General features: G+C 56.0%; 57 protein-coding genes (2 of these 57 running past the window's edge). 20 read left to right on the top strand and 37 right to left on the bottom strand.

The genetic code is table 11. From position 1 onward, the window contains the following. Positions 1 to 62, top strand: the end of a protein-coding gene (gltS, locus tag USG84_RS18850) for a sodium/glutamate symporter (protein ID WP_061096645.1). Its footprint begins 1,141 nt before the window's first position; only the last 62 of its 1,203 coding nucleotides appear in the window; the start codon falls outside the window, past its left edge; the stop codon is at positions 60 to 62. A gap of 2 nt (positions 63 to 64) precedes the next feature. Here gltS and recG read toward each other — a convergent pair whose 3' ends face one another. Genes recG through gmk form a run of 5 tightly spaced genes read right to left on the bottom strand, consistent with a single transcriptional unit; the run spans position 65 to position 5,931 of the window. Next, positions 65 to 2,146 (bottom strand): ATP-dependent DNA helicase RecG, encoded by a 2,082-nt coding sequence (gene recG, locus USG84_RS18845; RefSeq protein WP_253540229.1) that lies wholly within the window; start codon positions 2,144 to 2,146, stop codon positions 65 to 67. A gap of 3 nt (positions 2,147 to 2,149) precedes the next feature. Beyond that, positions 2,150 to 2,839 (bottom strand): tRNA (guanosine(18)-2'-O)-methyltransferase TrmH, encoded by a 690-nt coding sequence (trmH, locus tag USG84_RS18840; RefSeq protein ID WP_061096643.1) that lies wholly within the window; start codon positions 2,837 to 2,839, stop codon positions 2,150 to 2,152. Positions 2,840 to 2,843: 4 nt separating this feature from the next. Next, positions 2,844 to 4,958 (bottom strand): bifunctional GTP diphosphokinase/guanosine-3',5'-bis pyrophosphate 3'-pyrophosphohydrolase, encoded by a 2,115-nt coding sequence (spoT, locus tag USG84_RS18835; RefSeq protein ID WP_151412660.1) that lies wholly within the window; start codon positions 4,956 to 4,958, stop codon positions 2,844 to 2,846. Positions 4,959 to 4,977: 19 nt separating this feature from the next. Further along, positions 4,978 to 5,253 (bottom strand): DNA-directed RNA polymerase subunit omega, encoded by a 276-nt coding sequence (rpoZ, locus tag USG84_RS18830; protein WP_000135058.1) that lies wholly within the window; start codon positions 5,251 to 5,253, stop codon positions 4,978 to 4,980. A 54-nt stretch (positions 5,254 to 5,307) separates the two neighbouring features. Then, entirely contained in the window at positions 5,308 to 5,931 is a 624-nt protein-coding gene (gmk, locus tag USG84_RS18825; RefSeq protein ID WP_010426438.1) for a guanylate kinase, read from the bottom strand. Between the two features lie 251 nt (positions 5,932 to 6,182). Between gmk and ligB the strand changes: the two genes are divergently transcribed. Then, on the top strand, positions 6,183 to 7,853 hold the full coding sequence (ligB, locus tag USG84_RS18820; protein WP_151412661.1) for an NAD-dependent DNA ligase LigB: 1,671 nt from the start codon (positions 6,183 to 6,185) through the stop codon (positions 7,851 to 7,853). A 2-nt stretch (positions 7,854 to 7,855) separates the two neighbouring features. Here ligB and USG84_RS18815 read toward each other — a convergent pair whose 3' ends face one another. Then, entirely contained in the window at positions 7,856 to 8,473 is a 618-nt protein-coding gene (locus USG84_RS18815) for a trimeric intracellular cation channel family protein (RefSeq protein ID WP_061096641.1), read from the bottom strand. 206 nt (positions 8,474 to 8,679) lie between these two features. Continuing rightward, positions 8,680 to 9,543 (bottom strand): YicC/YloC family endoribonuclease, encoded by an 864-nt coding sequence (locus USG84_RS18810; RefSeq protein ID WP_061096640.1) that lies wholly within the window; start codon positions 9,541 to 9,543, stop codon positions 8,680 to 8,682. Positions 9,544 to 9,668: 125 nt separating this feature from the next. On the opposite strand from USG84_RS18810, the gene rph reads away from it, so the two are divergent. Together rph and pyrE are read left to right on the top strand one after the other, a co-directional pair. Next, the gene (gene rph / locus USG84_RS18805; RefSeq protein WP_006812424.1) at positions 9,669 to 10,385 is read left to right on the top strand and encodes a ribonuclease PH; all 717 of its coding nucleotides are present in this window, start codon (positions 9,669 to 9,671) and stop codon (positions 10,383 to 10,385) included. Positions 10,386 to 10,453: 68 nt separating this feature from the next. Further along, complete coding sequence (gene pyrE, locus USG84_RS18800; protein ID WP_041911672.1) at positions 10,454 to 11,095, top strand: orotate phosphoribosyltransferase; 642 nt, start codon at positions 10,454 to 10,456, stop codon at positions 11,093 to 11,095. 41 nt (positions 11,096 to 11,136) lie between these two features. Here the strand turns inward: pyrE and slmA are convergent, their stop codons facing one another. From slmA to coaBC, 3 genes are all read right to left on the bottom strand, one after another. Next, entirely contained in the window at positions 11,137 to 11,733 is a 597-nt protein-coding gene (slmA, locus tag USG84_RS18795; RefSeq protein WP_028015015.1) for a nucleoid occlusion factor SlmA, read from the bottom strand. Between the two features lie 121 nt (positions 11,734 to 11,854). Beyond that, on the bottom strand, positions 11,855 to 12,313 hold the full coding sequence (gene dut, locus USG84_RS18790; protein WP_015570042.1) for a dUTP diphosphatase: 459 nt from the start codon (positions 12,311 to 12,313) through the stop codon (positions 11,855 to 11,857). After that, on the bottom strand, positions 12,291 to 13,502 hold the full coding sequence (coaBC, locus tag USG84_RS18785; RefSeq protein WP_151412695.1) for a bifunctional phosphopantothenoylcysteine decarboxylase/phosphopantothenate--cysteine ligase CoaBC: 1,212 nt from the start codon (positions 13,500 to 13,502) through the stop codon (positions 12,291 to 12,293). The genes dut and coaBC overlap by 23 nt, the downstream gene beginning before the upstream one ends. A gap of 173 nt (positions 13,503 to 13,675) precedes the next feature. Here coaBC and radC point away from each other — a divergent pair, with 173 nt between their 5' ends. The 4 genes from radC to mutM all read left to right on the top strand — a co-directional run bounded on the left by radC (position 13,676) and on the right by mutM (position 15,868). After that, positions 13,676 to 14,341, top strand: coding sequence for a RadC family protein (gene radC / locus USG84_RS18780; protein WP_151412662.1), 666 nt, complete (start codon positions 13,676 to 13,678; stop codon positions 14,339 to 14,341). Between the two features lie 218 nt (positions 14,342 to 14,559). Then, positions 14,560 to 14,796 (top strand): 50S ribosomal protein L28, encoded by a 237-nt coding sequence (rpmB, locus tag USG84_RS18775; protein WP_002436699.1) that lies wholly within the window; start codon positions 14,560 to 14,562, stop codon positions 14,794 to 14,796. A 22-nt stretch (positions 14,797 to 14,818) separates the two neighbouring features. Further along, positions 14,819 to 14,986, top strand: coding sequence for a 50S ribosomal protein L33 (gene rpmG / locus USG84_RS18770; RefSeq protein ID WP_003024094.1), 168 nt, complete (start codon positions 14,819 to 14,821; stop codon positions 14,984 to 14,986). A 72-nt stretch (positions 14,987 to 15,058) separates the two neighbouring features. Beyond that, positions 15,059 to 15,868, top strand: coding sequence for a bifunctional DNA-formamidopyrimidine glycosylase/DNA-(apurinic or apyrimidinic site) lyase (gene mutM / locus USG84_RS18765; protein WP_151412663.1), 810 nt, complete (start codon positions 15,059 to 15,061; stop codon positions 15,866 to 15,868). Positions 15,869 to 15,870: 2 nt separating this feature from the next. On the opposite strand, the gene coaD is transcribed toward mutM, so the two are convergent. From coaD to rfaQ, 7 genes are all read right to left on the bottom strand, one after another. After that, positions 15,871 to 16,350, bottom strand: a complete 480-nt coding sequence (coaD, locus tag USG84_RS18760) for a pantetheine-phosphate adenylyltransferase (RefSeq protein WP_061096635.1) — start codon at positions 16,348 to 16,350, stop codon at positions 15,871 to 15,873. 3 nt (positions 16,351 to 16,353) lie between these two features. Beyond that, positions 16,354 to 17,124, bottom strand: coding sequence for a glycosyltransferase family 2 protein (locus tag USG84_RS18755; RefSeq protein ID WP_151412664.1), 771 nt, complete (start codon positions 17,122 to 17,124; stop codon positions 16,354 to 16,356). Beyond that, entirely contained in the window at positions 17,124 to 18,398 is a 1,275-nt protein-coding gene (gene waaA / locus USG84_RS18750; protein ID WP_028015020.1) for a lipid IV(A) 3-deoxy-D-manno-octulosonic acid transferase, read from the bottom strand. The genes USG84_RS18755 and waaA overlap by 1 nt, the downstream gene beginning before the upstream one ends. Positions 18,399 to 18,464: 66 nt before the next feature. Then, on the bottom strand, positions 18,465 to 19,454 hold the full coding sequence (locus USG84_RS18745) for a glycosyltransferase (protein ID WP_061096633.1): 990 nt from the start codon (positions 19,452 to 19,454) through the stop codon (positions 18,465 to 18,467). An 11-nt stretch (positions 19,455 to 19,465) separates the two neighbouring features. Continuing rightward, complete coding sequence (locus tag USG84_RS18740; protein ID WP_151412665.1) at positions 19,466 to 20,566, bottom strand: glycosyltransferase; 1,101 nt, start codon at positions 20,564 to 20,566, stop codon at positions 19,466 to 19,468. Between the two features lie 2 nt (positions 20,567 to 20,568). Next, on the bottom strand, positions 20,569 to 21,696 hold the full coding sequence (locus tag USG84_RS18735) for a glycosyltransferase family 4 protein (RefSeq protein ID WP_151412666.1): 1,128 nt from the start codon (positions 21,694 to 21,696) through the stop codon (positions 20,569 to 20,571). Next, positions 21,693 to 22,763, bottom strand: a complete 1,071-nt coding sequence (rfaQ, locus tag USG84_RS18730) for a putative lipopolysaccharide heptosyltransferase III (RefSeq protein WP_151412667.1) — start codon at positions 22,761 to 22,763, stop codon at positions 21,693 to 21,695. Before rfaQ ends, USG84_RS18735 begins: the two co-directional genes overlap by 4 nt. A gap of 150 nt (positions 22,764 to 22,913) precedes the next feature. On the opposite strand from rfaQ, the gene USG84_RS18725 reads away from it, so the two are divergent. Continuing rightward, positions 22,914 to 23,870, top strand: coding sequence for a polysaccharide deacetylase family protein (locus USG84_RS18725; protein WP_151412668.1), 957 nt, complete (start codon positions 22,914 to 22,916; stop codon positions 23,868 to 23,870). Positions 23,871 to 23,897: 27 nt separating this feature from the next. On the opposite strand, the gene USG84_RS18720 is transcribed toward USG84_RS18725, so the two are convergent. From USG84_RS18720 to rfaD, 6 genes are read right to left on the bottom strand one after another with little or no spacing between them, the layout of a single operon-like run. After that, positions 23,898 to 25,109, bottom strand: coding sequence for an O-antigen ligase family protein (locus USG84_RS18720; protein ID WP_253540234.1), 1,212 nt, complete (start codon positions 25,107 to 25,109; stop codon positions 23,898 to 23,900). Continuing rightward, positions 25,097 to 26,005, bottom strand: a complete 909-nt coding sequence (locus USG84_RS18715) for a glycosyltransferase family 2 protein (RefSeq protein ID WP_151412669.1) — start codon at positions 26,003 to 26,005, stop codon at positions 25,097 to 25,099. The genes USG84_RS18720 and USG84_RS18715 overlap by 13 nt, the downstream gene beginning before the upstream one ends. A 5-nt stretch (positions 26,006 to 26,010) precedes the next feature. Beyond that, on the bottom strand, positions 26,011 to 27,111 hold the full coding sequence (locus tag USG84_RS18710; protein ID WP_151412670.1) for a glycosyltransferase family 9 protein: 1,101 nt from the start codon (positions 27,109 to 27,111) through the stop codon (positions 26,011 to 26,013). A gap of 3 nt (positions 27,112 to 27,114) precedes the next feature. After that, on the bottom strand, positions 27,115 to 28,098 hold the full coding sequence (gene rfaC, locus USG84_RS18705; protein WP_151412671.1) for a lipopolysaccharide heptosyltransferase RfaC: 984 nt from the start codon (positions 28,096 to 28,098) through the stop codon (positions 27,115 to 27,117). A 3-nt stretch (positions 28,099 to 28,101) separates the two neighbouring features. Beyond that, positions 28,102 to 29,148 carry an ADP-heptose--LPS heptosyltransferase RfaF gene (gene rfaF / locus USG84_RS18700; protein WP_116342993.1) on the bottom strand — a complete coding sequence of 349 codons (1,047 nt, stop codon included), beginning with the start codon at positions 29,146 to 29,148 and terminating at the stop codon, positions 28,102 to 28,104. Positions 29,149 to 29,150: 2 nt separating this feature from the next. Further along, on the bottom strand, positions 29,151 to 30,083 hold the full coding sequence (rfaD, locus tag USG84_RS18695; RefSeq protein WP_151412672.1) for an ADP-glyceromanno-heptose 6-epimerase: 933 nt from the start codon (positions 30,081 to 30,083) through the stop codon (positions 29,151 to 29,153). Between the two features lie 215 nt (positions 30,084 to 30,298). Here rfaD and kbl point away from each other — a divergent pair, with 215 nt between their 5' ends. Together kbl and tdh are read left to right on the top strand one after the other, a co-directional pair. After that, on the top strand, positions 30,299 to 31,495 hold the full coding sequence (gene kbl, locus USG84_RS18690) for a glycine C-acetyltransferase (RefSeq protein WP_253540236.1): 1,197 nt from the start codon (positions 30,299 to 30,301) through the stop codon (positions 31,493 to 31,495). A 9-nt stretch (positions 31,496 to 31,504) separates the two neighbouring features. Next, on the top strand, positions 31,505 to 32,533 hold the full coding sequence (tdh, locus tag USG84_RS18685) for an L-threonine 3-dehydrogenase (RefSeq protein ID WP_042717745.1): 1,029 nt from the start codon (positions 31,505 to 31,507) through the stop codon (positions 32,531 to 32,533). Positions 32,534 to 32,560: 27 nt separating this feature from the next. Here the strand turns inward: tdh and USG84_RS18680 are convergent, their stop codons facing one another. Genes USG84_RS18680 through gpmM form a run of 5 tightly spaced genes read right to left on the bottom strand, consistent with a single transcriptional unit; the run spans position 32,561 to position 38,508 of the window. Beyond that, positions 32,561 to 33,475: a hypothetical protein gene (locus tag USG84_RS18680; RefSeq protein ID WP_253540238.1), complete on the bottom strand. Its 915-nt coding sequence runs from the start codon at positions 33,473 to 33,475 to the stop codon at positions 32,561 to 32,563. 15 nt (positions 33,476 to 33,490) lie between these two features. Beyond that, positions 33,491 to 34,696, bottom strand: a complete 1,206-nt coding sequence (locus tag USG84_RS18675; protein ID WP_151412673.1) for a glycosyltransferase — start codon at positions 34,694 to 34,696, stop codon at positions 33,491 to 33,493. A 20-nt stretch (positions 34,697 to 34,716) separates the two neighbouring features. Next, the gene (locus USG84_RS18670) at positions 34,717 to 35,667 is read right to left on the bottom strand and encodes a divergent polysaccharide deacetylase family protein (protein ID WP_151412674.1); all 951 of its coding nucleotides are present in this window, start codon (positions 35,665 to 35,667) and stop codon (positions 34,717 to 34,719) included. A 3-nt stretch (positions 35,668 to 35,670) separates the two neighbouring features. Next, complete coding sequence (gene envC, locus USG84_RS18665) at positions 35,671 to 36,930, bottom strand: murein hydrolase activator EnvC (RefSeq protein WP_231940812.1); 1,260 nt, start codon at positions 36,928 to 36,930, stop codon at positions 35,671 to 35,673. Between the two features lie 33 nt (positions 36,931 to 36,963). Further along, entirely contained in the window at positions 36,964 to 38,508 is a 1,545-nt protein-coding gene (gpmM, locus tag USG84_RS18660; RefSeq protein ID WP_320738416.1) for a 2,3-bisphosphoglycerate-independent phosphoglycerate mutase, read from the bottom strand. A 247-nt stretch (positions 38,509 to 38,755) separates the two neighbouring features. Between gpmM and USG84_RS18655 the strand changes: the two genes are divergently transcribed. From USG84_RS18655 to cysE, 5 genes are all read left to right on the top strand, one after another. Further along, the gene (locus USG84_RS18655) at positions 38,756 to 39,187 is read left to right on the top strand and encodes a rhodanese-like domain-containing protein (protein WP_014882007.1); all 432 of its coding nucleotides are present in this window, start codon (positions 38,756 to 38,758) and stop codon (positions 39,185 to 39,187) included. 11 nt (positions 39,188 to 39,198) lie between these two features. Further along, on the top strand, positions 39,199 to 39,450 hold the full coding sequence (grxC, locus tag USG84_RS18650; RefSeq protein WP_003860837.1) for a glutaredoxin 3: 252 nt from the start codon (positions 39,199 to 39,201) through the stop codon (positions 39,448 to 39,450). Between the two features lie 32 nt (positions 39,451 to 39,482). Continuing rightward, entirely contained in the window at positions 39,483 to 39,950 is a 468-nt protein-coding gene (secB, locus tag USG84_RS18645; RefSeq protein ID WP_003860835.1) for a protein-export chaperone SecB, read from the top strand. Beyond that, positions 39,950 to 40,969 carry an NAD(P)H-dependent glycerol-3-phosphate dehydrogenase gene (gene gpsA / locus USG84_RS18640; RefSeq protein ID WP_320738415.1) on the top strand — a complete coding sequence of 340 codons (1,020 nt, stop codon included), beginning with the start codon at positions 39,950 to 39,952 and terminating at the stop codon, positions 40,967 to 40,969. Before secB ends, gpsA begins: the two co-directional genes overlap by 1 nt. Positions 40,970 to 41,044: 75 nt before the next feature. Continuing rightward, positions 41,045 to 41,866: a serine O-acetyltransferase gene (gene cysE / locus USG84_RS18635; protein WP_008502718.1), complete on the top strand. Its 822-nt coding sequence runs from the start codon at positions 41,045 to 41,047 to the stop codon at positions 41,864 to 41,866. Here cysE and trmL read toward each other — a convergent pair. From trmL to USG84_RS18590, 9 genes are all read right to left on the bottom strand, one after another. Continuing rightward, positions 41,863 to 42,336, bottom strand: coding sequence for a tRNA (uridine(34)/cytosine(34)/5-carboxymethylaminomethyluridine(34)-2'-O)-methyltransferase TrmL (trmL, locus tag USG84_RS18630; protein WP_028015039.1), 474 nt, complete (start codon positions 42,334 to 42,336; stop codon positions 41,863 to 41,865). The two genes, cysE and trmL, sit on opposite strands and share 4 nt — an antisense overlap. 45 nt (positions 42,337 to 42,381) lie before the next feature. Then, the gene (locus USG84_RS18625) at positions 42,382 to 43,722 is read right to left on the bottom strand and encodes an MFS transporter (protein ID WP_061096617.1); all 1,341 of its coding nucleotides are present in this window, start codon (positions 43,720 to 43,722) and stop codon (positions 42,382 to 42,384) included. 178 nt (positions 43,723 to 43,900) lie between these two features. Continuing rightward, positions 43,901 to 45,088, bottom strand: coding sequence for an FMN-dependent L-lactate dehydrogenase LldD (gene lldD / locus USG84_RS18620; protein WP_061096616.1), 1,188 nt, complete (start codon positions 45,086 to 45,088; stop codon positions 43,901 to 43,903). Next, positions 45,085 to 45,858, bottom strand: a complete 774-nt coding sequence (lldR, locus tag USG84_RS18615) for a transcriptional regulator LldR (protein WP_014882013.1) — start codon at positions 45,856 to 45,858, stop codon at positions 45,085 to 45,087. Before lldR ends, lldD begins: the two co-directional genes overlap by 4 nt. Next, the gene (gene lldP / locus USG84_RS18610) at positions 45,855 to 47,510 is read right to left on the bottom strand and encodes an L-lactate permease (protein WP_061096614.1); all 1,656 of its coding nucleotides are present in this window, start codon (positions 47,508 to 47,510) and stop codon (positions 45,855 to 45,857) included. The genes lldR and lldP overlap by 4 nt, the downstream gene beginning before the upstream one ends. A gap of 330 nt (positions 47,511 to 47,840) precedes the next feature. Next, positions 47,841 to 48,203 (bottom strand): YibL family ribosome-associated protein, encoded by a 363-nt coding sequence (locus USG84_RS18605; protein WP_151412675.1) that lies wholly within the window; start codon positions 48,201 to 48,203, stop codon positions 47,841 to 47,843. 58 nt (positions 48,204 to 48,261) lie between these two features. Continuing rightward, on the bottom strand, positions 48,262 to 48,852 hold the full coding sequence (gene mtlR, locus USG84_RS18600) for a mannitol operon repressor MtlR (RefSeq protein ID WP_028015045.1): 591 nt from the start codon (positions 48,850 to 48,852) through the stop codon (positions 48,262 to 48,264). Next, the gene (gene mtlD, locus USG84_RS18595; RefSeq protein ID WP_151412677.1) at positions 48,849 to 49,997 is read right to left on the bottom strand and encodes a mannitol-1-phosphate 5-dehydrogenase; all 1,149 of its coding nucleotides are present in this window, start codon (positions 49,995 to 49,997) and stop codon (positions 48,849 to 48,851) included. The genes mtlR and mtlD overlap by 4 nt, the downstream gene beginning before the upstream one ends. Before the next feature lie 102 nt (positions 49,998 to 50,099). After that, entirely contained in the window at positions 50,100 to 52,007 is a 1,908-nt protein-coding gene (locus tag USG84_RS18590; RefSeq protein WP_028015047.1) for a PTS mannitol transporter subunit IICBA, read from the bottom strand. Positions 52,008 to 52,643: 636 nt separating this feature from the next. On the opposite strand from USG84_RS18590, the gene USG84_RS18585 reads away from it, so the two are divergent. The 4 genes from USG84_RS18585 to selA form a co-directional block, all read left to right on the top strand. Then, complete coding sequence (locus USG84_RS18585; RefSeq protein ID WP_028015048.1) at positions 52,644 to 53,000, top strand: DUF3302 domain-containing protein; 357 nt, start codon at positions 52,644 to 52,646, stop codon at positions 52,998 to 53,000. A 2-nt stretch (positions 53,001 to 53,002) separates the two neighbouring features. Then, positions 53,003 to 54,139 carry an HlyD family secretion protein gene (locus USG84_RS18580; protein ID WP_061096611.1) on the top strand — a complete coding sequence of 379 codons (1,137 nt, stop codon included), beginning with the start codon at positions 53,003 to 53,005 and terminating at the stop codon, positions 54,137 to 54,139. 90 nt (positions 54,140 to 54,229) lie between these two features. Further along, a complete protein-coding gene (locus tag USG84_RS18575) occupies positions 54,230 to 54,838 on the top strand; it encodes a glutathione S-transferase (protein WP_151412678.1) in 609 nt (202 codons plus the stop codon). Positions 54,839 to 54,941: 103 nt separating this feature from the next. After that, positions 54,942 to 55,452 carry the start of an L-seryl-tRNA(Sec) selenium transferase gene (selA, locus tag USG84_RS18570; protein WP_320738414.1) on the top strand. It continues 875 nt past the right edge of the window, so 511 of the gene's 1,386 nt are visible here — the first part of the coding sequence; it begins with the start codon at positions 54,942 to 54,944; its stop codon lies off the right edge, out of view.

Genomic DNA, 55,452 nt, shown 5'->3' with positions numbered 1-55,452 from the left:
TCATTGATATCGTCAACGCGCTGGTGATCAAGCTGTACCTGATGCTGCCGATGTTTGCCTGAGATCAGGCGTTGGAATACCGTTCGGTTTCCGGCATCCAGCGCTCAATTAACGCTGCCGCCTGTTCGGGGTAGCGTTCATGAATATGGCGCGCAAGGCGCTGAACTTCGGGGATCATGGCCTGATCGCGCAGTAAGTCCGCCACTTTGAATTCAGCATTTCCCGTCTGGCGCGTGCCCAGCAGTTCGCCCGGGCCGCGTATCTCCAGGTCTTTTTGCGCAATCACAAAGCCGTCGTTGCTGTCGCGCAGCACCTGCAGCCGCATCTGGGCGGTTTTTGAAAGCGGTGCTTTGTAAAGCAGCACGCAGTGCGACGCTACCGCGCCGCGGCCGACGCGCCCGCGTAGCTGGTGGAGCTGAGCAAGCCCCAGACGCTCCGGGTTTTCGATGATCATCAGGCTGGAGTTGGGCACGTCAACGCCCACTTCGATGACCGTCGTCGCGACCAGCAAATGCAGCTCCCCCTGTTTGAAGGACTGCATCACCGCCTGCTTCTCGGCAGGCTTCATGCGGCCGTGAACCAGGCCAACGTTCAGCTCGGGCAGCGCCAGCTTGAGCTCTTCCCACGTCGCTTCGGCGGCCTGCGCTTCCAGCAGCTCAGACTCTTCAATCAGGGTACAGACCCAGTAGGCCTGGCGCCCTTCATGGGTACAGGCGTTGCGCACGCGGTCGATGATATCGCTGCGGCGCGTATCCGGTATCGCAACCGTTGTCACCGGCGTGCGGCCCGGGGGCAGCTCGTCGATGGTGGAGGTATCCAGATCGGCATAGGCGGTCATCGCCAGGGTACGCGGGATCGGCGTGGCGGTCATGATCAGCTGATGCGGGTGGAAGCCCTGCTGCAGCCCTTTTTCCCACAGCGCCAGACGCTGATGCACGCCAAAGCGGTGCTGTTCGTCGATAATCACCAGCGCAAGGCCGTTAAACTGCACCTGCTCCTGGAAGATAGCGTGCGTGCCGACAATCATCTGCACCTGGCCGCTGGCGATGGCTTCCTGCTGCGCAAGACGCGCTTTGCCTTTTTGCTTCCCGGCAAGCCAGCCCACCTCAATCCCGAGCGGCGCGAACCAGGCGCGGAAATTATTGGCGTGCTGCTCGGCCAGCAGCTCTGTCGGCGCCATCAGGGCGACCTGTTTGCCGTGGGCGATGGCGCGTAACGCGGCCAGGGCGGCAACCAGCGTTTTACCGGAGCCTACGTCGCCCTGCACCAGGCGCATCATCGGCACGTCGAGCGCCATATCGCGTTCAATCTCGGCGGTGACGCGCGCCTGCGCGCCGGTGGGCTCAAAGGGCAGAGAGGCCAGCAGCTTATCTTTGAGCACATCATTCGGGCTTAACGGCTGAGCGTGGAAACGCTGTGCGCCGGCGCGAAGCGCCAGCATGCTCAGGTTATGCGCCAGTAATTCCTCAAGGATAAGACGCCGTTGGGCGGGGTGTTTGCCGCTTTCTAAATCGCTGAGCAGCAGCGTTGGCGGCGGGCGGTGCAGGGTGCGCAGCGCCTCGGGCAGGCTCATCATCCCCTGAGCCAGTTCTGGCGGCAGCAGCTCGGTAATGGCGCAAGTATCGAGCAGTTCAAGGGCCTGATCGGTGAGCTTACGCAGCGTCGCCTGCTTAATGCCTTCGGTCGTCGGGTAAACCGGAGTAAGCGTCTCCTGCAGCTCCGGCGTGCTGAGATCGCCCTGCACGCGGTACTCCGGGTGGATCATCTCTGCGCCGTATTTCCCGCGCTTGGCTTCGCCATAGGCCAGCACCCTGCGGCCTGTCGCCAGGCTGTTTTTCATCGCCGCGCTGAAGTTGAAAAAACGCATGGTGAGGATGCCGGTGCCGTCGCTGATCTGACAGGTCATCATCCGGCGTCCGCCGAAAGTGATATTGCAGTTCAGGACTTCGCCTTCAACGGTGGCGTAAATGGCGGGAAGCAGATCGCCAATCTTGTAGAGCTGGGTGCGGTCTTCGTAACGCAGGGGAAGGTGAAGCAGGAGATCCTGCACGGTGTGCAGGCCAATTTTTGCCAGCTTATTGCTTTGCGCCGCGCCCACGCCCGTCAGGCTGTTGAGCGGGATAGCATCCAGCAGGCGGCCTTTCATCGGTTACCCGGCGTACTGCATGGTGGCCCACCACTCGGCATCGGCTTCAATCTCGCCCTGCGCGTTGACGTGGGGGTAAGGCAATTTTTTCTGCTTCGCAACGCGTGCCAGCACCGGATAGCCTCCTTCAAACAGCAGGCGCTGCTGTTCCTCTTCCGGCAGCATGCTGTTGCTGCGCTCGTACATCCCGGCGTTCTGACGCTGGCGCTGCGCTTCATACAGAATGAGCGCGGACGCCACGGAGACGTTAAGGGACTGAACCATGCCGATCATCGGAATGATGATGTCCCGATCCGCCAGATCCAGCGCTTCCTGGGAGATCCCGGTTTTCTCCTGCCCCATCAAAATGCAGGTCGGGCGGGTGTAGTCGATCTCGCGGAAATCCACGGCTTTTGCGGACAGGTTTGTCGCCAGGATCTGCATCCCGCGTCCTTTCAGATGCGATACGGCATCGCCAATCGTCTGGTGAGATTTGACGGATACCCAGCTGTTACTGCCTGCGGCAGCAGAGACCATGGTTCGCATCCGGTGACCCGGCCAGACGGCGTGCACTTCATGCACGCCGACGGCATCTGCGGTACGGACGATGGCAGAGACGTTATGGGGTTTATGCACCTGCTCCATGCAGACCGTCAAGTCAGGCTGACGTCTGGCGAGCATTTCGCAGATACGGGCATAACGTTGTGAATTCATAAACCTAGTTTCGGTTTCGGGTGACTTTAATCACGTCCGGCATGACGCGGATCTTGCGCATAATGTTCGCCAGGTGCACGCGGTCGCGGGCGGTCAGACGAATAAAGGCGCTATAGACGCGGCCGTCTTTTTCTTCCGTGTTCAGACTTTGAATGTTGGACGAGGCCGTGTTGATGGCTGCCGTCAGGTTCGCCAGGGCACCCTGGTGGTTGAACATATCCACCTTAATTTCAGTGATAAACTCCTGCGCCGTCTCTTTATCCCACTCGACCGCCATAAACTTCTCAGCTTCTTTCTGGTAGCCGCGAATGTTACGACAGGATTCATGGTGGATAACCAGCCCTTTGCCGGGGCTGACGTGCGCAATAATCGGGTCGCCAGGGATTGGACGGCAACATTTTGCGAAGGTGATCAGCACCCCGTCCGCGCCTTTAATCGGCAGATGCGCATGGCCGGATGCGCCTGGAGCAGCAGGCGTCGCTTCACCCTGCTGCAGGTTTTTCGCTACTACAACGCTCATCGCGTTACCCAGACCAATTTCCGCCAGAAGATCGTCCAGAGACGTGAGCTTCATACGGTCAAGTTCACGCTGGATATGCTCCGGTGGGATCTCAGCCAGCTTGCGGCTGCCGCCCAGCGCGTGGTTGAGCAGACGACGCCCCAGGCTGACAGAGTCATCGCGCTTGAGGTTTTTCAACAGCTGACGAATTTTGGCGCGCGCTTTGGAACTCACGACAAAGTTCAGCCAGGCCGCGTTCGGACGTGCGCCCGGCGCGGTAATAATTTCGACCGTCTGGCCGCTGGAGAGCGGCTGTGACAGCGGATAAGGCTGTCTGTCGACGCGTGCGCCCACGCAGGCATGCCCGATATCGGTATGCACGGCGTAGGCGAAGTCGACCGGCGTTGCGCCCGCAGGCAGTTCGACAATGCGGCCTTCTGGGGTGAAAACGTAAATCTCATCCGGGAAGAGATCGGATTTAACGCTCTCGATAAATTCGAACGAGCTACCCGCACTCTGCTGAAGCTCCAGCAGGCTCTGCATCCAGCGCTGGGCGCGGATTTGTGCGGTCGTGCTGCTTTCGCCACCGTGCTCTTTGTAAGCCCAGTGTGCGGCAACCCCCATCTCTGCCATCTGGTCCATGTCTTCGGTGCGGATCTGCACTTCAACAGGCACACCGTGCGGACCGATCATCGAGGTATGCAAAGATTGATAGCCGTTCGCTTTCGGAATGGCGATGTAATCTTTCATGCGCCCCGGACGCGGTTTGTAGAGGCTATGCATCTGCCCCAGCACGCGATAACAGGTGTCCGAGTCATGGACGATCACGCGGAACGCGTAAATATCCATGATCGAGTGAAAACGCTGCTCTTTGAGCACCATTTTGCAGTAGATGGAGTAAAGATGTTTTTCGCGACCGCTGACGCGGCACGGAATTCCCGCTTCCTGCAACCGCCCTTCAATTTCAGAGAGGATCTTTTGAATCATCTCTTTACGGTTACCGCGTGCGGCTTTCACCACCTCTTTAATCACGCGATAGCGGTTCGGGTACAACGCTTCAAAGCCCAGCTCTTCCAGCTCGGTTTTGATGTGGTGGATACCTAAACGGTGCGCCAGCGGACTATAAATTTCGAGGGTTTCACGGGCAATGCGGCGACGTTTATCCGGGCGAAGTGAGCCCAACGTGCGCATATTGTGGGTACGGTCAGCGAGTTTGATGAGAATGACGCGGATATCCTGCACCATCGCCATAATCATCTTGCGAAAGTTTTCGGCTTGCGCCTCTTTCTTATCGCGGAATTTAAGCTTATCAAGCTTAGAGACCCCTTCCACCAGCTCGGCAACGCTTTTGCCAAACAGCTGTTCCATATCCTGGTAGGTGGCAGGGGTATCTTCGATCACGTCGTGCAGCAGGGCGGCCATCAGCGTTTCGTAGTCGAGTTTCATCTCGGCCAGAATACAGGCTACCGCAACCGGGTGCGTGATGTAGGGTTCACCGCTTGAACGTGTCTGGCCCTCGTGAGCGTCACGTGCAACGAGATACGCCTGCTGAAGACGCTTAATCTGGTCTTCAGGCAGATAGGTTTGAATCAGTTGATTCAGGCTTTCAAACAGATACAAGGGCGACCCGCAGGTTTAATTAACGACGACCTTCAGCAATGGCGGTTACGGCCTGCAGTTCTGCGGCTTCCTGCTCTTGCTGCTCCTGGCGCTCACGCACGTCGAGGATCTGGTTGTTGATCAGACCTTCTTCGATTTCGCGAAGTGCAATAACGGTGGTTTTATCGTTTTCTTCCGGTACCAGCGGATCTTTACCGCCTACCTGCATCTGACGAGCGCGACGCGCGGCGACCAGCACCAGGTCAAAACGGTTACCAATTTTCTCTACAGCGTCCTGAACAGTTACGCGTGCCATACTTAAAATGCTCCACAGGTGAAGAAATGACTGGGCATGATACTGAAAGTGGGTTCAGTCTGCCAACAGTTTGGTGATTAATGCGTCATGTCGCTGCTTCTGGCGGCTCATACGCAGTCGTTCTGCGCGAAGAATGGTTTTGAGATCGCTCAGCGCGGCATCAAAATCATCATTCACAATAAGGTAATCATATTCCGCGTAATGGCTCATTTCTGCAACTGCCTGTTCCATACGCTTTGCGATGACTTCTTCACTGTCCTGACCGCGGCCACGCAGGCGGCGATCCAGCTCATCTTTCGACGGCGGTAAAATAAAGATACTGCGCGAGTCAGGCATTTTCTTGCGAATTTGCTGTGCGCCCTGCCAGTCGATATCCAGGAACACATTCACGCCCGTCGCCAGAACCTGCTCAATGGTTTCACGCGAAGTGCCGTAGTAATTACCGAACACTTCAGCGTGTTCAAGAAACGCGTCTCTGCCGATCATCGCTCTGAACTCGTCGTGATCCACAAAGAAATAGTGTTCACCGTGCACTTCACCCGGGCGCGGCGCTCGCGTGGTGTGAGAAACAGAAACCTGAGTGTCGTACAACGGTTGGGTTTTTAACAGTGCCTGAATAAGGCTGGATTTACCCGCGCCACTAGGGGCAGAAACAATATAAAGCGTGCCTTGAGCCATGAGAGTCTTTTGTATGTGTTAACGAAGAAGTCCTACATACGGGCTTATTATACACGTCGCCGCTGTGTGACGTAGCCTTTGTCACACTTTTTACCCTGGATTATTGAATTTTGCGTACCGTTTTCAGGTTTTACCTGCGGTTTGCAGCAATAAAAATTAACGCTGGATAGCGCCTCGCAGCGTGAAAGGTTGCTATTAGCGTCGTTTCTCACGCCAGGTTATATCTCCTGCATTGCAAAGGAGGGGTAGCGATGTGGCGATGGATAAGCGGGTTAATGCTGTTGTGGTGTGGTTACGGGGCGGCGGTGTGTCCGGTGTGGTCACAGGCAAAAGCCGAAAAAGAGATTGCGTCATTAAGCGCACAAATCAAACGCTGGGATGAGGCTTACTGGAAGCAGGGGGTGAGCGAGGTCAGTGACGAAGTGTATGACCAGCTCAACGGACGTTTAACCCAGTGGCAGCGCTGTTTTGGCAACGATTTTGTTGAGAGCACCCTTCCTGCGCTGGAGGGAAACGTAAAACATCCTGTTGCCCATACGGGGGTACGTAAAGCAGCCAGCAAAGAAGCGCTGGGTCACTGGATGCACGGTCGAAAAAATCTCTGGATGCAGCCAAAAGTCGACGGCGTGGCGGTGACGCTGATGTATCGCAACGGAAAGCTAGCGCGGGCCATCAGCCGTGGTAATGGGCTAAAAGGCGAGGACTGGACGGCCCGCGTGCGTTTGATCCCGTCCGTGCCTAAGGAGGTATCTGGCGCCCTGGCAAACAGCGTCTTACAGGGGGAGCTTTTCTGGCTACGCGAAAACCACGTCCAGCGGCAGATGGGTGGAATGAATGCACGCGCAAAAGTCGCGGGTGCGATGATGCGACAAAAGGACAACGCGCTTCTGAGCCAGACAGGAATATTTATCTGGGCCTGGCCAGATGGACCGAAAGGAATGGAAAACAGGCTTTCTGAGCTGTCCACCGCAGGCTTTTCCCTGACGGCACGCTATACGCTGCCCGTACAAACTATTGATGCTGTTGAAAAGCAGCGTTTGGCCTGGCAAAACACGGCATTACCCTTTGCCACGGATGGCATAGTGGTTCGGTCTGCGGAGTCTCCTTCAGGGGAGGGTTGGCTGCCCGGCGAAGGCAACTGGGTCATCGCATGGAAATATTCGCCTGCGGCGCAGGTCGCAGAGGTCAGGAATATTCGTTTTTCCGTGGGGCGCACGGGCAAAATTTCTGTCGTGGCGGCACTTGAGCCTGTGCAGCTGGACGATAAACAGGTGCAGCGAGTGAGTCTCGGTTCGGTTGGGCGCTGGCAGAGGCTGGATATTGCCCCGGGCGATCAGATCCAGGTCAGCCTGGCCGGGCAGGGTATTCCCCGGTTTGATAAGGTGGTCTGGCGAGGAGCGGACAGACAAAAACCAGAGCCTCCGGCCTCGCGTTATCACTCCCTGAGCTGCTTTTATGCCTCGCCGGAGTGTATGGAACAGTTTTTTGCCCGGCTGACGTGGCTCAGTTCTAAGCAGGTATTCAACATTGAAGGGTTAGGTGAGTCAGGCTGGCGGATGCTCTGGCAGGCGCATCATTTTGAACATCTCTTTTCGTGGCTGCTGTTAACGCAGGAGCAGCTGCAGTCGACGCCGGGGTTTTCCGCAGCGCGCGGACTAGCGCTCTGGCATCGCTTTAATCAGGTGCGTGAGCAGCCTTTTACCCGCTGGATTTTAGCGCTGGGTGTTCCGCTACCGCAGGCGTCGCTGAAGGCGTTGGGGGAGGTGTCCTGGCAGAAGATGAGCGAACGCAGTGAAAAGGCGTGGCAGACCTTACCGGGGACGGGAGAGGAGAAGGCGCGGCAAATCGTTAGCTGGCTGCACTCGCCAGAGATTGATGTGCTGGTCAGGTGGCTTGCCCGACAGCACATCAACGGATTCTGAGATTAGTGAGCGCCGTGCTTATAGTGAAAGACGGGCAGCCCGAGCTTCAGACGCAGCGCCAGCATGCGGGCCGTAAAGCCAAACAGCAGCGTGGAGATGACCACCACGTCATGGTTTGATACGTAATGCTGCAGGGCAATGTAGAGCACCGCTGCGGCGAAGGAGATGCCGGCGTACAGCTCTTTTTGGAAGACCAATGGAATGCGTTTGCAGAACATATCGCGCAGCACGCCGCCGAAAACGCCCGTTACCACGGCAGCAATGGTGGCGATAACCGGGCCTTCTCCCATATCGAGCGCGATTTGCGCGCCGATGATGGAAAACACGATCAGCCCCAGCGCATCAAGCACCAGGAACAGACGGCGAAGATGAGGCATAACGGGTGCCACTATGGTGGTTAATACGGCAGCCGTTGCGACGATAATCACATACTCAGGATGCTTCACCCAGCCGAGCGGGTAATGGCCAAGCAGGATGTCGCGCACGGAACCACCGCCCAGCGCGGTTGCAGTGGCAATAATGATCACGCCGAAGGTGTCCATCCGGCGACGCCCGGCGGCGAGAGCGCCAGTCATGGCTTCTGCGGTGATACCAATGAGATAAAGAATGTGAAGCAGCATATACCCTCCGGTGTGAACGCGGAAAGGTTAGCGATTTGTGCGCAAGATCACGATTGAGATTTTCTAAGGCGATGGGATTTCACCTATAAAATTTAATCAATACACGTTGAATATCTTTGATACTTGGCTGGTGAATTAGAAAAGAGAGGGAAATTCGGATTAGAAATAATAATGGGTGGCGTCAGCCGACACCACCCAAAAAGCGATTACTCAATATTCTGGATCTGCTCGCGCATCTGCTCAATCAGAACCTTGAGTTCAATCGCTGAGTTGGTCACTTCAGCATTGATAGACTTAGACGCCAGAGTGTTCGACTCGCGGTTGAACTCCTGCATCATAAAGTCCAGGCGGCGGCCTACAGCTTCCTTCTTCTTCAGGATGTTATAGGTCTCTTTCACGTGCGCTTCCAGACGATCCAGCTCTTCGGCCACGTCAACACGCTGCGCCATCAGCACCAGCTCTTGTTCCAGACGGGTATTTTCCAGCTGAACTTCCGCTTCTTCCAGCTTGGCGACCAGGCGCTCGCGCTGCCATTGCAGCACTTCCGGCATGTGGGTGCGGACTTTGGCTACTTCAGCGCTGACGCCTTCAAGACGCTGCTCAATCATCGCTTTCAGCGCCTGGCCTTCGGTTTCGCGGGCAACGATAAAGTCGTCCAGCGTGCCGTCGAGGGCTGCCAGGATTTCAGCGGCAATGGCATCCAGATCCTGCTCTCCGGCGGCCATGACTCCAGGCCAGCGCAGAATATCAACCGGGTTGATTTCGCCTTCATCGCTCTGCATTTTGACCCAGTTCGCCGCATTCACGAGCTGTTTCGCCAGCTTTTCGTTGAGGATCAGTTCGCCCTGCGCGCTGGCATCTGGCTCAAAGCGCAGGTTGCATTCCACTTTCCCGCGGGTCAGACGCGTACGGATACGTTCGCGCACCACAGGTTCAAGGCTGCGGAACTGTTCCGGCATACGGAAATATGTTTCCAGATAGCGCTGGTTTACCGAACGCATTTCCCAGGTAGCGCTACCCCAGCTACCCTTGATTTCACGCCGGGCGTAGGCGGTCATACTGCGGATCATAGACATTCCCGTTTTTAAAGGAGAGATGGGGGGATTATAGCTTTCGGGGGCTTCTCAGGATAGGAATAAGCGTCCTTTATCCGTATAATGCGCAGCCACATTCGTTTCAAGCCGGAGAATCCATCATGCGTCCATCAGGTCGTAGCGCCAATCAGGTGCGTCCCGTCACCCTGACCCGTAACTATACAAAACACGCTGAAGGCTCCGTGCTGGTTGAGTTTGGTGACACCAAAGTGCTGTGTACCGCATCCATCGAAGAGGGCGTTCCGCGCTTTTTGAAAGGTCAGGGCCAGGGCTGGATCACCGCCGAGTACGGCATGCTGCCGCGCGCGACCCATACCCGTAACGCCCGTGAAGCGGCAAAGGGTAAGCAGGGTGGCCGTACCATGGAAATTCAGCGTCTTATCGCGCGTGCGCTGCGCGCCGCCGTTGACCTGAAAACTCTCGGTGAATTCACTATTACTCTGGACTGCGACGTGATTCAGGCAGATGGCGGCACGCGTACCGCGTCCATTACCGGTGCCTGCGTGGCGCTGGCCGATGCCCTGAACAAGCTGGTTGCAGCCGGTAAGCTGAAAACCAACCCTATGAAAGGGATGGTCGCGGCGGTTTCCGTGGGGATCGTTAACGGTGAAGCGCTTTGCGATCTGGAATACGTTGAAGATTCCGCCGCCGAGACCGACATGAACGTGGTGATGACCGAAGACGGTCGCATCATTGAGGTGCAGGGCACGGCGGAAGGCGAGCCGTTCACTCATGAAGAACTTCTCTCCCTGCTGGCGTTGGCCCGAGGGGGAATCGAATCCATTGTAACGACGCAAAAAGCGGCGTTAGAAAATTGATTTTAAAGGCGACCAGTGAGTCGCCTTTTTTTTGCCTGTAAGACAGAAAAAACCAAAGGAGCGAATCCATGAAATCGTATCAGCGCCAGTTTATTGAGTTTGCGATTAATAAACAGGTACTTAAGTTTGGCGAGTTTACGCTGAAATCCGGGCGTAAGAGCCCCTATTTCTTCAACGCCGGGCTGTTTAATACCGGGCGCGATCTGGCACTGTTAGGCCGTTTCTATGCCGAAGCGCTGGTGGATTCCGGAATTGATTTTGACCTGCTGTTTGGCCCGGCCTACAAAGGCATTCCAATTGCGACGACCACTGCAGTCGCGCTGGCAGAACACCATGACCGTGACGTGCCGTACTGCTTTAACCGCAAAGAGGCCAAAACCCACGGTGAAGGCGGTAATCTTGTGGGCAGCGCGCTGCAGGGCCGCGTGATGCTGGTCGACGACGTGATTACCGCAGGCACCGCGATCCGTGAATCTATGGAGATTATCCAGGCCAACGGTGCGACGCTGGCTGGCGTGCTGATTTCTCTGGATCGTCAGGAGCGTGGTCGCGGCGATATCTCTGCTATCCAGGAAGTAGAGCGTGATTACAGCTGCAAAGTGACCTCTATCATCACCCTGAAAGACCTGATTGCGTATCTGGAAGAGAAGCCAGAGATGGCGGATCATCTGGCGGCGGTTCGGGCGTATCGCGAAGAGTTTGGCGTGTAATTGAATTGCCCGGCGGCGCTACGCTTACCGGGCCTGCGGTGCTACTGCAGCTGCGCTGCCACTAACGGCCAGCGGGCGTCAAAATCGTCCGTTGGTCGGTATTTAAATTCGCTGCGCACAAAGCGGGAGAGCATGCCTTCACAAAACGCCAGGATCTGGCTTGCCAGCAGTGTCTCATCCGTATTGTATCCTTCGCCTTCACGCATTTTCTTCTCGCGCAGCACCTGGCGCAGCTGTGCTTCAATACGCTCGAAAAGCTGATTGATGCGGCCCTGCAGCCTGTCCTGCTCAAACATCAGCGCGTGGCCGGTCAGGATACGGGTTAATCCCGGATTGCGTTCCCCAAAGCCCAGAATTAGCAGCACAATCAGACGCAGACGCGCGGTGGTGTCTTTTTCGTCTTTCAGAATCAGGTTAATGCGCGTAATCAGACTGTCTTCAATAAACTCGATCAGGCTGTCGAACATTTTTGTTTTGCTGGGGAAATGACGATACAGTGCCGCCTCAGACACGCCCACAGAGGCGGCCAGTTTGGCGGTGGTGATGCGTTGACTGCCATCGCTGGATTCAAGCATCAGAGCCAGAGATTGAAGTATTTCTTCGCGACGATTCCTTTTCGCGGTTTGTTTTTCTGCCATGTTACAAAATACCCCTGAAAAATAAGCACTTGCCAGGCTGGCATCCACACAGCGACCGCAAACTGACGTTTGCGGTTTGTTATTGCGTTATGGCGCTGCGAGATACGTGTGTGTCGGGCGGTTATTTGCGCCCGGAATGGCCGAAGCCGCCTTCGCCACGGTCGGTGGCATCAAAGTCTGCCACCAGGTTAAATTCTGCCTGTACCACCGGTACAAAAACCATCTGCGCGATACGCTCGCCCGGTTCAATGGTGAAGCTATCCTGGCCACGGTTCCAGACGGACACCATCAGCTGACCCTGGTAATCGGAGTCGATCAGGCCGACCAGGTTACCCAGCACAACGCCGTGCTTATGGCCCAGACCAGAGCGCGGCAGGATGACTGCCGCCAGAGACGGGTCAGCAATGTGGATCGCCAGGCCCGTCGGGATCAGGGTAGTGGCACCGGGCGCCAGTTCTACGGCGTCATCGAGACAGGCGCGCAGGTCAAGTCCGGCAGAGCCGGAGGTGGCATAGGTTGGCAGCGGGAATTGCTCGCCAACACGCGGGTCCAGAATCTTAACGTCGATTTTTTTCATCATAACGGGTAACGATCTCGTCCAGTAATTGTTGGCCCAGGAGTTCCTTGCGCTCAAGCGGTAAGATTTTATCTCCATCCTGCCAGAAAAGGTGCAGTGCGTTGCTGTCGCTATTAAATCCTTGCGTGGCCAGCGATACGTCGTTCGCGCAAATTAAATCGAGGTTTTTGCGGGTACGTTTTTGCCGGGCATATTCTTCCACATTATTCGTTTCTGCGGCAAATCCAACAACGTAAGGACGATGGCTTTTTAATGCGGCGACTCCGGCAACAATGTCCGGGTTTTTCACCATTTTCAGTGTTAATTCATCGCCTTGCTTTTTGATTTTAGACTCGGCGATGGTCTCGGCGCGATAGTCTGCCACGGCCGCACAGCCGATAAAAATCTGCTGGCGTTGCGCATGAGCCTGCACGGCGGCTTCCATCTCCAGCGCGGTGGTGACATTAATGCGCTGCACAAAAGGTGGCGTAGGTAGCGAGACCGGGCCGCTGACCAGCGTGACGTTAGCACCGCGTTTTGCCGCTGCGGCAGCAATTGCAAAGCCCATTTTGCCGGAGCTGTGGTTGGTGATGTAGCGCACCGGATCCAGCGGCTCGCGCGTCGGGCCCGCGGTAATCATGATGTTGAGATGTTGCAGGTCGTTGACAGGCGAGAAATGAGCGGCGGCCATATCGACAATCGTCAACGGGTCGAGCATACGCCCTGGGCCAACGTCGCCGCAGGCCTGGCTGCCGCTGTCCGGGCCCCAGATAAGCAGGCCGCGCGAGGCCAGCGTCTCCAGATTATGCTGAGTCGCGGCATTGCGGTACATCTGCTGGTTCATGGCGGGCACAACGGCGACGGGCGCAGGCGTCGCGAGGCAAATGGTCGAAACCAGATCGTTCGCCATACCGGCCGCCACGCGGGCAATTAAATCTGCCGTGGCAGGGGCAAGAATCACCAGATCGGCCCATTTACCAAGCTCAATATGCCCCATCGCGGCTTCGGCGGCCGGGTCGAGCAGGCTGTCAGATACCGGGTAGCCTGAAACCGCCTGCAGGCTCAGAGGGGTGATAAAGGCTTTACCGCCTTCGGTTATCGCGACCCGCACGTCCGCCCCGCGCTCGCGAAGACGACGCACCAGCTCCGGCGCTTTATAGGCAGCAATGCCGCCGCTCACGCCAAGAACGATTTTTTTACCGGCCAGGCTCATCATGATTCTTTCCTGTTGGGTTTCACCAGAGAGCGGGCATTTTATCACAATCCCAAATAGGGGGTGATGAAGTCCTTTATTCACTTTGCGAGGCGCTACGCAAGAACGAAACCTCAGCGTCGAGCCCCGGATTTGCCTGTGGCAGCATAATGGCAAACAGAAGGAGGCCGGGCATGGAAGAGACTGAACTGCTGCTACCGCGCGAAAAATTGCTGCGTCATGGCGTCACGTTATTAAAAGATGACGAACTGCTGGCGCTCTTTTTACGTACAGGTACGAAGGGAAAAACGGTATTTACGCTGGCGAGAAATCTGATAGACCATTTTGGTTCACTACATGGTCTGCTGACAGCCGAACTGGAGGAATTTACGCACGTAGAAGGCATTGGCGTCGCGAAGTATGCCCAGTTACGGGGTATTGCTGAGCTTGCCCGGCGATTTTATAACGTGCAGATGGAGGAGCAAGATCCGATCCTTACCCCTGACATGACCCGCGAATTTTTGCAAAGCCAGCTATCCGGTCTGGAGCGGGAGATCTTTATGGTGATCTTTCTCGACAACAGGAACCGGGTACTGAAGCACAGCCGCCTGTTTTCGGGTACACTGAGCCACGTTGAGGTACATCCGCGTGAAATTGTGCGTGAAGCGATAAAAGTGAATGCAGCGGGCGTGATCCTCGCGCATAATCACCCCTCTGGCTGTGCAGAACCGAGCAGAGCTGACAAAGAAATCACCGAACGCATTATCAAATGCTGTCAATTCATGGACATTCGTGTGCTGGACCATCTGATAATTGGCCGCGGAGAGTACATTTCTTTTGCAGAACATGGCTGGATTTAGGCTATTTCTCGCGATCCATCGGGATCTTTGTCTGTTCGGGACTTGAGCACACCGCCGAGTCAGCGTATACTACGCCACCTTTGAGAATCTCGGGTTTGGCATTTGGGCCTGGCAATCGAGAGTTCACTTAGAACTACGCGATGACCGGGCTGTAAAGCCTGACGAGGCGCCGATACCCCATACGAAGCTCGAGCTAATTTGATTTTTGGAGAATAGACATGTCCCGAGTCTGCCAAGTTACTGGCAAGCGTCCGGTGACCGGTAACAACCGTTCCCACGCACTGAACGCGACTAAACGCCGTTTCCTGCCGAACCTGCACTCTCACCGTTTCTGGGTTGAGAGCGAGAAGCGTTTTGTCACCCTGCGCGTATCTGCTAAAGGTATGCGTGTAATCGATAAGAAAGGCATCGATACAGTTCTGTCTGAACTGCGTGCCCGTGGCGAAAAGTACTAAGTACTTAAAGAGGAAATAAATCATGGCTAAAGGTATTCGCGAGAAAATCAAGCTGGTTTCTTCTGCTGGTACAGGTCACTTCTACACCACCACGAAGAACAAACGTACTAAGCCGGAAAAACTGGAACTGAAAAAATTCGATCCAGTTGTACGCCAGCACGTACTGTACAAAGAAGCTAAAATCAAATAATTTTAGCCTCCTTGTATTGAAAAACCCCGCAACTGCGGGGTTTTTTGCATTCTGCATCTCAACGGAGGAACCATGCCTGAATTACCTGAGGTAGAGACCAGCCGTCGCGGCATTGAGCCCCATCTGGTCGGCGCGACTATTCTTCATGCTGTCGTTCGCAATGGACGACTGCGCTGGCCGGTGTCCGATGAGATCCACGCGTTAAGCGACAAACCCGTCCTTAGCGTGCAGCGCCGCGCGAAATACCTGCTGCTGGAGCTGCCTGACGGCTGGATTATTATCCATCTGGGAATGTCCGGGAGCCTGCGCATCCTGACCGAAGAACTGCCTGCGGAAAAGCACGACCATGTTGACCTGGTAATGAGCAACGGCAAAGTGCTGCGCTACACCGATCCAAGGCGCTTTGGCGCGTGGCTGTGGACAAAGGAGCTGGAAGGTCACAACGTGCTGGCGCATCTGGGCCCTGAGCCGCTTTCAGACGCGTTTAACGCGGACTACCTGAAAGAGAAGTGCGCGAAGAAAAAGACCCCGATTAAGCCCTGGCTAATGGATAACAAGCTGGTGGTCGGCGTGGGGAATATTTACGCCAGCGAATCGCTGTTCGCGGCCGGGATCCATCCCGATCGGCTGGCTTCGTCGCTGTCCGTGCAGGAGTGTGAGCTGCTGGTTCGGGTCATTAAAGCCGTGCTGCTGCGCTCGATTGAGCAGGGCGGGACCACGCTGAAAGACTTCCTGCAAAGCGACGGTAAACCGGGCTATTTTGCCCAGGAGCTGCAGGTGTATGGCCGTAAAGGTGAGCCATGCCGGGTATGCGGGACGCCGATCGTTGCCGCGAAGCACGCCCAGCGCGCCACGTTCTACTGCCGCCACTGTCAGAAATAGCGCTACTTTAGCTTTTCCATCAGCGCCTGGTGGACGTTATCCGGCAGGAAATGGGTAACGTCCCCGTGATGGCGCGCCACCTCTTTCACCAGTGTGGACGAGATAAACGACCACTCTTTTGACGGCATCAGGAATACGCTTTCCAGCTCCGGCATCAGGTGGCGGTTCATATGTGCCAGCTGCATCTCATACTCGAAGTCTGCCACCGCGCGCAGGCCGCGAATCAGAATATTGGCCTGCTGGGCGCGGGCGAAATTGGCCATCAGGTCGCTGAACCCGACGACTTCAACATTCGGCAGGTGAGAAATGGCATCAGTGGCAAGCTGCACGCGCTCGTTGAGATCAAACATCGGCTTTTTGCTTGGGCTGGCGGCAATCGCCAGGATCACCTTGTCGAACATGCCCGCCGCACGGGTAATGATGTCAAGATGACCGTTAGTGATCGGATCGAAGGTACCCGGATAAATCGCTTTTGTGCTCATGGCTCACGTTTTCTCTGAGTAGCCGCGGCAGAGCGCCCACAGCTCGGTGTATTTGTTGAAAGTATACTGGGCATTCACTACCGCCAGTAACCAGCCCTGCTTACCATCCAGCACGCCACCGCGCAGCAGCAGCGTTTTCAGAAACGCGCCCAGCGTGTGGGTGAAGATTCCCGTCAGCGAAGCCTTCTTGCCCCTCTGGTGACGCTCCTGCGCCCATGCGGTGGCATAGTTAAGCTGCTTTTGCTGGAAGCTGGCGAAATCACGGCAGGTCAGGTGCAGCAAATCACCCGTCAGGGGGATGACCTTGGCGCCGTCGCAGGCCAGTGACTCATGGACAAGGTTGTCGTTGTACTGATAGCGCTCGCGCTCGTAGAGGCGCATTACGCGATCTGGATACCAGCCGCTGTGGCGCATGAAGCGGCCAAGGAAGTAGTTGCGACGCGCGATGCTGTATACGGCGCCAGGCTGGGGTGAGGAAAGCATCGCCTGAATAGCCTGCTGAAGCTCCGGTGTGATGCGTTCGTCGGTGTCGAGCATCAGCACATAATCACCGGTGGCATACCCCTGCGCACGCTGGCGCTGGATGCCATAGCCTTGCCAGTCAGTATCGGTAAAAACTTTTGCGCCCGCAGCCCGGGCGATGTCCACCGTGTTGTCCGTGCTTCCGGAGTCGAGAATAACAATTTCGTCAGCCCAGGCGACGGAGGCCAGGCAATCCGGAAGCAGGTCGGCGGCGTTTTTGGCGATCATGACGACCGACAGACGCGTAGACATTAGTGGCTCCGCTGAGGCAGATAAGGTTGCAGAAGCTGCAGCAAACGGGTGAGTGCGCCCTGGTTCTGGTGCAGCACTTCGACGGCGTGGCGACCGTACCACAGGCGGTAATCTTCGTCCGTCAGCAGGGTCGATACTTCTTTGACGACCGAGTCCGCATCGGTCACGGTAATTAAACCATCGGCCTGCTGCAATTTAGCGCAGATATCTTTGAAGTTAAACGTATGTGGACCCATCAGCACAGGAATGGCGTGGGCTGCCGGCTCCAGCGGGTTATGGCCTCCGCGCTCCACCAGGCTGCCGCCAACAAAGGCGAGATCAGCAATGCCGTAGAGCAACATCAGTTCGCCCATCGTATCGCCAATCACCACCTGGGTACTGCCGGAAGGGATCTCTCCGCTGCTGCGCAGGGTGAAGCTGAAGCCGCCTTTCTGCACCATTTCGCGGGCGTCTTTAAAGCGTTCGGGGTGACGAGGCACCAGAATCAGCAGTAGGTCCGGGAAGGTTTCCAGCAGCTTGCGGTGCGCCTGCAGGATAATCGCCTCTTCGCCCTCGTGAGTACTGGTCGCGATCCAGACCTGCCGACGCGGAGCCCACTGGCGGCGCAGCGTGATGGCGCGGGCGGCCAGTTCAGGGGTAACGGAAATATCGAATTTCAGGCTGCCGGTCACGGCAAGCTGGTTGCGCTTCAGGCCCAGGGAGATAAAGCGCGCCGCGTCTTCTTCGTTCTGCGCGGCAATCAGCGTGATTTTGCTCAGCAGACGGCGCATAAATTTGCCCAGCTTGCCGTAGCCTTTTGCCGAGCGCTCTGACAGGCGCGCGTTGGCGATCACCAGCGGAATTTTACGGGCATGCAGCGCGGAAATCATGTTCGGCCACAGCTCGGTTTCCATCACGATCACAAGCTTCGGGCGAACGGTATTCAGGAAACGATTCATAGCGCAGGGCAGATCGTATGGGAGGTAGACGTGATGAACGTCTTTGCCAAACGCGGATAACGCGCGCTCCGAGCCGGTTGGCGTCATGGTGGTGACGGTAATCGGCAGAGACGGGTAGCGGTGGCGCAGAGCGCGAACCAGCGGGATCGCCGCCAGCGTTTCACCGACAGAAACGGAATGCAGCAAAATACCGTCCGGGGCGACTTTATTGCGGCAAAAGCCATAGCGTTCAGCCCAGCGTTTACGATACGCAGGCGCTTTACGGCTACGAAGCAACAGTCTCAGCCACACCAGTGGCTGAATGATATAGAGCAGGGCGGTATACAACAATTCCAAGCGATTATCCGTCTTTTTAGTTTCGGCGGGCAAATTCTAAGCATTTAAGCCAGGTAAAGCTATCTCTTATGCCAGATACCGTTTTAAACGGAAGTAGCGTCGGCCCAGGCGCCAGCGCAAACGCGGGCTTTTGGCACTTTTCCAGATAAGCTTCCAGATCCCAGTGTCGAAGAACTCTTTGATAATCATTGTTTTCTTCGTCTCATCCTTCATATTGTCGAAGGTATGAATGATCCCGAGCCCCTCTTTGGCGATTTGCCAGTGGCAGGCGGGGATATTTTTCACTTTATCCGGATAACGCTGGTTAATGGCATCAAGCATCTGCAGGATTTTCATGTAGTGGCGCGCGGAGCGAATCAGCGTGTCGTCATTATCCGGCATGTGCGATACCGAGGCAGAGTGAATGTAATAGTCATAAAAGCGTTCGCTGGTGTACTGAACGCGCTCTGCGGCCAGCAGCACCTCGGTGGTCCACGGGATATCCTGATGACGCAGGCCGGGTTCGAAATGGAAACTGTGTTTACGAATAAAATCGTGGCGATAGATATTAAGCCAGGTCACGTGCAGGAACTTACGTGAATCCAGCGCCATCTTTAGCCATGCCGGGCCCGTCATAACGCCCGTCGAGGCGAGTTTATCCTCAGGGAAGATAGGACGAGACGGTTTCTTATCATTTTCCCAGACGTAGTTGCCGTTGCAGGTGGCGACGTCCAGATCCTGCGTAACGGCCATATCCAGCAGACGCTGGTACATGCCAGGTTTGAAGACGTCATCAATATCCGGGAAAGAGAGATACTGACCGGTTGCAACGGCCAGGCCGGTATTCCGCGCGATGGAAACGCCCTGGTTTTGCTGTTCAATCACCTGCATCTGCGGCAGTTTTTCACGCCAGCTTTCGACGATCTGCATTGAGCGGTCAGTCGAGCCGTCATTGACAATGATGACTTCCATGCTGTCGATGCGTTGATTCACAAGGCAGGTAAAGAACTGATCCAGAAAAGCTTCGCCGTTATAAACGGCAACCACCACGCTTAATAATGGCGCTGAATTTTGCATAAGAAACCTGATTATTTTTGATTGTCGACCAAAGCAATGTACTGCTGGCAAATGGCATTGATACCGAACGACGAAATCGTTGCATCGCCAACGACCGGCGGGGCGGTATAAATATCTACCAGGGTTTTTGCCAGTGAGGCGTCATTTAGCTCTGCCAGCCCGCGCGCTAAGTCGCCGGTGAGGATTTCTGCGGGGCCACCCGGACAATTGGTACTGACCGGTGGCGTCTGGCAGATAATGGATTCCACCAGCACATTACCAAAACCTTCGCAGTCAGAACTTAACACTAAGAGGCGTGCCCCTTTAATCCAGGGGTAGGGGTTGGAGTCGAAGGGACGGAAAACCGTTTTGTTTTCAATACCCAAGTCGCGGGCAAGCTGTTTGAGCTTTTGAATTTTGGCTTCGGAGCCATTGCCCATCATGACAAGCGTAGTGTCAAGCTGGCTCTGCGCGAACGCGCGCAAAAGGCGGTCGTGGCGTTTGTGTTCATGGAAGCGGCCGACATGGATGATGTAATCCTTCCCTTGCATCTCGAAGGGGGCATCCGCCAGACGCTGAATTTCAGGGATATCAAAAGGATTGTGGATAACCGCTTTACGCCGGAGTTTGAGAGCCAGCGTCTCGGAAAGATCTTTCAACACGGCGCCTGAGACGGCGACAACGTTTCGGTTTTCGTAGGTATGACGAATTTTAAGATGTTTAAACCAGCGCGAAAGCCCGCTGCGATGGCGAAGATAAGAGAACGAGAACATGCCATGCACGCAGAACCAGACCTTATCGCGTTCCAGCGCGCGGCAGTGCGCCACAATGCGGTCCGTTTTGTGCAGATGAGAGAACACAACGTCAAATTTTCCGCTGCGCTCAGCCCGCTCAATTGCCCGATCCAGCAGGTGGGCCCGGCGTTGGATCTCCGTCAGCTTGCGCCACGGTTTTTTGCAGGTATCCTGAACCACCTGATAATCAATGCCTTCCGGGATGGCGTAATCACACACTTTCCGCAGAGAGAAAAGGGAGACCTGATGCCCCATCTCTGTTAATCCGCTGGAAAGTGTAAGAACCGTTTTTTCAGCTCCCCCACCGGGTAAACCATCAATAATCATTAGGATGCGCATTTTTAATCCAGTAATTTTTGATAAAGCGTAATAAGCTGACTTGACAGTTTCTCAGGGGTGGCATCTTTAACACGTTCACGCGCCGCTTGCCCCATATTGTTATTTTTTCCCAGAGAAGGGGTAGCAGCAATCGCTTCCTTCAATGTGTGGATATCAAGTGCGTCACAATAAAATCCGTTCCGGCCTTGCTGAATAAATTCGGCACCTCCACAACTTTCTGAAGTAATGACGGGCAATCCGCAGGCCATCGCTTCAAGAATGACGTTTGGAAAGGGATCATACAGCGTTGGCAGCAGTAAACCATCGGATAGCTGATAAAAAGGCAGCGTCTCTTTTTGCATCCCCAGGAAGCGGATTTGACCTTCGCAGCCTAATGAGCGGGCGAGGTCGCGATAACGGCTTTCTGCTTTATCCTGTCCCACCACAATCAGCCAGGCTGCTGTGCCTGCGATAGCGCGTATAGCGCTGGCCAGGCCTTTTCGTTCAAACCCTGACCCAACGAAGCAAAATATTACGGCATCGGCTGGCAAGCCAAACTGCTGACGTAGTGTAATACGCTGTGCCTCTTCAACCGGAACGAAACGGGTGGAATCTATTGAATTATAAATCACATGTATTTTTTTTGCGTCAATATCAAAGTCTTCTACGATTTCGCGTTTGATCATCTCCGCATTACAAATAACCGCTTTCAACTCGGGCGCCTGGTACATTTCACGTTCGGCGTGCATCACGTAGCGGTGATAGCGGTCGACCATCAGCATTTTCGCGCGCCAGGCGGGCAGAATGCGCGCGCGCTGCAGCAGCCAGCGTCGATGTACGCCATCGCCAGCGCGGTAGATGTCACAGCCCGGAATACGCTCGTGGCTTTGCACAATATCAAACTGCTGCTGTTGCCACAGCGCCCGGGCGGCATGGGCAAAACCACGCTCGCGGCTGATGCGGCCCCATTTGCGCGGGTCGCAAATATGGATATGCCAGTCGGCCTGCTTTTCGCCCTGCCATTCACGCGTAATGACGTTGAGTTCAAGATTCTGGTTGCTCAGCGCGGTGAGAGCACGTGAAACGAAGCGCTCCGCCCCGCCGTCAGGGCGATACTTTTGGCGAACAATCGCCAGACGATGGTGTTTCATGACAGATATCTCCTTGCAGCGGAGACGACAGCATCAACAGGAATGGCGTCGAGATAGCGTTCTTTCGTTTTGGTATCAATAGCGTCGGGATCGGGAAGGGGACCGTAGTCGCCAGCCCAGATGACTTCACCGTTGACCTGCCATGGAGACCAAAACGTCAGTTTGGAAGGGCCAAACAGCGCCACGCAGGGCGTCTGCAGCGCGGCGGCCATATGCATCGGAACGGAGTCAACGCCAATAAAAAGACACGCATGATCGATGAGTGAGGCCAGCTGACGCAACGTGAGCTGGCCCGCCAGCGAGACGACTCCCGTGTTCGGTGAGGCGGCGAGAATGCGATCGATCATCGCCAGCTCTTTTTTATCCGGCCCGGCCGTGAGGACGACGGTATGCCCATCCTGCTGCAGCGCGGTGATGGTTTCCGCCATTTTGCTCTCATCCCAGCATTTGAAGAACCAGCGTGACGTTGGCTGGATGACGATGTAGTTATCGCCCACTCCTTTTTGCACCAGCTGCTGGCGGGCGTGGTGCCAGTCTTCTGCGCTGTAGGCCATGGTAACAGCTGGCTCAGGCGCGACCTGTAATGGCGACAGAATGGAGAGATTTTGTTCGACGGTGTGCAGGGATTTGTGATTTGCAACAGAGACTAATTCGCTATGGCAGAAACGCCAGAAGGGATTGTTGCGTTTGTTAAAGGCGAATCCGAGGCGAACCGGCGCACCGGTGAAGCGGGTGACGATAGCGCTACGCCACTGATCGGCAAGATTAATCACCAGATGATAATGTTGCTTTCGTAACGCGCAGAGCAGCTGCCACTCCTTTTGGAGGTGCTTTAACGTGCCCAGCTGCTTCCATTTACGATCGATGCCATAAATGGTGCCAATTGCCGGATGTGCGGCGAGCATATCGCGCGTTTCTTCATACAACAGCACGTCAATTTGCGCGTGTGGCCATTTTTGACGTAACGAATCAATGACGGGAGTGGTCAATAACATATCGCCATGATGGCGGAGTTTGATCAGTAAAATGCGCAAATCAGGCGTGTCAGGTAAGTTATTCATCATCATCTTATCGGCGTTGTACTGTTGGCAATTCTAATAGACCTGGTAGCGACTTGCACTCTTTCTCCATAATCTCAGGAATTTCCCAGGAAGGGTTTACTCAGGCTTTGGAGAGTGCGTAACATAGCGCTAACTTCCCTGTCATGCGGACTCATTATGAAAAAACCAGCGTTTATCATCACGATTGATACTGAGGGCGATAATCTCTGGCAGAATCACCGCGTCATTAAAACGGAAAACGCGCGCTACCTGGCCCGGTTCCAGGCCCTGTGTGAGCGTTTTGGGTTTAAGCCCGTATGGCTGACAAACTATGAGATGGCAATCGAGCCCGTTTTCATTGAATTCGCCAGGGACGTGATAGCTCGCGGGCAGGGGGAGGTGGGAATGCACCTTCACGCATGGAATAGCCCCCCTGAGCACGATCTCACGGGAGATGACTGGCGATGGCAGCCGTATCTGATTGAATTTTCAGACGAGGTGATGCGTGAGAAAGTGCTGTTCATGACCCGCCTGCTGGAAGAGACATTCCAGACCAAAATGCTGAGCCACCGCGCCGGGCGTTGGGCATTTGATAGCCGCTATGCAAAATTGCTCGTTGAGCTGGGCTACCAGGTTGATTGCTCCGTGACGCCGCGCGTGAACTGGCGCAACGCGAAAGGCGCCCCGCAGGGCAATGGCGGAACGGATTATCAGCATTTCCCCGACCATGCCTATTTTATGGATTTAGATACTATTTCCCGGGCAGGTAATAGCCCCTTACTCGAAGTGCCGATGAGCATTCAGTATAAACATCCGGCCTGGCTGAATACGATCAAACAGGGATACGATCGGCTTCGCGGTAAATATCGTTCGCCCTCCGTGAACTGGCTACGACCGACCGGTGGCAATGCCTCGCAGATGATTCAGGTGGCGCAGCAATGCCTGTCGCAGGGAAAGGATTATGTGGAGTTTATGCTGCATTCCTCGGAATTTATGCCGGGTGGAAGCCCCACGTTTAAAGATGAGGCGGCGATTGAAGGGTTGTATCAGGATCTGGAAATGCTCTTTAGCTGGTTATCCGACAAGACGGTTGGGATGACGCTGGCGGAGTTTTATCAGTACAAGAAAAAATAATGCCCGCATGGCGGGCATTATCGCTTATTAACGTTGTCTGGTTTGCGAGAGTGGAGTGCTCAGGGCAAACACAGTAACAAAAAATATTAAGGCTTCTGAACTCAATAAAATGACGTCCGTCAGACCATAGAGTAATAAAAGAAGCATCGTTGTCAGCAGCAAACCATTTCTGTTTTTAAGTGCGTGAGCGAACATCGAGACGAAGAAAAAGAGTAATATCGCTATACCCGGAAGCCCTTGCAGAGAGTATTTTTCGATAAATTCATTGTGTAGATGTATTTTTAAATAGCCAAGTGCACTGATTAGATTAGGATGTCCATCATTAATATAATGCTGCGTCCAGAAATACCTTTCTTCTAATGATTGCCCTAATGGATGTGCAAGCCCATTCTGAATACCTACATTCCACATGGTAAAACGAGAGCCAAGTGAGGTGCTGTCAACACCACTTTCATATTTCTCAAGTTCAGCCTGTGCTTGCATAATCTTGGGTGAAATTAATGGCTTGTAACTAACGATAACTACACCTGCCACAATACATAAAAAAATCAGCATTGATTTTAGGTGAATTCTTCTGAAGTGGTAGAGCGTGAGCACAATCGCCAGAAGCAAATACAGCCCCATTGCGGCCCGTGTACCCGTTAAGAGAATGACAAAATAAGATATTAAGACGATGAGCCCTGCAGCAGCATACAGCTTTATGTTTTTTTGTAGGTAAAGGCCATATACAAACGCCAGTGATAGTACAGAGTAAACATAGGCCGACACGGTCGCACGATTTATGGCCATCTCGATACGCCCCATACCTTGCGAGGCCTGCCATAAGCCATAGCTAGTGGCAAGTACAAACCCCGCGCCAGAAGCGTATAAGAAATATCTCTGAAAGGATGCTTTATCAATGTAAGACTTAAACCGGTCAAGATAAAAAACGAGAATGCTCGATAAAATCAGTTTTTTACTGGCGCCCAGATAATCGCTGTAAGCATTTAAACCTTCGCTGTGATATTCGTACACCATATACCAGACAAGATTGAGCAGCCCAATCAGCAAAATGGGTAGCGCGATTGAAAAGGGGCGCAGGGTAATTTTTTTATATTCGCAAGCTAAGCCGATAATGCTGGCATAAACCGCAATATAGAAAAATTCGCGTTGTTTACCTGAGCTCAGCAGCGCCAGTGCAAACGAAATGAGGCTCAAAATCAGCGTCAGCTGATAGAGCCGCAGTTTTACTTTTTCCATAATGCCTCAATGACCCTTTTTTTGTAGCTGAAACGTACATCTCTGGAGAAGAAAAAAGAGAAAGAATAAAGTGCATTCACCCGCTGCTTAACCAGTTTGAGCTGCGGGTCGGTCAGATGTTGCCGATGGTTACTGTAGATATCAAACCAGTGGCAATCAACAAGATGCTTAAACGAGCGCGAGAATGTTTTTTCCATCTGTAACGTACATTCAACGAGCGTAGTGATTTTACCGGCGTCGAGACGGCTCGATAAACTGTCGCTGCGTTTGATGTAATAATAGTGCCCCTGACGCTGGTAGAATATTTTACCCGCTTGCATCAGCATGCCGGGAAATACCGCGAAATCCTCATAACAGACCATTGAAGGGATCGGATTGCTTGCATACAGTTTGCGATGCACGAATTGCCCGATGAGATGCGCCTGAAAATCTTTGTGCTGTAGGAAACGCTTTATTGCATCGCTTTGCGACAATATGGCAGGCGTGAATCCCTGCCAGTCGGAGGTGATTTTCCGCATGTCCCGTATTTCCAGCAGGCGCGTCAGCAACATATCAGGCCGCTCTGCTTTCAGGAATGCGACGGCGTCCCGGATGCTGCCTGGTTTCAACAGGTCATCGCTATCCAGCATCGTAATGTATTCGCCTGATGCGAGAGAGACCGCACCGTTTCGAACATGTCCTACGTTACGATACTCAACGTATTGGGATTGCGCATGCGGAAGCTTTGGCAACCACGCCTCAATAATATCCTGTGTGGAATCATTGGAACTGTCGTTAACGATAATAACTTCTACATCATCGCCTGTATTCTCGATCGCGTTTTGCAGACTTTCCAGCGTGGCGTGAAGCGTGTTTTCGGCATTATGTGCGGCAATAATGATGCTGAGAAAAGCCATAGTAATTAGTTTCCCTGAGCATCAAAGGCAGAATTTGCTGTTGGCAGTCCGCAAATGAAATGTTTGAGTTCGTCCAGCGATTCATCTGTTACCGCGAAGAGTTCTTCCCGGCCTTGTGAGAAATAATAACGCGTTTCAAAAACATACGAGCAAATGTTGTCATCGTTGCCAATCAGCAGCACGTTGCCAAGCGGGCGCTGCTCGTAGTGACAGCAAGGACCGAACAGTAAGACAACCGGCACTCCCACTGCATCGGCGATATAGACATTTCCGGAGTCGGATGCGATATAGCAGTCCATTTTAGAAATGGCCCACGGAAGCTCTTCAAGCGAGATCTTACCAATCAGATTAATAAAGTTGGGCAGTTCACCGTAAGCGCGGGTGATGTCATCCATCCACGACTGTTCATTCGGAGCACCAAAGACATAAAACTCGCAGGGCAGGTCGGCGAGATGATCGGCAATTTGCTTCCAGATGACCGGCGGAACGGTTTTTGCTTTATTCCCCGCGGCCACGCTAATGCCAATGCGGATCGCGCCGGGTTTATCAAGGATTGCCGGGTAAGTCGCGGGTTTAAACAGGGGCTTTGTGGCGTGCTTTGGAGAGTCCTGCCACGTCAACGAACGGTCGGCCAGCTTCAGGTAATTGGTCACTGATAGCGTTTTTTTGCCGTGCTCAACGGTACCGTCGGCGGTGAGATAGAAAATCCCGTGATACCACCTGCGCGTGTATGTGCTTAAAAATTGCTTGTTTTTGGCGTTACACACGGAGGCGAAAAAGAGATTCACGCTGTTAGGCTGCAGGAGATAGACGTTGTCATAGCGGTTCATGATCCTGCAGGCAAAGCGAAGCTTTCGCCACAGGTTACGCTTATGCTGCTCGATAAAAAAAATCTCTTCGATCGTCTCATCATGCTTCGCCAGCGCGCCTACGCCGCGGCTGATGAGCACGTCGCTTTTCTGCAGCCAGGCCAGAAGAGGCGTTGCATTAACAAAATCGCCGATTTTGGCTGTCTGAATGACCAGGTTTTTCCCTGTCTCTTTGCGGAACAGCTTCCGGATAAGCTTCACCGGAAAGAGTAAAATCAGCAGAAATACGTAACTCATGGGTTAAATATCCCTGTTGGAAAGCCAACGGCTGCCCTGTAAAAATGAAAAAATCTCATCTGCGCTGATATCCTTCGTTTGCTGAGTCGGGCTGACCATCTGATGCTGGTTTTTGCCATAGCCCCCGATCAGGCCGGGATCGGTCGGGCCAAAAAGGGTGATATTTGGACGATCCAGCGCCGCGGTTAAATGACTTAAACCCGTATCTACGGAAACGACGGCGTTAGCGCCTGCCAGCTCTGCGGCAACCTGCGCCAGCGTGAGTTTGGGTAAAACCTCTACGTGGGTAAAGCCTGCTGCCAGACGCTCCGCACGCTGCCGCTCATGCTCAGCGCCCCACGGGAGTTTAATATGGATACCGGAAGGTTGCATTAGTTCAATCAGCCTTCGCCAGTGCGTTTCCGGCCAGTGCTTATCGTCACGCGTTGTGGCATGCAGGAAGACAAGATAAGGCTGAGCACAGGGATCTGTATTGCGCAAAAAGTGCTGCGCAATGGCGTAGTCGCCCTGCGCTTCCGGTTTCGCATAGCCGAGGCTTTTCGCAAACAGCTCGCGGGTGCGTTCTACGGCGTGTTGCTGCTTTGCGATGCGGTGGCGGCGGTTATAGAACAGGCTCGCCAGCGGTTCGCGGGCGGTGTGCCAGTCCATGCCGTGCTTTACGCCATGCGCCAGACGCGTGACCAGCGCGGCGCTTTTCACCAGCCCCTGGGCGTCGATGATTGCGTCGTAGCGCTGCGCCTGCACCGTTTCACGGAAGGCTTTACGCTCGGCTTTAATCGGCGCGGAGAACCACGCTTTGCGCCAGCGGCGAATCGCGACCGGGATCACGCGGTCAACCGCTTCATGCCAGGTGGGGATCTGCGCGAAGCCTTCTTCTACTACCCAGTCAAAACGGATGCCGGGAATGGCCCGCATGGCGTCCGTCAGCGACGGCAGCGTATGCAGCACATCGCCCATTGAGGAGGTTTTAACGATCAGTACCCGCATCCGTTATCCTTCTTCGCTCAACAGCAGTTCATTGAGCTCTTCGAGAACGCGCTGCGGGGTAATATCGATCAGGCTCTGATGGTAGCCTTCTGCGGCATCGCCTTTGCGTACCTTGTGGTAGCCGGTGATCAAACGGATTACGCGCGCCTTGTGCGACAGCGGCGGCGTGAAGTCCGGGCTGCTTGGGCCATACAGCGCAACCAGCGGACGATCCAGCGCGGCGGCGACGTGCATCAGGCCAGAGTCATTGCTGACCACGGCCTTACAGGCGGCGATCAGGATAACCGCCTGCTCGAGCTGCGTTTCCCCAGCCAGGTTACGGCACCAGGCCTGCTGCTCGTTGCTCAGCGTGGCGAGAATTTCGTTGCCCGCCTCGTGGTCCTTCGCCGAGCCAAACAGCACAATCTGGTAGCCTTCGTCGATCAGCTGTTTCGCCAGTTCGGCGTAGTGGTAGTGCGGCCAGCGTTTTGCCGGACCAAATTCCGCGCCGGGGCAGAAGCCAATCATCGGGCGTTCAGACGAAATGCCAAACGCGTTGCAGGTATGGGATTTCTCCCCGTCGTTAACCTGCAGCTGCGGCCACAGCAGCGGCTGAGGCAGGTCTTTCGCGCTGCGCATCACCCCTTTGTCGTAGGCCAGCGCCACGTAGCGCTCCACCATCAGCGGCCAGGCCTCTTTATCCAGCACCCGCGCGTCGTTCAGCAGGCCGTAGCGCATTTCGCCGCGCCAGCCGGTACGGTGCGGGATGCCCGCAAAGAAAGGCACCAGGGCGGATTTAAAGGAGTTTGGCAGGACATACGCCCGGTCGTAGCGCTTCTCGCGCAGGCTATGACCGAGCTTGCGGCGTTCGCCGATTTCCAGCGCCCCGTGGCCAAGCGGCATCGGGATCGCCTCGTTCACTTCCGGCATACGCGATAGCAGCGGACGGCACCAGGCGGGTGCCATCACGTCGATTATCGCCTGGGGATAACGCGCCTTGAGCGTGCGATAGAGACTTTGCGACATCATCATGTCGCCCACCCATGACGGGCCGATCACCAGAATCTTCATACTTATGCGTCGCGGTTCAGCCAGGCCATATATTCCGTTACGCCTTCGGCAACGGTCTTGAACGGCTTGTCGTAGCCTGCGGCGCGCAGGTTGGTCAGGTCAGCCTGGGTGAACGCCTGGTAGCGGCCTTTCAGCTTATCCGGGAACGGAATGTACTCGATGCTGCCTTTCTTGTGGTACGCCAGCGTTGCGTCAGCCACCGCCTGGAAGGATTCCGCGCGGCCTGTGCCGAGGTTAAAGATACCGGAGACACCGTTTTCCCAGAACCACAGGTTAACGGCTGCCACGTCGCCCACGTAGACGAAATCACGCTTAAAGCCGTCGCTGCCTTCGAACAGTTTCGGGCTCTCGCCGTTATTCAACTGGGTATTCAGGTGGAATGCCACGCTCGCCATGCTGCCTTTGTGGCCTTCGCGCGGCCCGTAGACGTTGAAGTAGCGGAAGCCGACAACCTGCGAGTTCGCTTCTGGCAGAACCTGACGCACGTACTCGTCGAACAGGAACTTGGAGTAGCCGTAGACGTTCAGCGGCTGCTCGTACTCGCGGGATTCGATGAAGTCCGAGGTGCGGCCGCCGTAGGTTGCCGCGGAGGAGGCATACAGGAACGGAATTTCACGCTCCAGGCAGTAGTGCAGGAGCTCTTTGGAGTACTGATAGTTGTTGTCCATCATGTACTTGCCGTCCCACTCGGTGGTGGATGAGCACGCACCTTCGTGGAAGATGGCTTCGATCTCGCCGAACTCTTCACCTGCCATAATCTGGATAAGGAAGTCTTCTTTATCCATATAGTCAGCGATGTTCAGATCCACCAGGTTAACGAACTTGGTGCCGTCTTTCAGGTTATCCACCACCAGGATGTCGGTGATGCCTTTGTCATTGAGGGCCTTGATAATGTTGCTGCCGATAAAGCCCGCGCCGCCGGTAACGATGATCATAACTGTAACCTTTAAAGTGTGGAGCCCGGGGACAATCCCGGACGCTAATATTCATATCATATCATTAGTATGGCGACCCTTCAGCCATTCACCGATATGCAGCAGGGTTACACGTGATTTATGCTGCAAAAACGAGAAGAGATACTGCGTCATCTCGTCATGAACTATAGGTTTGGGTAATATGTGCCGAAATTTGCCGAGTCTGGAGAATTGCAATGCGTGGTGATTTTTACAAACAGTTAAACAGCGACCTCGACACCGCACGTGCGGAAGGGTTGTTCAAGGAAGAGCGTATTATCACGTCTGCTCAGCAGGCGGACATCACCGTTGCCGACGGCAGCCATGTGATCAACTTTTGTGCGAACAACTACTTAGGTCTTGCGAATCACCCTGAGCTGATTGCCGCTGCAAAAAACGGCATGGACACCCACGGTTTCGGCATGGCCTCCGTACGTTTCATCTGCGGTACGCAGGACAGCCACAAGCAGCTTGAGCAAAAGCTGGCGAGCTTCCTTGGGATGGAAGACGCGATCCTGTACTCCTCCTGCTTCGACGCCAACGGCGGTCTGTTTGAGACCCTGCTCGGCGCAGAAGATGCGATTATCTCCGACGCCCTGAACCACGCCTCCATCATCGACGGCGTACGCCTGTGTAAAGCGAAGCGCTTCCGCTACGCCAACAACGACATGGTTGAGCTGGAAGCGCGCCTGAAAGAGGCCCGCGAAGCGGGTGCTCGCCACGTGCTGATCGCCACCGACGGCGTGTTCTCCATGGACGGCGTGATCGCCAACCTGAAGGGCGTGTGCGACCTGGCGGATAAATACGACGCGCTGGTGATGGTCGATGACTCTCACGCGGTCGGCTTTGTCGGCGAAAACGGTCGCGGTTCCCACGAATACTGCGACGTAATGGGCCGCGTGGACATCATCACCGGTACGCTGGGCAAAGCGCTCGGCGGCGCGTCCGGCGGCTATACCGCCGCGCGTAAAGAGGTGGTTGAGTGGCTGCGCCAGCGCTCTCGCCCGTATCTGTTCTCCAACTCCCTGGCGCCGGCGATTGTGGCCGCCTCCATCAAGGTGCTGGAGATGGTGGAGTCCGGGGCCGAACTGCGCGACCGCCTGTGGTCCAACGCCCGTCTGTTCCGTGAAAAAATGAGCGCCGCAGGCTTCACCCTGGCCGGTGCTGACCACGCGATCATTCCGGTGATGCTGGGCGATGCGGTCGTCGCGCAGCAATTTGCCCGCGAGCTGCAGAAAGAAGGGATCTACGTCACCGGGTTCTTCTTCCCGGTGGTGCCAAAAGGTCAGGCGCGTATCCGCACCCAGATGTCTGCGGCGCACTCGCCTGAACAAATTGAATGTGCGGTGGAAGCCTTTACCCGCATCGGTAAACAGCTGGGCGTAATTGCCTGAGGACGTGTGATGAAAGCGTTATCCAAACTGAAAGCGGAAGAAGGGATTTGGATGACCGACGTGCCGGAGCCGGAAGTCGGTCATAACGATCTGCTGATCAAAATTCGTAAAACGGCTATCTGCGGTACTGACGTTCACATCTACAACTGGGACCAGTGGTCGCAGAAAACTATTCCGGTACCGATGGTTGTCGGTCACGAATATGTCGGCGAAGTGGTCGGTATCGGCCAGGAAGTGAAAGGCTTCAAAATTGGCGATCGCGTCTCCGGTGAAGGCCATATTACCTGCGGCCACTGCCGTAACTGCCGCGGTGGACGCACGCACCTGTGCCGCAACACCGTCGGCGTGGGCGTAAACCGTCCGGGCTGCTTCGCGGAATACCTGGTGATCCCGGCGTTTAACGCGTTCAAAATCCCGGACAATATCTCTGACGATCTGGCCTCCATCTTCGACCCGTTCGGCAACGCGGTACACACCGCGCTCTCCTTCGACCTGGTGGGTGAAGACGTGCTGGTCTCCGGCGCGGGCCCAATCGGCATTATGGCGGCTGCCGTGGCGAAGCACGTGGGGGCGCGCAACGTCGTGATCACCGACGTGAACGAATACCGCCTGTCGCTGGCGCGCAAAATGGGGGTCACCCGCGCGGTGGATGTCTCCAAAGAGAGCCTGACCGACGTGATGGAAGAGCTGGGCATGACCGAAGGCTTTGACGTGGGTCTGGAGATGTCCGGCGCGCCACCGGCGTTCCGCACCATGCTCGACACCATGAATCACGGTGGCCGTATCGCGATGCTGGGTATTCCGCCGTCAGATATGTCCATCGACTGGAACAAAGTCATCTTCAAAGGGCTGTTCATCAAGGGCATCTATGGCCGCGAGATGTTCGAAACCTGGTACAAGATGGCGGCGCTGATCCAGTCCGGGCTGGATCTGTCCCCGATTATTACTCACCGTTTCTCCATCGACGAGTTCCAGCAGGGCTTTGACGCGATGCGTTCCGGCCAGTCAGGGAAAGTGATCCTGAGCTGGGATAAGTAATAAAAAAGGGGCCAGCGGCCCCTTTTTTTACTGATTCTTTTTCTCTTCGTCCGTCAGATAACGCACCTTGCGGGTGTAATCCTGACCTTTGAACAGCAGCTTATTATCCGGCGATTCAAGATACTTCTGCCATTCGGAAAGCGGGAAACCACCGTGCGCGCCAATCACCTCTTTCGGCACAACGGCTTCCTGACCACCGATCTTCTTGGAGACCGGCCAGTTCATCCAGTCGCCCAGGTTAACCGTTTTTAAATCCAGCATGTCCAGCAGCGCGGCGAGCGGCAGCTGATCGGTCGGCGGCTGCGTGTCGTCCATCAGTTCCCAGGTATCCTGGAACAGCGTCAGCCACAGCGGGCAGATACGGCGCCAGGTCTTTTTGGTGGCGGCAAGAAACGCGCCGTTAACGTGATCGACCAGATACGGACGCACCGTCTCTTTGTAATACGCCGGCACTTTCTCCGCTGGTGCGCCGTCCAGTTTGGCAATCATTTTGCCCTGACGGAAGCTGGAGTAGATGTGCATATCGGCCATGTTAATCTCTGGCATCTTCAGCAGGTTGAGATCGGAGTCGATCATCAATACCCCTTCGCCGCGCGCCTGCAGCGGAGCGTTCAGCTTCACCAGACGGCTGAGGTAGATCTGCTTATAGCGGTAACTTTCCTCGCGTACCGGAAGGGTAAGCGTAACGACGCGGGTTTTTGGCGGCAGTTCACCGAAAGCGGATTCAGGCTGATCGCTGACGATAACAATTTCGCTGACGCCGGTGGCATAACGCTCTGCAAAGGTCGCTGACAACAACGCTTCTTCCACGAAATCCGCGCCCGTACACGGAATCACGATGGAATCCACCGCAACGAGATCGCGCGTGACCGGAAGGGAAGCGTACGGAATGTTATGTCGCCCGGTGATGTGGCGGTAGCGAGCATTCAGGAATTTAAACATGTTCTTCTCGTTTGGTTATTGCGCGCCAAGAACGGCCTCGACACCGTTAACATAGCTTTCAATGGCATACACGTTGCAGACATTCTGATACGCGGCCGCGGCGAGCCGGGCGCGCAGATCGGGATCCTGCCAGATATTATCCAGATGTTGAGCAAGTTTCGATACATCGCTCCACGGGAAAAGCAGCCCGGTCGACTCGTGATCGATCAATTCTGCCGTGCCGGTCACCTTTGAACCAATGACGGGAATGTTCAGCAGCATCGCTTCCAGCACGACGCGGGGCAGGCCTTCGCTCTGGGAGGCCAGAATAAACGCGTCAAAGGTGGCGAGATAGTCAAAAGGCGTGTTCTGGAAACCGGTAAAAATCACGTGTTCAGCAATACCCAGCGCGTCAGCCTGTGCCGCCAGCGCGCCGCGTTCAGCCCCTTCACCGACCAGCACCATCTTCCATTTTGCCTGCGGATGCTTCTGGCTGAACTGGGCCAGCGCCTCCAGCGTGTGGTGGTTGGCCTTGCGAGGGATAAGCGACCCAATGCTGCCGAACACAAAGGTGTCGTCATCAATGTTCAGACGCTGGCGCATGGCGCGTCGGTCGGGCAAAGGCTGGTGGATGTCGATGGCGTTGTTGACCGTTGTACACAGCTCGGGCCGGACGCCATGCTGAAGTAACACGCGCTCAACGCCGTGCGAGACGGCGATGATTTTTGTGGCATGGGCATTCACCAGCTTCACCAGCGGCGGCGTCAGCACCGGCTCAATGCGGCAGTGCTGGATGATCCGCGCATGCAGCTTCGCGCCCGCCAGATAACCCTCTTCGTTAGAGCCTGGCTGGTTGTTCATGTACAGCGTATCAAAACCGCCTTCCCGAAAAATCGTCTCGATCTTGCTGACGTTGGGGCGAATGCGCCAGAGGGTATCAATATGGCGCGTAAACGCCTTCCGGGCGCTGCGGGAGAAAAACAGCAGGCTGCGACCCAGCTCTTTTGCGATTTTCGCCCATGCAGGCTGTTTATGCTGGGGAATCACAATTAAAGGAATACCAATGCCGTTCAGCACCTGGCCGATGGTTTGCCCTTCGGCCCGGCTGTAGTCGCTGTAAAAACAACAGGTAATATCGAACTTCTCGCGGTTAATGCGCTTCAGAAGTTCGAGCATGCTGTTGGTGCCTCCTCCCCACTCTTTACCGGTATCGAGGAGCAGAATTTTGTATCGTTGCGGCATTGTTCTACCTTAATCGCCCGTCACTGGGACTGGTTCGCTGAGACTTTTTTACCCCATCCCTGCCACTGGTGCTGGAAGTATTGCACCAGCGTACTCTGGCTCACGCTTTCGCTGATGACCGCGAAGAAGCGGGTTGCAGGCACCGGTTCAGGCGGTTTTTTCAGCGTGCAGTTCTTCACGCCGCGGAACGGATTGCGCGGCTGCGTGGTGGGAGGTTGTGCGCTACCCGGACGAGACGTGTCCACCTGCGGTTCATTAAGCAGATCGCTCGGGCGTACCAGCGTGATATCGGCGGGTAAGGTCGGCAGCATTTGCTGTAAAACGCGAACGGTAGACGGATGCGGGTGCCCGATGGCAATGGCCGAACCGTTACGACGCGCCAGCGCTACCGCGCGGTTAAACTGTACGCGGATATCCGCTGCGTTTTGGGAGTCGTCCAGGAAGACTTTACGCTTAATGACCTTTACACCCGTACCCTGAGCGGCACGCATCGCCTGGCTGTTGCCGATGGTCATACTGTCGAGGAAATAGAGATTGTAACGCTCCAGCGCCTGCATCACTTTCAGCATACCGTACAGGCTGGAGGTCATCGCGCTGCCCATATGGTTGTTCAGACCCACGGCATACGGCACTTTGTTGTAGGCGTCGCGGATGATGCGCTCGATCTCATCGCTGCTCATATCCGGGCGCAGGGTATCTTTTTCCAGCGGCTGCTTGCTGAGCGGTGCCATCGGCAGATGGATGAGCACCTGATGACCGCTATTGTGGGCTTTGGTTGCCATCTCATGCGCGTGTGGCGCATTCGGCAGGACGGCGACGGAGATGGCTGACGGCATCGCCAGCACCTGATTTTCATAGTGTGGACGATAACCGAAGTCATCAATCACAATCGCGAGTTTGCCTGCATATACCGGTGCAGCCAGCGCCAGCGCGCTGACGACGGAGAGAACCATTTGACGAAACTGAAGCAAAACTTATCTTCCCAACCACGGCTGTGGATTGACCGCCTGACCCTGACGACGAATTTCGAAATAGAGTGACGGGCGGCCCTGACCGCCACTGCTGCCCACAAGGGCGATGGGTTGGCCGGCGCGCACCTGGGTGCCGACGCTGACCAGCGCGCTCTGGTTGTAGCCGTAAAGACTCATGTCGCCTTTACCGTGTTCGACCACTACCACAAGCCCGTAACCCTGCAGCCAGTCGGCCAGAATAACGCGGCCATCGGCGATGGCTTTCACTTCGCTACCTTCAGACGCACCGATAACGATCCCTTTCCAACGTAGCTCACCCTGCAGCTGTTCGCCATAGCGATGCAGAATAGTGCCGCGAACGGGCCAGTAGGCCTGGCCGCGAGGGGAGCCCAGACCGCCGGTACGCGACATCAGGGAACGTTCGCTTTCGCTTGGCTTGTAGGTGGTCCCTTTGCGGGAGGCTTCCTGCTGCTTGTCGCGAACCGCCTGCGCCTCGCGGGCCTCTTTTTCAGCGCGCGCCTTCGCTGCGGCTTCCGCACGGGCAATGCTGTTGCGCAGTTTTGATTCGTTGGCGCGCATTTCGCTCAGCTGGCTCTGTCCTGCCTGAATGGAGGACTCAAGACCGGACAGCGTTTTCTTGCGCTCGTTACGGGCCTGCTCGAGTTTTGCCTGCTGCGCTTTTTGTTCGTAGAGCAACGTCTGCTGCTGGCTCTGCTTCTCTTCCAGCTCCGCTTTTTGGGTGGAGACCTCTTCACGCGTCTGCTTCAGCTGCGCGATCGTCTCCTGACGCGCCTGGTTCAGATAGCCGAAATAGGCCTGCAGGCGCTGGCCGCGCTGGCTCTCTTCACCGCTGAGGATCAGCTGGAGTCCGGTATGTTCACCCTGGCGGAATGCGGCATCGAGCTGAGCCGCGAGGTTGCGCTCCTGCGCATCACGCTGGCGCTCCAGTTTGGCAATCGACGCGTTCATCTCGTCGATCTGTTTGTTCAACTGGGTGAGGGTGTTTTGCGTTTCACGGAGCTTACGTGCGGCAGCGGAGATGGCCTCTTCCTGCTGCTTAAGCTGGGCGAGCAGGGTGGCGCGCTGCTGTTGCTGCTGGCGTACCGCACGCTCTTTGGCGGCGATATCGGCCTGAATGGATTTAAGCTGGTCGCGGTCATCCGCGTGGGCGGATGCGGCGCACAGCAATACGCCAGCGCTGAGTGCGCTGGCGCAAAGCAGAGGTCTGACTGATAACCTAAGCGGCTTCACGACCCATGTGATTGAAAAAATCGCCTTTCCCCTCATGGGGAGCGATTATTCCACGATGAACAGCGGCTTACCAGTCATCTCTTCAGGGATCGGCATACCCATCAGCGACAACATGGTTGGCGCGATGTCGGAAAGCTTGCCGCCTTCCACTGCTTTCAGTGATTTATCACCCACATAAATCAGCGGAACCGGCAGGTTGGTATGGGCGGTGTGCGCCTGACCGGTCGCCGGGTCGCGCATCTGCTCGGCGTTACCGTGGTCAGCGGTGATCAGCAGCTGGCCGCCAACGGACTCAACCGCTTTCGCAACCTGCTCAACGCAGTGGTCCAGCGCTTCAACCGCCTTCACTGCCGCTTCCATCACGCCGGTATGGCCGACCATGTCGCCGTTCGGATAGTTACAGATGATGGTGTCGTACTTGCCGCTTTCGATGGCCGCGACCAGTTTTTCAGTCAATTCTGCAGAGCTCATTTCTGGCTGCAGATCGTAAGTCGCCACTTTCGGCGAGTTGATCAGAATGCGCTCTTCGCCTTTGAACGGCTCTTCAACGCCGCCGTTAAAGAAGAAGGTCACGTGCGCATACTTCTCCGTTTCGGAGATACGCAGCTGGGTTTTGTCGTTCTTCGCCATCCACTCGCCGAAGGTATTGGCCAGCGAGGCAGGTGGGTAAGCGCAAGGCGCGTTGATGTCTGCCGCGTATTCGGTCAGCTGGATGAAGTCGATGTTCACCACTTTTTTACGGGCGAAACCGTCGAAATCGCTATTCACGAACGCACGGGTGATTTCGCGCGCGCGGTCAGCGCGGAAGTTCATGAAGATCAGCGCATCGCCATCTTTCATGGCGGCATCAGCCTGGCCTTCAGCGCGGATCACGCTCGCTTTCACGAATTCATCGTTTTCATCACGCGCGTAAGCGGCTTCCAGGGCTTCAACGGCGGTCGCGAACTGGAATTCCCCTTTTGCCAGGGTCATCAGATCATAGGCCTGTTCAACGCGATCCCAGCGGTTGTCGCGGTCCATAGCGTAGTAACGGCCAATGATGGAGGCCACGCGGCCTTTGCCCAGCGCGGCGAATTTGTCTTCGAAGGCTTGCAAAGAGCCTTTTGCGCTGCGCGGCGGCGTATCGCGACCGTCCAGGAAGGCGTGCAGGTAGATTTTTTCCGCACCGCGTTCAGCGGCCAGCTCAACCATCGCCATGATGTGATCTTCGTGGCTGTGCACGCCGCCCGCGGAGAGCAGACCCATGATGTGCACCGCTTTACCTGCCGCAACGGCTTTGTCTACAGCGCCGCAGAGAACCGGGTTCGCGAAGAAGGTGCGTTCTTTGATTTCGACGTCCAGACGGGTCAGATCCTGATACACGATACGGCCTGCGCCCAGGTTAACGTGGCCGACTTCGGAGTTGCCCATCTGGCGATCCGGCAGACCCACTTCCAGACCGGATGCGTCAATCAGGGTATGCGGACGTTTTGCCCACAGTGCATCCATGACCGGGGTTTTTGCGTTGAAAATAGCGTTATCCTGGCTGTCTTCACGGTAGCCATAGCCATCCAGAATCACCAGTACCATAGTTTTTTTAGAAACCGACATTGCAACAACCTCATGCTCAAGAGTCAAAATTTGCGTAATTTTACTACAGCTGAATCGATCAAATAGCCGCAGAAGATCAAAGAAAGCGCGGGGGCAAGATGCTGACCGGACCATTTTGAAGCATTTTTTTAGGTGGCATGCCGCAGAAAATGGATTAGGTTATGGTCGCTGGCTGTATTTGCCAGAACGCACAGGTATACTCCTGTCCTGGTTTTTTTTATCACTTAGTCGGGAGTAGTTACCCTCCATGCAAGAAATTATGCAATTCGTTAGCCGCCATCCGGTACTGAGCATCGCGTGGATTGGCCTGCTGGCTGCTGTGCTGTTCACCACATTTAAGAGCCTGACGTCTAAGATTAAGGTTATCACCCGTGGTGAAGCGACGCGTCTGATTAACAAAGAAGATGCCGTCGTTGTCGATCTGCGTCAGCGTGACGATTTCCGTAAAGGTCACATTGCCGGCGCAATCAACCTGTTGCCAGCTGAAATCAAAGCCAACAACGTTGGTGAGCTTGAGAAACACAAAGCCCAGCCCATTATCGTTGTGGATGCGACCGGTATGCAGGCGCAGGAATCTGCCAGCGCGCTTTATAAAGCGGGCTTCGAAAACGTAACGGTACTGAAAGAAGGGATTTCCGGCTGGAGCGGGGAAAATCTTCCTTTGGTTCGCGGTAAATAAGGAGTTCAGTCATGGCCAATATTGAGATCTACACCAAAGCGACGTGCCCGTTCTGCCACCGTGCGAAAGCGCTGCTGAGCAGCAAAGGCGTCACGTTCAAGGAACTGCCGATCGACGGTGACGCGATTAAACGCGAAGAGATGATCCAACGTAGTGGTCGTACGACGGTTCCGCAGATTTTTATTGATGCGCAGCACATTGGCGGCTGTGATGACTTGTATGCGCTCGACGCCCGTGGTGGACTCGATCCGCTGCTGAGCTAAGAGACTTTAGGACAATTAAAAAGGGTATTTCCATGTCAGAACAAAACAACACCGAAATGACTTTCCAGATCCAGCGTATCTACACCAAGGATGTCTCTTTCGAAGCGCCAAATGCGCCGCACGTTTTCCAGAAAGACTGGCAGCCAGAGGTTAAACTTGATCTGGATACCGCATCCACCCAGCTGGCGGATGACGTGTATGAAGTCGTACTGCGTGTGACCGTGACCGCCTCTCTGGGCGAAGAAACTGCATTCCTGTGCGAAGTACAGCAGGGCGGTATCTTCTCCATCGGCGGCATCGAAGGCAACCAGATGGCGCATTGCCTGGGTGCATACTGCCCGAACATCCTGTTCCCGTATGCCCGTGAATGCATCACCAGCCTGGTTTCTCGCGGTACATTCCCGCAACTGAACCTTGCGCCAGTGAACTTTGATGCGCTGTTCATGAACTATCTGCAGCAGCAGGCTGGCGAAGGTGCCGAACAACATCAGGATGCCTGATGAGCACTGTTAATGCGTCAATGACTGTGATCGGTGCCGGCTCATACGGCACCGCTCTTGCCATCACGCTGGCAAGAAATGGTCACGACGTGGTCCTGTGGGGCCACGATCCAAAACATATTGCCACGCTGCAGCATGACCGTTGCAATGTGGCGTTTCTCCCGGACGTTCCGTTCCCTGACACCCTGCACCTGGAAAGCGATCTTTCGACCGCGCTGGCGGCCAGCCGCAACATTTTGATTGTGGTGCCGAGCCATGTCTTTGGCGACGTGCTGAATCAGATCAAGCCGCTGATGCGCCCGGATGCGCGTATCGTCTGGGCGACCAAAGGGCTGGAAGCGGAAACCGGACGCCTGCTGCAGGACGTTGCCCGCGAAGCGCTGGGCGATGAGATCCCGCTGGCGGTTATCTCCGGCCCAACGTTTGCCAAAGAGCTGGCTGCGGGCCTGCCGACGGCGATCTCGCTGGCATCCACTGACCAGGTCTTCTCCGACGATCTCCAGCAACTGCTGCACTGCGGCAAGAGCTTCCGCGTCTACAGCAACCCCGATTTCATCGGCGTGCAGCTGGGCGGCGCGGTGAAGAACGTGATTGCCATCGGTGCCGGGATGTCTGACGGTATTGGCTTTGGCGCCAACGCGCGTACGGCGTTGATTACCCGCGGCTTAACCGAGATGTCCCGTCTGGGCGAAGCGCTGGGCGCCGATCCGGCCACCTTTATGGGGATGGCGGGTCTGGGCGACCTGGTGCTGACCTGTACCGACAACCAGTCTCGTAACCGCCGCTTTGGCATGATGCTCGGACAGGGCAGCGATGTAAAAAGCGCGCAGGAGAAGATTGGACAGGTGGTGGAAGGCTACCGCAATACCAAAGAAGTTCGCGAGTTGGCGCACCGGTTTGGTGTCGAAATGCCAATAACCGAGGAAATTTATCAGGTATTGTATTGCGGAAAAAATGCGCGCGAGGCAGCATTGACCTTATTAGGTCGTGCGCGCAAGGACGAGCGCAGCAGTAACTAGTCGGAACCGTTGTCACCTGAATGACCCAGCCAGCGCAGAACTGGCTGGTCATTATACTATCGTCTGGAGTTAGCAATGCCGTGTGAAGAACTGGATATCGTCTGGAATAATATTAAAGCCGAAGCCCGGGCGCTGGCCGACTGTGAGCCGATGCTGGCCAGTTTTTACCACGCGACGTTACTCAAGCACGAAAATCTCGGCAGCGCGCTGAGCTACATGCTCGCCAACAAGCTCGCTTCCTCCATCATGCCTGCTATCGCCATTCGTGAAGTGGTGGAAGAGGCTTACGCCGCAGACCCGGAAATGATCGCCTCTGCCGCCTGTGATATCCAGGCCGTGCGCACGCGTGACCCGGCGGTGGATAAATACTCTACGCCGCTGCTGTACCTGAAAGGCTTCCACGCCCTGCAGGCGTACCGCATCGGCCACTGGTTATGGAATGAAGGCCGCCGCGCGCTGGCGATTTTCCTGCAAAACCAGGTCTCCGTGACGTTCCAGGTCGATATTCACCCGGCGGCGAAGATTGGCCGCGGAATCATGCTCGACCACGCCACCGGCATCGTGGTGGGTGAAACGGCGGTGATTGAAGATGACGTCTCGATCCTGCAGTCGGTTACCCTGGGCGGTACCGGTAAAACCAGCGGCGATCGCCACCCGAAAATTCGTGAAGGGGTGATGATTGGCGCGGGGGCTAAAATTCTCGGCAATATCGAAGTCGGGCGCGGCGCGAAGATTGGCGCGGGGTCGGTTGTGCTCCAGCCCGTACCGCCGCACACCACCGCCGCTGGCGTACCGGCGCGCATCGTTGGTAAGCCAGACAGCGATAAGCCGTCGATGGATATGGACCAGCACTTCAACGGCATTCACCATACCTTCGAGTATGGTGACGGCATTTAACTTCTGAGAATGGCGCCGGGATAACCCAGCTGGCGCCAGGCTTCATACACCACCACCGACACCGCGTTCGACAGGTTCATGCTGCGGCTGTCCGGCATCATCGGAATACGGATCTTCTGCTCAGCGGGCAGGGCATCCAGGATCGTGGCCGGCAGGCCGCGGGTTTCCGGGCCAAACATTAGATAGTCACCCTCCTGATAGCTCACTGCGCTGTGCGCTGGCGTGCCTTTGGTGGTCAGGGCGAACATGCGCTGCGGCTTCTCTGCTTCCAGAAACGCGGCGTAATCGTGATGGCGAACCACGGCGGTAAATTCATGGTAATCCAGCCCCGCGCGGCGCAGGCGTTTGTCGTCCCACGTAAAGCCCATCGGCTCAATGATGTGCAGGCGAAAACCGGTGTTGGCGCACAGGCGGATGATATTGCCGGTGTTCGGCGGAATTTCTGGTTCGAATAAAACGATGTTAAGCATGCTGCCCCCTTAATTGCGGGGGCAGAATAGCAGAAAAGAGAGGAACTACGCGACGCCGGGTTCCTGCGAGCGGCTATACAGCATTTTGTAGACGGTTGCCGCCGCGGCCACCAGGGCGGGCACGCTGAGGATCATTAAAATACTGTCTGCCTGCCACTGCATAGAAAGAAGCTGGGCGCTGGTCATAGTGCCCGCCACCCCGCCAAAGCGGCCGATCCCCTGCATCCAGGCGATGCCCGTCGCGCGGCACTCGGTAGGGTAAAAGGTGGCCGCCAGGGTCTGCATGCCCGACTGCGCGCCGTTCATCGCGATCCCCATCAGGAAAATCAGCCCGCCAAACAGGGCGATATGGTTATGCTCAAGGCCGAGTAACAGGATCAGTCCCATCGTCAGGACAAATCCCCCTGCGACCACCTTGTGCGCTTCCCAGCGGTCCATCATCCAGCCCGCGAGCAGAATGCCTGCGGTGCCGCCGAAGGTGAACAGCGAGGTGAGCCAGGCGGATTCCGCCAGGGCATACCCCATCCCCTGCATCAGCGTCGGCATCCAGCTAAGCAGGACGTAGTAAATCACCAGCCCCATAAAATAGGTCACCCACAGCATCAGGGTGCCGGGCAGCCAGGGCATGGAAAACAGCTGTCCCACGCTCCCTTTTTTAGACGCGACTTTCTCTTCCGCCAGGAAAAAGCCCGTGACGCTCTCCAGCGTGCTGCGGCTGAACCGGCTGGCGATACGGCGGACCTGCATAACGTCCTTCCCGCGCTGCACCAGAAACTTCACCGATTCCGGCAGCAGCAGCGCCAGCAGCACGGTTAAAATCAGCGGGGCAATCGCGCCGGTCAGCAGCACGCTTCGCCAGCCGTGGTGGGGAATAAGCCAGGAAGAGATCGCGCCGCCGCCCGCCGCGCCCAGAGGGAAGCCGCAGTACATGGTATTAATCGCCATGGCGCGGCAGCGCTGGGGGGCGAACTCCGAAATCAGCGTGATGGCGTTTGGCATCGCGGCACCGAGCCCGAGGCCCGTCAGAAAGCGCCACAGCGTAAGGGTATTCAGGCTTTGCGCCCAGGCCGTCCCCAGGCTCGCCAGGCCGAAGAACAGGCACGAAAAGACCAGCACGCGCTTGCGCCCCATCCGGTCCGATACCGGGCCTGCAATCAGGGCACCCAGCGACAGCCCCAGCAGCGCCGCGCTCAGCACCGGGCCCAGATCCTGTTTGTGTATCCCCCATTCTGCCGACAGCGTAGGCGCGATGTAGCCCATTGCTGCGGTATCAAAACCATCGATCGCCAGAACCAGAAAGCCCAGCACGATAAGAAGCCAGTGAAACCCTGAAAAGGGACTCTCGTCGATTACCTGCTGAATATCCACCTTACCTGAATAGGCCATATGCTCCTCTCTGATGTGATGTTGTTTTTGTGCTCTTGTATTTGCTTGTCTATACAATTGCTAACCGGAGGGGTGTGTCAAATTTTCTTATCCAGAATGTTACGCAGGTGTTATTTTCGACAAAAAAAGCGCCCGAGGGGGAAGTCGGGCGCAGGAGAAAAATAGTTACAGATGAAAGTCAGGCCGCGTTTCCCTGCGAAAGGGGGGCCAGCGCCGCAGGCAGCTTGCTCAGCTCCTGCACCAGCGAATCCTTGCTGATTTCACCGATCGTTTTCGCGCCGGTCAGGGTCATCGCCACCTTCATCTCTTTCTCGATCAGGCTCAGCAGGTTTGCCACGCCAGCCTGGCCGCTGGTGGCCAGCGCGTAAAGGTACGCGCGGCCCAGCAGCACGCTGTCTGCGCCCAGGGCAATCATGCGCACCACGTCCAGCCCGTTGCGGATGCCGCTGTCGGCCAGAATCGCAATATCCCCTTTCACCGCATCGGCAATGGCCGGCAGCGCGCGGGCAGAGGAGAGCACGCCGTCGAGCTGACGTCCACCGTGGTTAGAGACCACAATCCCGTCCGCGCCGAAGCGCACCGCGTCGCGGGCATCTTCCGGGTCAAGGATCCCTTTGATCACCATCGGGCCGTCCCAGAATTCGCGGATCCACTCCAGGTCTTTCCACGAGATTGACGGATCGAAGTTGTTCGCCAGCCAGCCGATGTAATCTTCCAGCCCGGTGGGTTTACCGAGGTATGCCGAGATATTCCCCAGATCGTGCGGACGACCGTTCAGGCCGACGTCCCACGCCCACTGCGGATGCGTAACTGCCTGCCAGTAGCGGCGCAGGGCGGCATTCGGGCCGCTCATGCCGGAGTGGGCATCGCGGTAGCGCGCGCCGGGTGTGGGCATATCGACGGTAAAGACCAGCGTGGAGCAGCCCGCCGCTTTGGCGCGCTCAAGGGCGTTACGCATAAAGCCGCGATCGCGCAGGACGTAAAGCTGGAACCACATCGGGCGCTTGATGGTCGGGGCGACCTCTTCAATCGGGCAGACTGAGACGGTAGAAAGCGTAAACGGAATGCCTTTGGCATCCGCAGCGGCGGCGGCCTGCACTTCGCCACGGCGGGCATACATGCCGCATAAGCCGACAGGCGCGAGCGCGACGGGCATGGAGAGCGTTTCGTTGAACAGCTTTGTTTCAAGGCTCAGGTCAGACATATTCTTCAGCACGCGCTGGCGCAGGGCCACTTCAGACAGATCCTCCACGTTGCGGCGCAGGGTGTATTCGGCATACGCCCCACCGTCGATGTAGTGGAACAGGAACGGCGGCAAAATGCGCTGCGCCGCGGCGCGGTAGTCACTGGCTGCTGAAATAATCATGCTTTGTTCTCCCTGGAAATATCACTGTCGCCAGGCAGACGGGTAATACGCGCCTGTCGGGCCTGGTCTTCATCGAATCGTTTAATGGTGGTGTGCACGAAGCCGAGATGCGCCATCATCGCCTTGCGCGCGGCTTCGGCATCGCCGGCCAGAATGGCGTTGAGCACCGCCTCGTGCTGTTCGGTCAGCTGGGCAAAGACCGGCGGGACCAGATACATGCGCTGGCGGCTCTGCTTCACGGAGGATTGCAGCAGGTCGAAGAACCCGCGCATGGTCTGGAGCAGCACCACGTTGTGCGAGGCCTCGGCGATTGCCAGGTGAAAGCGGACGTCCGCCTGGGAGGCGATGTCCGGGTCGCTGCTTTGCGTGGCCTCAAAACAGGCTTTGAGCTTCTCTTTGTCGGCTTCGGTTGCCCGCATCGCCGCGTGCCACGCGGTACTGGTTTCGATGGCGTGACGCGCTTCAAGAATGTCGAAGCTGTAGTCCGGGTCGTTTTCCATCAGCGTTTTCAGCGGCTGAACGATGTTTTGCTCGGACCAGTCGTCATGCTGCCAGCGCACAAAGGTGCCGCCGCCGCGACGGCTCACCAGCACGCCTTCGCTGACCAGCGTCGCGAGCGCCTCGCGCAATGAGTTACGCGATACGCCAAGCTGGGCGGCAAGCTGGCGCTCGGCGGGCAATTTCATGCCCGCTTCCAGCTGTTGTTCTTCAATCAGCGCCCGCACGCGAGAGGCAATCTCGTCGGACAGGCGTCTGGGCATCACTATCATGGGATCATCCAGGTTAAGACATAGGCCTGCAGGGTGGTGATCACGCCCACCATGCAGGTGAATATCAGGCTGTGTTTAACGGTAAAGCGGAACAGGTCCGACTCTTTGCCCACCAGTCCCACCGCGGCACAGGCAATGGCGATGGACTGCGGGGAGATCATTTTGCCGGTCACGCCGCCGGTGGTGTTCGCGGCCACCAGCAGCACGTCCGACACGCCAATCTGCTGCGCCGCCGTTGCCTGCAGGGCGGCAAACAGGGCGTTAGACGAGGTATCTGAACCGGTCAGGAACACCCCCAGCCAGCCGAGGAACGGCGAGAAGAAGGTGAACGCGTGTCCGGTGTGGGCCAGCGCTAACGCCAGCGTCGACGACAGGCCGGAGTAGTTCGAGATAAACGCGAACGCCAGCACCATGCCGATGGAGTAGATCGGCAGCATCAGCTCTTTAATCGTCGCCGCAAAAGTCTGTACCGCTGCGGCAGGCTTCATGCGCAGCCACACCACGGAAAGGAGTGCCGCAAACAGAATCGCCGTGCCGGTGGCGGAGAACCAGTCAAACTTAAACACTGCCGCATACGGGGTGGCGTCGTGCACTACCGGCGGCATACGGGCAACCATCTTGTCGAGGAACGGCACGGAGATGTTAATCACCATGTCGTACAGCGCGCCGCCCGGAGCGAACAGGGCTTTAAACGGCGGAATGCTCCACAGCGTCACGGTGGCGGTCAGGAACAGGAACGGCGACCAGGCGCGGACGATCTGTCCTGCGGTATAGCCCGTGCGGGCGAGGGTCTGATCCACGTGCGACGCGCCCATGTCGGCAAAGCGGAAGATGCGCACCGGCTGCCAGCGTTTCAGGAACAGCGTCAGACAAATCAGCGACACCAGCGAAGAGATAATGTCCGGCAGTTCCGGGCCGAGGAAGTTCGAGCTGAGGTACTGGGCAATGGCGAACGAACCGCCTGCCACCATCACCGCAGGCCAGGTCTCCTTCACGCCGCGCCAGCCGTCCATAATCGCCATGATCCAGAACAGGACGATAATGGTCAGGAACGGCAGCTGGCGGCCTACCATCTGGCCGATCTCAAAGCTGTCCAGCCCGGTCACCTGTCCGGCCACCAGAATCGGGATCCCCATCGCGCCAAAGGCTACCGGCGCGGTGTTCACAATCAGGCACAGGCCCGCGGCATACAGCGGGTTAAAGCCCAGACCCACCAGCAGCGCAGCGGTGATCGCCACCGGTGCGCCAAAGCCTGCCGCACCTTCGAGGAACGCGCCGAAGGAGAAGCCGACTATCAGCATCTGCAGGCGCTGGTCCGGGGTGATGGAGAGAATCGACGAACGAATGATGTCGAACTGCCCGGTCTTTACCGAGATTTTATAGACAAAGACCGCGGCGATGATGATCCACGCAATCGGCCACAGGCCGTAGAAGAAGCCGTAGACAACGGAGGCCAGCGCGCGGTCGACCGGCATTTTGTAGAAGAACAGCGCCACCAGCAGGGCGATGGCAACGGTATACGTCGCGGCGAGGTAGCCCTTCAGCTTGAGCTTAATCAGCGCAAAGAAGAAGAACAGGATCGGAAGCGATGCGATCAGGCTCGACAGCCAGATATTTCCGGCCGGGTCGTAGTTTTGTTGCCAGAGGCTCATGCAGGTCTCCTGGGGACCAGACAGCCTGTGCTGCGGGTGAGTCTCCGCTCAACTCTGCGTCACAAACTGTGTAAAAGTGGTCCTGCCAATATTGTGTTGTAGGGTTAATGACAATGAATGGTTAACCAGATGTTATGAGGTGGCAATGGTTTTGTGAGCGGAAATAATGAAATTGTGAACCGGGGAAGGAAGAAAACGGGGATTGGTTGGGCCAATTTTAAGCTGGTGGGGCCTGAATCCCTCACCCCAGCCCTCTCCCAGAGGGAGAAAACCGCACCGTACAGTCCCCTCGCCCCTTTGGGGAGAGGGTTAGGGTGAGGGGAAGAATAGTTAAAAAGCCGTCTTACAAAAACCCGTCATCTCTTTCAGGCCCATCTCGCGGCCAAGCTCGGTCATCGGGTGCACCACCACCAGGCCACGGACGCTTTTCTTCAGCTTGCCCATGTCGGCCTGCTCTTTTTTGGTGATCGCGCGGCGGTGCGGCATGCCCATCAGCTTCTGCGCTTCTTTGCTCAGCTTCTGGCCTTTCACTTCGCGCAGGCGCTCGATTTCAGCTTCCAGCTTCGCGGACTCTTTTTCCAGCTCGGCGTACTTCTCGGCGGAATCGACCAGTGACAGGCCAGCCATCTGATGACGGATCAGATCCAGGCGGTCGCTCAGGCGCTTAATTTCGTTCTTTTCGACTTCTTTCATGACAAATGACTCTGAAAACGGGGAATTTAGAGGGAAGGATACACCAATGTGAACGGGCTTACTTCTGAAACGCTTTTTTTAAGCTGATTTTAGAAATCAGCTCAGTCAGGGAAAGGACCATAGTGGAACGGACAACCTGTTGATAGCGCAGCTTTTGCATCGCGTACAGTTCAGGGTCGCTATTATCAAAATGGGGAGCAGGGGGCAGGGCGGTTACGCAGTGCAGTTCGCCGAAAGGCCCCAGAATCTCATCATCGGTAAAGGTGTACTCATTACCGTCATGATTGAGCTCTTCGCGCAGCGCCATTAACAGCTCCGCATCTTCATACTCTTGCCGGTTCAGCACGCCAAGACCATAAATCAGCTTCAGGCGCACCGACAGATCGCCCAGCGGTCCGTCTCCGTCCAGTAACGGTTCTACAGCGTACTTTACCGCGTAGTCGTCTTTGCGAAACACCTGAAGCACCAGAATGTTCACCGCCTCGGTCAGTAATTCGACGGCGGCAATCAGGAAGCTTCGTACGGTTTTGCCAGCATTCAGACGCTCAAGCACACGATTTTCAAAGGCCTGGGTTTGTTCCATTATTGCCTGCATATCTGACAATCTGTTATTCGGGCGCAGGCTAACCTGCGCCGGATTCTGCATCATTTGGTTGCGTTGTATGCGTTAACCGCCTCCGCAACCACGTCGCTGCTGGCGTCCAGACCGGAAATCTGCGCCAGCGCAGCCTGCGCGCCTTTGTCATCAATCAGCTGAGCCAGCTCAATCGCCTGCGGGTCCTGCTCGCTGCGGTAGTGCATCGCGGCGGCAATTCCTTTCACCAGGTTGGCGTGCGGCAGGCCGTATTCCAGCGTGCCGAGCAGCGGCTTAATCAGGCGGTCGCCCGCGCTGAGCTTACGCAGCGGCTGACGGCCCACGCGCTCAACGTCATCTTTCAGATACGGGTTTTCAAAACGACCGAGGATTTTCTGGATGTATGCTGCGTGTTTATCAGCATCAAAACCGTAGCGTTTGATCAGCACCGCGCCGCTCTCTTCCATCGCCCCTTTTACCACCGCGCGGATCTGCTCATCGAGGATCGCGTCACGAATGGTCTGATGACCGGCCAATTTTCCGAGGTACGCGGTTATAGCATGCCCGGTGTTCAGCGTGAAGAGTTTGCGTTCGACAAATGCCATCAGGTTATCGGTTAATTCCATTCCCGGAATGGTCGGCAGCGCGCCCTTAAACTGGGTTTTATCGACGATCCACTCGCTGAAGGTTTCAACAGTGACTTCCAGCGGATCGTTGGTGGCGGATTCAGACGGCGGAACGATGCGGTCCACGGCGGAATCGACAAAACCGACGTGCGCTTCAACCCAGGCTTTATCTTCGTCAGCCACGGCCGCCATAACGTGTCCTTTCAGCTGCGAGGTGCCGCGCACCATGTTTTCGCAGGCGATGATGTTCAGCGGAGCGTCGTTGCCCTGCGCTTTGCGTTTAGCCAGGCCTTTCGCGACCGCAGGAGCAATACGCTCAAGCACCACCGGACCCACGGCGGTGGTCACCAGATCAACGCTGGCGATCAGGTCAATCACGTCGTCGCCGATGCTGCTGACCGCGTTGACGCCAGAGACCGTTTCAACCTGCTCGTTTTCACCCACCACATGAACCTGATAGCTATGACGGGCATTCAGGGCATCCAGAACCACCTGATTCACATCGGCGAATGTCAGAGTAATGCCCGCGTCTGCCAGCAGTTTACCGATAAAACCACGACCGATATTACCTGCGCCAAAATGTAATGCTTTCATAGTGTTAACCTTCATCAATGTTTTTACCCGAGAGGGCTGGGGTGAGGAACGTTTTCCCCTCACCCTAGCCCTCTCCCCAAAGGGGAGAGGGAAGAGGCGCTGCTATTTGTTGAGCAGGGCCAGAACTTCTTCAACGCTTTCAGTTTGTGCCAGGCGCTCGATGACGGACTCGTCGTCCAGCGCGTTGGTCAGGCTGGTAATCACCTGAATGTGCTCGTTATTGCGAGCGGCGATACCAATCACCAGACGGGCGATGTCGTCCTCTTCTTCACCGAAGCGCACGCCATCAGGATACTGACAGAACACTACGCCGGTTTTCAGCACGCGGTCTTTCGCTTCAACCGTACCGTGCGGAACCGCGATGGATTCGCCCAGGTAGGTTGGCGTCAGTTTTTCACGTTCCAGCATCGCGTCAACGTATTCTGGCTGAACGTAGCCGCCTTTCACCAGCTGTTCACCCGCGAAGCGAATCGCCTCTTCTTTGGTGCTCGCGGTACGGCCGAGGAAGATGTTCTCCGCGCCCAGCTTAAACAGGTGAGCATTGCTCTCGTCAAAGCTGTCCTGCAGGCTGGTACGCACTTTCACTTCGTTGTCTTCGTGACGCTGCGCGGCAACCAGACGTTCGGTCAGGCTGGTGTACAGGCCGCTGTCCAGGAAGTTGGTCAGCGAGATGTGCTGTGCCTGCGGTACCTGACGCATAGCGCGCTCGGTCAGATCGCGGTGCGTGATCACCAGGTCAACGTCCGGCGGCAGGTTGTTAATCGCGCTGTTGGTCACGGAGATATTGGTCAAACCCGCATCCTGCACTTTCTTACGCAGCACACCTGCACCCATAGCGCTGGAGCCCATACCGGCGTCGCAGGCAACGATGATTTTACGCACGTGGCTCAGGTCGTTAGAGACATCGCCAGCCGCCAGCGGGGTCGCGCCTTTGGATTCGGCTTTCATGTCGTGCATACGACGGGTTGCCGCTTCGATATCGTCGTCTTCTTTCACCTTGCTGGTTTTCAGCAGGATAGAAGAGACCACGAAGGAGACCGCCATCGCCGCACAGATCGCCGCGATATTCGCGAAGTACGCGCCTTTCGGCGTCATCGCCAGCACCGCCAGGATAGAGCCCGGAGAAGCAGGGGAGACCAGACCGCCGCCCAGCACGCTCAGGGTGAACACGCCGGTCATACCGCCGAGGATAACGGCCAGGATCAGACGTGGGTTCATCAGCACGTACGGGAAGTAAATTTCGTGGATACCGCCCAGGAAGTGGATGATAGCCGCGCCGCCAGCAGACTGCTTCGCGCTGCCGCGGCCAAAGAACATGTACGCCAGCAGAACGCCCATACCCGGACCCGGGTTCGCTTCAATCAGGAAGAAGATGGACTTGCCGAGATCGTGAGACTGCTGAATACCCAGCGGCGAGAAGATACCGTGGTTAATGGCGTTGTTCAGGAACAGGATTTTCGCCGGTTCAACGAAGATAGACGCCAGTGGCAGCATGTCGTGCGCTACCATGAAGTTAACGCCCGCCGCCAGCAGTTTGGAGAGCACTTCAACAGCCGGGCCAATACCGAGGAACGCCAGAATCGCGAGGATCATCCCGATGATGCCCGCAGAGAAGTTGTTCACCAGCATTTCGAAGCCGGATTTGATCTTGCCATCAACCCAGACGTCGAATTTCTTAATCGCCCAGCCGCCCAGAGGACCGGCAATCATCGCACCGAGGAACATCGGCATATCCGCACCGACGATAACACCCATGGTTGTGATGGCACCCACGACGCCACCACGGTCACCGCCCACCAGACGACCACCGGTATAACCGATGAGCAGCGGCAGGAGATAGGTAATCATTGGGCCGACAAGTTTCGCCAGCGTTTCGTTAGGCAACCACCCTGTCGGAATGAACAATGCGGTGATAATACCCCACGCGATAAACGCGCCGATATTTGGCATCACCATGTTGCTGAGGAAACGACCAAAGCTTTGAACTTTGATCTTGAAATCGGATGACATAAAACACCCCTTCTTATGTTTACGCTTAGGCTTGCGGCCCGAGGTTTATCGTTAATGTGCGGCGGCAGAGGTAGCCGGGCCCTGTTCTGATGCTGTGAAATCTGGCACTGAATCGTTCAACTGTCCAGACAGCGGAATTTTGTGTGATACATGTCACGTAAATCTAGGGGGTGTGGCGCTGAATGGGGTGATCTGAATCACAAAATTGGTGGGTGAAAAAAATACGATGGCGAGAAATAGAGCAAAAACCACCTCTTTATGTGATTGATGTCACATTTTGTTTTTGCAAGTTTGTTTCTGGATTGTGACTGGTTTCACAAAATATTTTTATGCAGATTTCTCCGACTGCTATCGGCGTCAGGATGGCCTGGAGTGACACGTAAAGCTAAAAAAATACTCTTCATATGTTGTATGGCGAAAAGTTAAAACCTGAATTACGCTCATAATGTAAGGTTGAGTATATTATTATTCAGGATATATTTTGACACGCTTATAAACTTGCATGGAGATATTATAAAAACCGATACTCCCCGGCTCTGAAATAATCAGCGTACCTTTTAAATTTAAAAATAAATTAATTAGGCTGCGTGCTGTTTTATTAATGTAATGAGTTGACGTTGTTTAAGTGAGGAGAATATGTTTCTCAACTATTTCGCGCTGGGCGTGTTGATTTTTGTATTTCTGGTTCTTTTTTACGGAATCATCGCCATCCATGACATCCCCTATAATATGGCCAAAAAGCGCAATCATCCCCATGCCGATGCTATTCATACGGCAGGCTGGATCAGCCTGTTTACGCTCCATGCCATCTGGCCGTTCCTGTGGATTTGGGCCACGCTGTACCGGGAAGATCGCGGCTGGGGAATGCAGAACCACATCACTAAGCCTGATGAGGTTCCGGGCATGGACGCACTGGCCAAACGCGTGGCCGAGTTAGAACACAAGCTGGCAGCGGTTCAGCCCTCTGATGATAAAAACACGCTGGAGCGCTAATCATGGATCTGTTGATTATTCTGACCTATGTGGCATTTGCCTGGGCAATCTTTAAAATATTCCGTATTCCGGTAAACCAGTGGACGCTTGCTACCGCGACGTTAGGCGGGGTGTTTATTGTTGCCGGACTTATTCTGCTAATGAACTATAACCATCCGTATACCTTTACGGCGCAAAAAGCGGTAATTTCCATTCCGATTACGCCGCAGGTCACGGGGGTGGTTACGGAAGTGACCGATAAAAATAACCAGCTCATTAAAAAAGGCGAAGTGTTATTTAAGCTGGATCCGGGCCGCTATCAGGCGCGCGTCGACAGACTGAAGGCAGACCTGGTGACCGCGACGCACAATATCGACAATCTGAAAGCGCAGCTTTCGGAAGCGGTTGCCAATACGACACGCGTCTCCGCTGAACGCGATCGCCTGTATAAAGATTATCAGCGCTACCTGAAGGGCAGCCAGGCGAAGGTGAATCCGTTCTCTGAAAGCGATATAGATAACGCGCGGCAGAACTATCTGGCGCAGGATGCCATGGTGAAAGGCTCCGTTGCTGAACAGAAGCAGATTCAAAGCCAGCTGGACAGCATGGTAAACGGCGAGCAGTCGCAAATTGCCTCGTTACGCGCCCAGCTTGCTGAAGCGAAATACAATCTCGATCAGACAGTGGTGCGCGCGCCGAGCAATGGCTATATCACCCAAGTGCTGATCCGTCCGGGAACCTATGCCGCCGCGCTGCCGCTGCGCCCGGTGATGGTCTTCATTCCTGAACAGAAGCGTCAGATTGTGGCCCAGTTCCGTCAGAACTCGCTGCTGCGTCTGAAGCCGGGCGATGAAGCGGAAGTGGTATTTAACGCGCTGCCGGGCCAGGTGTTCACCGGTAAGCTCACCAGCGTTCTGCCGGTGGTGCCGGGCGGGTCGTATCAGGCACAGGGCGCATTGCAGGCACTGACCGTTGCGCCGGGTACGGATGGCGTACAGGCGCTGATTGAGCTGGAGCCTAACGCCGACGTCGATGCTTTGCCGGACGGTATTTATGCCCAGGTGGCGGTCTATTCGGATCATTTCGCCCACGTCTCGGTGATGCGTAAAGTGCTGCTGCGTATGACCAGCTGGATGCACTACCTCTATCTCGATCACTAATCCTTCCGGGGCAGGAATGCGACACGCATACCTGCCCTTTTTTCATCGCTTGATCCATACTGACTTTTTCCCGGCATCAAGGATCAGGCAATGAAACTCATCGGTAGCTACACCAGTCCCTTCGTGCGAAAAATCTCGATTCTCCTGCTGGAGAAAGGGATTGAATTTGAATTCGTCAATGAACAGCCCTACAACGCCGAAAACGGCGTCGCGCAGTATAACCCGCTGGGGAAAGTTCCGGCGCTGGTAACGGACGAGGGCGAATACTGGTTCGATTCCCCCATTATTGCAGAGTATATCGAGCTGCTGGGCGTTGCCCCGGCAATGCTGCCGTCTAACCCTAAAGCGGCGCTGGCGGTGAAGCAAATTGAAGCCCTGGCCGACGGCATTATGGATGCGGCACTTATCTCCGTACGCGAGCAGGCGCGTCCCGCCGCCCAGCAGTCAGAAAACGAATTGCTGCGCCAGCGGGAAAAAATCAGCCGCAGTCTGGATATGTGCGAACAGCTTATCCGGGAGGGCAAGATCCACACCGACAGCCTGAACCTGGCAACCATCGCTATCGCCTGCGCCATCGGCTATCTCAACTTCCGCCGGGTGTCCCCTGGCTGGTGCGTGGACCGTCCGCTGCTGGTGAAACTCGCTGAAACGCTCTTTAGCCGCGAGAGCTTTGCCCGTACAGAACCGCCAAAGGCTTGACGCGGGTTATAACACTTCGGCGTCGGAGGCGGTACAATCCCTCCACATGTTAACTCCCTCTCCCGTCGGGAGGGGGGAAGATATTTACTCGCCAGGCGCTTTCATGACTACTCATCATTCGCTGTACAGCCAGATCCCCGCGACCGACCGACTTCTTCGCGATCCCCGCATTCATGCTGCCGTTGAGCGCTTCGGCCATACCGCGACGGTGGAGATGCTGCGTCTGCTTCAGGATGAAGCCCGCGGCCATATCCAGGCCGAAAATGCCTTGCCCGACTGGTGCGCGGCGTGGGAGCAGGAAGTGGAGCATCGGCTGGGCGAGAAGGCGCAAAGCGCGTTACGCCCGGTGATTAACCTGACGGGGACCGTGCTGCACACCAACCTGGGACGCGCCCGGCAGGCGGAAGAGGCTGTGGCTGCGGTCGTGCAGGCCATGCGCTCGCCGGTGACGCTGGAGTACGATCTGGACGGCGCCGGGCGCGGGCATCGCGATCGCGCGCTGGCGGATCTGCTCTGCCAGCTAACCGGCGCGGAGGATGCCTGCATTGTGAATAACAACGCGGCGGCGGTGCTGCTGATGCTGGCGGCGACCGCAAGCGGCAGAGAGGTGGTAG

The sequence above is a fragment of the Enterobacter sp. 168J2 genome (assembly GCF_034107265.1).
Classification (GTDB): Bacteria; Pseudomonadota; Gammaproteobacteria; order Enterobacterales; family Enterobacteriaceae; genus Enterobacter; species Enterobacter nematophilus.
Note: the sequence above shows the minus strand (reverse complement) of the source record. Positions and strands in the feature narration are given on the sequence as shown.

What these genes read in the sequence shown, in the direction of transcription:
- rfaF (WP_116342993.1), bottom strand. Translation starts at nt 29,148, where the DNA reads ATGAAGATTCTGGTGATCGGCCCGTCATGGGTGGGCGACATGATGATG.
- lldD (WP_061096616.1), bottom strand. Translation starts at nt 45,088, where the DNA reads ATGATTATTTCAGCAGCCAGTGACTACCGCGCCGCGGCGCAGCGCATT.
- cysE (WP_008502718.1), top strand. Translation starts at nt 41,045, where the DNA reads ATGCCGTGTGAAGAACTGGATATCGTCTGGAATAATATTAAAGCCGAA.
- rfaC (WP_151412671.1), bottom strand. Translation starts at nt 28,098, where the DNA reads ATGCGGGTACTGATCGTTAAAACCTCCTCAATGGGCGATGTGCTGCAT.
- USG84_RS18585 (WP_028015048.1), top strand. Translation starts at nt 52,644, where the DNA reads ATGTTTCTCAACTATTTCGCGCTGGGCGTGTTGATTTTTGTATTTCTG.
- gpsA (WP_320738415.1), top strand. Translation starts at nt 39,950, where the DNA reads ATGAGCACTGTTAATGCGTCAATGACTGTGATCGGTGCCGGCTCATAC.
- coaBC (WP_151412695.1), bottom strand. Translation starts at nt 13,502, where the DNA reads ATGAGCCTGGCCGGTAAAAAAATCGTTCTTGGCGTGAGCGGCGGCATT.
- USG84_RS18735 (WP_151412666.1), bottom strand. Translation starts at nt 21,696, where the DNA reads ATGAAACACCATCGTCTGGCGATTGTTCGCCAAAAGTATCGCCCTGAC.
- USG84_RS18815 (WP_061096641.1), bottom strand. Translation starts at nt 8,473, where the DNA reads ATGCTGCTTCACATTCTTTATCTCATTGGTATCACCGCAGAAGCCATG.
- trmL (WP_028015039.1), bottom strand. Translation starts at nt 42,336, where the DNA reads ATGCTTAACATCGTTTTATTCGAACCAGAAATTCCGCCGAACACCGGC.
- kbl (WP_253540236.1), top strand. Translation starts at nt 30,299, where the DNA reads ATGCGTGGTGATTTTTACAAACAGTTAAACAGCGACCTCGACACCGCA.
- USG84_RS18605 (WP_151412675.1), bottom strand. Translation starts at nt 48,203, where the DNA reads ATGAAAGAAGTCGAAAAGAACGAAATTAAGCGCCTGAGCGACCGCCTG.
- mtlR (WP_028015045.1), bottom strand. Translation starts at nt 48,852, where the DNA reads ATGATGCAGAATCCGGCGCAGGTTAGCCTGCGCCCGAATAACAGATTG.
- USG84_RS18725 (WP_151412668.1), top strand. Translation starts at nt 22,914, where the DNA reads ATGAAAAAACCAGCGTTTATCATCACGATTGATACTGAGGGCGATAAT.
- USG84_RS18740 (WP_151412665.1), bottom strand. Translation starts at nt 20,566, where the DNA reads ATGCGCATCCTAATGATTATTGATGGTTTACCCGGTGGGGGAGCTGAA.
- rfaQ (WP_151412667.1), bottom strand. Translation starts at nt 22,763, where the DNA reads ATGATGATGAATAACTTACCTGACACGCCTGATTTGCGCATTTTACTG.
- rpmB (WP_002436699.1), top strand. Translation starts at nt 14,560, where the DNA reads ATGTCCCGAGTCTGCCAAGTTACTGGCAAGCGTCCGGTGACCGGTAAC.
- USG84_RS18715 (WP_151412669.1), bottom strand. Translation starts at nt 26,005, where the DNA reads ATGGCTTTTCTCAGCATCATTATTGCCGCACATAATGCCGAAAACACG.
- rph (WP_006812424.1), top strand. Translation starts at nt 9,669, where the DNA reads ATGCGTCCATCAGGTCGTAGCGCCAATCAGGTGCGTCCCGTCACCCTG.
- rpmG (WP_003024094.1), top strand. Translation starts at nt 14,819, where the DNA reads ATGGCTAAAGGTATTCGCGAGAAAATCAAGCTGGTTTCTTCTGCTGGT.
- rfaD (WP_151412672.1), bottom strand. Translation starts at nt 30,083, where the DNA reads ATGATCATCGTTACCGGCGGCGCGGGCTTTATCGGCAGCAACATTATC.
- secB (WP_003860835.1), top strand. Translation starts at nt 39,483, where the DNA reads ATGTCAGAACAAAACAACACCGAAATGACTTTCCAGATCCAGCGTATC.
- USG84_RS18745 (WP_061096633.1), bottom strand. Translation starts at nt 19,454, where the DNA reads ATGCAAAATTCAGCGCCATTATTAAGCGTGGTGGTTGCCGTTTATAAC.
- USG84_RS18575 (WP_151412678.1), top strand. Translation starts at nt 54,230, where the DNA reads ATGAAACTCATCGGTAGCTACACCAGTCCCTTCGTGCGAAAAATCTCG.
- USG84_RS18625 (WP_061096617.1), bottom strand. Translation starts at nt 43,722, where the DNA reads ATGGCCTATTCAGGTAAGGTGGATATTCAGCAGGTAATCGACGAGAGT.
- USG84_RS18590 (WP_028015047.1), bottom strand. Translation starts at nt 52,007, where the DNA reads ATGTCATCCGATTTCAAGATCAAAGTTCAAAGCTTTGGTCGTTTCCTC.
- USG84_RS18580 (WP_061096611.1), top strand. Translation starts at nt 53,003, where the DNA reads ATGGATCTGTTGATTATTCTGACCTATGTGGCATTTGCCTGGGCAATC.
- coaD (WP_061096635.1), bottom strand. Translation starts at nt 16,350, where the DNA reads ATGAGCACAAAAGCGATTTATCCGGGTACCTTCGATCCGATCACTAAC.
- USG84_RS18675 (WP_151412673.1), bottom strand. Translation starts at nt 34,696, where the DNA reads ATGCCGCAACGATACAAAATTCTGCTCCTCGATACCGGTAAAGAGTGG.
- slmA (WP_028015015.1), bottom strand. Translation starts at nt 11,733, where the DNA reads ATGGCAGAAAAACAAACCGCGAAAAGGAATCGTCGCGAAGAAATACTT.
- grxC (WP_003860837.1), top strand. Translation starts at nt 39,199, where the DNA reads ATGGCCAATATTGAGATCTACACCAAAGCGACGTGCCCGTTCTGCCAC.
- gmk (WP_010426438.1), bottom strand. Translation starts at nt 5,931, where the DNA reads ATGGCTCAAGGCACGCTTTATATTGTTTCTGCCCCTAGTGGCGCGGGT.
- lldP (WP_061096614.1), bottom strand. Translation starts at nt 47,510, where the DNA reads ATGAGCCTCTGGCAACAAAACTACGACCCGGCCGGAAATATCTGGCTG.
- mtlD (WP_151412677.1), bottom strand. Translation starts at nt 49,997, where the DNA reads ATGAAAGCATTACATTTTGGCGCAGGTAATATCGGTCGTGGTTTTATC.
- trmH (WP_061096643.1), bottom strand. Translation starts at nt 2,839, where the DNA reads ATGAATTCACAACGTTATGCCCGTATCTGCGAAATGCTCGCCAGACGT.
- USG84_RS18810 (WP_061096640.1), bottom strand. Translation starts at nt 9,543, where the DNA reads ATGATCCGCAGTATGACCGCCTACGCCCGGCGTGAAATCAAGGGTAGC.
- USG84_RS18680 (WP_253540238.1), bottom strand. Translation starts at nt 33,475, where the DNA reads ATGTTTAAATTCCTGAATGCTCGCTACCGCCACATCACCGGGCGACAT.
- USG84_RS18710 (WP_151412670.1), bottom strand. Translation starts at nt 27,111, where the DNA reads ATGAGTTACGTATTTCTGCTGATTTTACTCTTTCCGGTGAAGCTTATC.
- USG84_RS18755 (WP_151412664.1), bottom strand. Translation starts at nt 17,124, where the DNA reads ATGTCTACGCGTCTGTCGGTCGTCATGATCGCCAAAAACGCCGCCGAC.
- recG (WP_253540229.1), bottom strand. Translation starts at nt 2,146, where the DNA reads ATGAAAGGCCGCCTGCTGGATGCTATCCCGCTCAACAGCCTGACGGGC.
- tdh (WP_042717745.1), top strand. Translation starts at nt 31,505, where the DNA reads ATGAAAGCGTTATCCAAACTGAAAGCGGAAGAAGGGATTTGGATGACC.
- lldR (WP_014882013.1), bottom strand. Translation starts at nt 45,858, where the DNA reads ATGATAGTGATGCCCAGACGCCTGTCCGACGAGATTGCCTCTCGCGTG.
- pyrE (WP_041911672.1), top strand. Translation starts at nt 10,454, where the DNA reads ATGAAATCGTATCAGCGCCAGTTTATTGAGTTTGCGATTAATAAACAG.
- radC (WP_151412662.1), top strand. Translation starts at nt 13,676, where the DNA reads ATGGAAGAGACTGAACTGCTGCTACCGCGCGAAAAATTGCTGCGTCAT.
- USG84_RS18655 (WP_014882007.1), top strand. Translation starts at nt 38,756, where the DNA reads ATGCAAGAAATTATGCAATTCGTTAGCCGCCATCCGGTACTGAGCATC.
- ligB (WP_151412661.1), top strand. Translation starts at nt 6,183, where the DNA reads ATGTGGCGATGGATAAGCGGGTTAATGCTGTTGTGGTGTGGTTACGGG.
- USG84_RS18720 (WP_253540234.1), bottom strand. Translation starts at nt 25,109, where the DNA reads ATGGAAAAAGTAAAACTGCGGCTCTATCAGCTGACGCTGATTTTGAGC.
- gpmM (WP_320738416.1), bottom strand. Translation starts at nt 38,508, where the DNA reads ATGTCGGTTTCTAAAAAAACTATGGTACTGGTGATTCTGGATGGCTAT.
- dut (WP_015570042.1), bottom strand. Translation starts at nt 12,313, where the DNA reads ATGATGAAAAAAATCGACGTTAAGATTCTGGACCCGCGTGTTGGCGAG.
- rpoZ (WP_000135058.1), bottom strand. Translation starts at nt 5,253, where the DNA reads ATGGCACGCGTAACTGTTCAGGACGCTGTAGAGAAAATTGGTAACCGT.
- mutM (WP_151412663.1), top strand. Translation starts at nt 15,059, where the DNA reads ATGCCTGAATTACCTGAGGTAGAGACCAGCCGTCGCGGCATTGAGCCC.